We start from the raw sequence: 56,665 nt of genomic DNA on the forward strand, positions 1-56,665 counted from the left end.
CCAATACACCTAGCCCGTGCGGGGGCGCGCCACCGCGCGTCGGACATGCGCAGGTCCCCCCGCGGTAACCCGCGTAGATCTAGTCTGAGATCGAACTACCGGCAAGCGGAGGGAGCGCACATGCCTACCGGCAATCCCGAGGGGAAGAAGCAGCCGCCGGACGAGCAGCGGCTCGGACCGGTCCTCCGACGGCGGGGTCAGGTGACGGCCAGCACGACCGACCAGCGGCTGCTGGACGAGCGCGCCCCCACCGACTGGGTGCACACCGACCCCTGGCGGGTCCTGCGGATCCAGTCGGAGTTCATCGAGGGCTTCGGTACGCTCGCCGAACTCCCGCCCGCCATCAGCGTGTTCGGCTCGGCGCGGACCCCGGTGGACTCCGTGGAGTACGAGGCGGGCGTGCGGCTCGGCCGGGGGCTCGTGCAGGCCGGCTGGGCGGTCATCACGGGCGGTGGCCCGGGAGCGATGGAGGCCGCCAACAAGGGGGCGTGCGAGGCGGGCGGCGTCTCGGTCGGCCTCGGAATCGAACTTCCCTTCGAGCAGGGGCTCAACCCCTATGTCGACATCGGCCTGAACTTCCGCTACTTCTTCGTCCGCAAGATGATGTTCGTGAAGTACGCGCAGGGCTTCGTGGTCCTCCCCGGCGGCCTCGGCACCCTCGACGAGCTCTTCGAGGCGCTGACCCTGGTCCAGACCCAGAAGGTCACCCAGTTCCCGATCGTCCTGTTCGGCAGCGAGTACTGGGGCGGCCTGGTGGACTGGCTGAAGAACACGCTGGTGGCCCAGGGCAAGGCGTCGGAGAAGGACCTCCTGCTGTTCCACGTGACGGACGACGTGGACGAGGCGGTGTCCCTCGTGTCCAAGGAGGCGGCCCGCTAGGCGTCCCCACCGGGGGGGCTGAGGGGGACGTCCCACCCGCCTCGGCCCCCCGGGCCGGTCAGGCCAGGCCCCGGCGGGCCACGGCGGGAACCCGGTGGCCCGCGATGGACGCCACCATCTCCAGCACCTGACGGGTCTCGGCCACCTCGTGCACCCGGTACACCTGCGCCCCCAGCCACGCGGAGACGGCGGTCGTCGCCAGCGTGCCGATCAGCCGTTCCTTCACCGGCCGGTCCAGCGTCTCCCCGACGAAGTCCTTGTTCGACAGCGACACCAGCACCGGCCACCCGGTGGCCACCATCTCGTCCAGCCGCCGCGTCGCCTCCAGGCTGTGCCGCGTGTTCTTCCCGAAGTCGTGCCCGGGGTCGATCAGCACCGACTCGCGCGGCACGCCGAGCGCGACCGCCCGCTCGGCCAGCCCCACGGTCACGTCCAGGATGTCGGCCATGACGTCGTCGTACGTCACCCGGTGCGGACGCGTACGCGGCTCCACGCCCCCGGCGTGCGTGCACACCAGCCCCACCCCGTAGCGCGCCGCGACCTGCGCGAGCCCGGGGTCGACCCCGCCCCACGCGTCGTTCAGCAGATCCGCGCCGGCCTCGCACACGGCCTCGCCGACCTCGGCCCGCCAGGTGTCCACGCTGATGATCACATCGGGGAAGCGCCGCCGTACCTCCGCGACGAAGCCGACCGTCCGGCGCGCCTCCTCCTTCGCGGTGACCTCTTCCCCGGGCCCGGCCTTGACCCCGCCGATGTCGATGATCGCGGCGCCCTCGGCCACCGCCTGCTCCACGCGCGCCAGGGCCGGCTCGTCGCCGAAGGTGGCTCCCCGGTCGTAGAAGGAATCCGGCGTCCGGTTCACGATCGCCATGATCACCGGCTCGTGCGGCCCGAATTCCCGCCTGCCCAGCCTGAGCATCCGCTGTGACCTCTCCTAGTACGTTCCGCAGTACGGCCGCCTGCGACCCTAACCGTCGGACTCGCATGGCACGATCGGACCCTGACAGTTTCGGCTTCCGGCACAGCGTCCGGTAACGAGCGTGGGGACCCTGAGGCGATGGTGATGTTCTTTTTCCTGGTCGTCGCGCTGGCCGTCGTGGTCGCCGCGGTGACCCTGGCCGTGGTGGGCGGCGGGGAGAGCGCCCCCCTGCCCGAGGTGGCGCCCGAGCGGCTCCAGGACCCCCTCCCCGCGGACCGCCCGGTGGGCCGCGCGGACGTGGAGAGCCTGCGCTTCCCCCTCGCCCCGCGCGGCTACCGCATGGCCGACGTCGACGACGCGCTCGGCCGGCTCGCCGCGGAACTGGCGGAGCGGGACGTCCGCATCGCCGACCTGGAGTCCGCGCTGGCGGGTGCGAGAGCCGCCGCCGCGCACGCGCACCAGGCACCGCGGGACCGCGGCGAGGGCCCGGAGGAGGAGCGATGACCACCGGAGCGGCCGTCCCCGGCCCGGACGGCGCCCTGCGCTGCCCCTGGGCCCTGTCCACCGTCGACTACGTGTCGTACCACGACGAGGAGTGGGGCCGCCCGGTCCACGGCGACGACGCCCTCTTCGAGCGGCTCAGCCTGGAGGCATTCCAGTCGGGCCTGTCCTGGATCACGATCCTGCGCCGCCGTCCGGGCTTCCGCGCGGCCTTCGCCGGCTTCCGCATCGAGAAGGTCGCCGCCTTCACCGAGACCGACCGCGACCGCCTGCTCGCCGACCCCGGCATCATCCGCAACCGGGCCAAGATCGACGCCACCCTCGCCAACGCCCGGGTCCTCGCCGACTGGGCCGAGGGCGAGCTGGACGCCCTGATCTGGTCCCACGCCCCCGACCCGGCCACCCGCCCGGCCCCGAAGACCCTCGCGGACGTCCCGGCCGTGACCCCGGAGTCGACGGCCCTGTCCAAGGCCCTGAAGACGCGGGGGCTCAGATTCGTGGGCCCGACGACAGCGTACGCCCTGATGCAGGCGTGCGGCCTGGTCGACGACCACCTGGAGACGTGCGTGGCGAGGAGCGCCCCCTGAGCTACCGCCCCAGGTACTTCGGCTTCTCCTTGTCCACGAACGCCTGGACGGCGATGGCGTGGTCCTCGGACCGCCCCGCCCGGGTCTGGAGCTCGTCCTCCTTCTCCAGCGTCTCGGCGAGGGAGTGCGTCAGCCCGAAGGCCACCGCCTCCTTGATCGCCGCGTACGCCACCGTCGGCCCCGAGGCCAGCGCCCGCGCCACCTTCCCGGCCTCCGCGCGCAGCTCGGCCAGAGGGACGACCCGGTTGGCGATCCCCAGCTCCAGCGCGTCCTGCGCGCCGATGCTGCGCGGGAAGAGCAGCAGGTCGGCGGCGCGGCTCGGGCCGATCACCCGGGGCAGCGTCCAGGAGATCCCGGAGTCGGCGGTCAGGGCCACGCCGGCGAACGACGTGTTGAAGGAGGCGCTGTCGGCCACCAGCCGGTAGTCCGCGGCGAGCGCGAAGCCGAACCCGGCCCCCGCCGCCACGCCGTTCACCGCCGCGACCACCGGCTTCGGCGCCCCGGCGAGCGCCCGCACGATCGGGTTGTAGTGCTCCCTGACCGTGGTCATCGTCTGCCCGGCCCCGGTCTCCCGGTCACTGGCCAGCAGCCCGATGTGCTCCTTGAGGTCCTGGCCGACGCAGAACGCCCGGTCCCCGGCGGCGGTCAGCAGGATCGCCCGCACGGCCGTGTCGCCGGCCGCCTCTTCCGCCGCCTCCCGCAGGGCGACCTTGGTCGCGATGTTCAGCGCGTTCATCGCCTCGGGGCGGTTCAGCGTGATCGTCGCGAGTCCGTCGCCCACCTCGTAGAGCACGGTGTCGGCCATGGCGCATCCCCTCCGGTTCGCGGCTGGTGACGTACCGCTCAGTACGTCCATGTCTGAGGACAGCATGGCGGAGATCGCCGTCCAAGGGCCGGACCGGACGTGTGACCTGCGTCAAAGAAAACCGGAGCGAAAGCCGTCGGCGGATCTCCGTGCGGGGGCGCAGTATCGCAGCCACATCGCCGAATTGGGTGGTTTTGCTCGCGCGCGTTGCCCAAGCGATGCCGACCGATGTTGGTCATCGGGTCCTGCGATGCGGGATAATGGCTTGGAAGCAATGTGTTCGATGCCGGTGTCGCGTGTCCGTTGCGGACGGCGGGTGCCCCGTGGGGCCGTCGGCAGACGATGAGCTGGGTTTCAGGAAGGGGAACGAGCATGGCGGCCATGAAGCCGCGGACGGGTGATGGCCCGCTCGAGGTGACCAAGGAGGGGCGGGGCATCGTCATGCGCGTTCCGCTCGAAGGCGGCGGTCGACTCGTCGTCGAGCTGACCCCTGACGAGGCCGAGGCGCTCGGCGACGCCCTGAAGAAGGTCGTCGTCTGACGTCCCAGCGATCAGTCCTTCCGGCTGCCCCGGCATCGTACGCGGTGCCGGGGCAGCCGCGTTCCCGCACCCCCCGGCGCGGCCTCAGCGCTTGACGGCGCACAGCAGGCCGTCGCCCACCGGCAGCAGCGAGGGGACCAGTTCCTGGCTCTCCCGCACCGTGCGCAGCAGCTCGCGCAGCCGCAGCACCTCGGTCGGCTGCGGCCCGGAGTCGACCGTGCGGCCGTTGGCGAACACGCCCTCGAACACCACCAGGCCGCCCGGCCGCAGCAGACGCAACGATTCAGCGAGGTAGTCCGGGTACTCCAGGCGGTCCCCGTCGCAGAAGACGAGGTCGTAGCCGGCGTCCGCGAGACGCGGCAGCACGTCCAGCGCGCGGCCGGGGATGAACCGGGCCCGGTTGCTGGCGAAGCCGCAGACACGGAAGGCCTGCCGGGCGAACTGCTGGTGCTCCGGCTCCGGGTCCACCGTGGTGAGCACCCCGTCCGGCCGCATCCCGTGCAGCAGATGGATGCCGGACACCCCGCAGCCCGTGCCGATCTCCGCGACCGCCTTCGCGTCCACGGAGGCGGCGAGCAGTCGCAGCGCGGCGCCCGTGCTGGGCGACACCGAGCGCAGCCCTGCCTCGCGGGCCCGGTCGCGGGCCCAGCGCAGCGCTTCGTCCTCGGCGACAAAGGCGTCGGCGAACGCCCAGCTCGTCTGCCGGTTGCCGGTAATGACCCTCTCCTGTCCCCGTGGTTGCCTGGGCGTGACTGTATCCGTTGGCGTCGGGAACCCGCAGATGGGACCGCGCGTTTAGAAGGATGAGCCGGTGATCGGGGACGCGACGGGGGGCGAGAGGTGGATCAGGACGCCGAGCAACCGCTGACGCGGCCGCACGAGCCGTATCAGCGTGCATCAAATTCTCGTAAAACCGCTTATCCGGAGCTAACGGGCGAGGTGGCTATGGTAGGGGCTCCACTGGACACCACCAGAGCCGACAGGGGAGGTGCGGCTGCGCCCGGGGACCGGGGCGGAGTGCTGCGGCGCTTCCTCGGGTCGGCGGGCAGGCCGAAATCCGTGACCGACACCGCTGCCGACAGCCACGCCGCCGGTCTCGCCGCAGGCGAGACCCAGACCGCGACCTTCGCCACCGACGCGGACGGGCAGGCGTGGACTCCGCCCGCGTGGGAGGAGATCGTCAGCACACACAGCGGCCGGGTCTACCGACTCGCCTACCGCCTGACGGGCAACCAGCACGACGCCGAGGACCTCACCCAGGAGGTCTTCGTCCGTGTCTTCCGTTCCCTGTCGACGTACTCGCCGGGCACCTTCGAGGGCTGGCTGCACCGCATCACCACCAACCTCTTCCTGGACATGGTCCGGCGCAAGCAGCGCATCCGCTTCGACGCCCTCGGCGAGGACGCGGCCGAGCGCCTGGCCAGCCGCGAGCCCACCCCCCAGCAGCTCTTCAACGACGCCCACTTCGACGCCGACGTCCAGCAGGCCCTCGACACCCTCGCGCCCGAGTTCCGCGCCGCCGTCGTCCTGTGCGACATCGAAGGGCTGTCGTACGAGGAGATCGCCGCGACCCTCGGCGTGAAGCTCGGCACGGTCCGCTCCCGCATCCACCGCGGCCGGTCCCAGCTCCGCAAGGCCCTCGCGCACCGCTCCCCGGAGGCCCGCGCGGCCGAGCGGCGCTCCTTCCTGGCCCCCCGTGTCCCCGCTCTGGGGGGAGGGGGCGCGACCGCGTGAGTGGATCTCGGCCGAAACCTGTCGAGGAGGCGCGCCTCGCAGAGCAGCACCTGGGAGACCGGCTCTCCGCCCTCGTGGACGGAGAGCTCGGTCATGAGACGCGTGAGCGTGTCCTCGCGCACCTGGCCACCTGCGCCCGGTGCAAGGCGGAGGCGGACGCCCAGCGCGCGCTGAAGAACGTGTTCGCGGCGGCGGCCCCGCCCCCGCCCTCGGCGAGCTTCCTGGCCCGCCTCCAGGGCCTGCCCGGGGGAGGTGACCCGAACGACGGCGGCACGCCGTCGCCGGGGGGCGGACTCCTCGGCGGCCCGGCCACGGGACCGTCCGACGCCTCCGACGCCTCCGGGCCGTTCGGCGTGAGTCGCGGCGAGCGCCTCCCGTTCGGGTACGTTCCCGCCCGCGCCCCCGGCTTCCTCCCGGCCCGCGCGGACCGCGTCGCCGCACCCGAGGACCGCGGCTTCCGCATCCATCCCGTCGGCCGCCCGGACGACGGCCGCTCCGCCTCGCGCGGGCTGCGGTTCGCGTTCGCCGCCGCCGGCGCGGTGTCGCTGGCCGCGGTCGCCCTCGGCGGCGTCACCACCTCCCTCCCCGGCGACCTGACCACGGACGCCCGCGGCGGCACCGGCGCCGGCAGCAATGTGATCCCGGCCCGCTCGGCCGGCGCGGGCGGAGGCGCGGCCACGCCGGACACCCAGCGCCGCCGCCCGGTGGGGCCGCTGCTCGCCCAGGGCGGTGCGCCGCTCGGACCGGTCCCGGCGGCGCCGACCACCCTGTCCGCGCCGCTGCTCCCCGGAGTGCCGTCCCCCGTCGCCGGGCAGGACCGGGCCGAGCCGGTGCGCGCCGTGACCGCTCCCGTGCTGGCCGGTGCGGCCGCCGTCTCCCCGCTGATACGCAAGCTCGACGAGACGGTGGACCTGCCGCTCGCCGACTGGTCCACCACCCCCGGAGTCGCCGGCTTCGGCCTGCTGCCCGCCCCCGTCCCCGACACCGTTCCCTCCGCCGCCCCGGCTTCCCCGGCCGCTCCCGCCGTGCCCCACCAGTCGCCCTGACCGGCCGCTGCGCCCCGGCCCCGCGAACCTGGTTGAATCCTGTGAGACCGCTCCCGCGGCGACGACCCGGGGGCGGTGGACGACGTTCCATGGCCGCGGCAGCGCGCGGTCGCGGCCCAGCCGTGGGGAGAGCATGAACGAGGGGAACCGTGTCCCGCCGGTGGACGGACCGGAGGGGGCGGCGGGAGTGAGGCCGGCCGACCGCACCGAGGCAGCCGGGGGCGCCCTGCCGGAAGCCACCGGATCCGACGGCGACTTCGAACTGGCCAAGCCGACAGGGCTGCCGGCCGGCGCGGACGGAGGGGGGACCCACGGGGGAGGCACGGAGGGAGACATCGCGGGAGGGGCCGGGAGAGCAACCGGGGACGGAACCGGGTCGGCCGTCCGGGGTGGCGCCGGGGGAGACAGCCGGGGTGGCGCCGAGGGAGACATCCAGGGTGGCTTCGGTGGCGACGTTCGCGGTGGCGTCGGTGGAGACACTGGCGGTGGCGCCGGCGGCGGCATGCGGGGAGAGGCAGGCGGAGACAGCCGCGGGGACGCCGGTGGCGGCATCCAGGGCGGCGCCGGTGGAGCTGTCCGGGAACGCGCCGGTGGAGACGCCGTAGCGGCCGAGGAGGCCTCCTGGGCGGCTCCCGTCGAGCGGCCCAAGCCGCTGCACGACCCCGACCCGTACAGCACCCCGCCGTACGGCGAACCCGGCCCCTGGGCGCCCGCACCGCCGGTGCAGCATCCGGCGGCGACTCCGGCGCACGGAACGGCCGTGTCCGCGCCGACGACTCCACCGCCGGCCGCACCCACGGCCTCCCTGCCCGCGCCCACGGCCCCCCTGCCCGCGGCCATGGCGCACGCACCGGCGCCCGTTCCTTCCGCGCCCGCACCGCACGTGCCCGGCCCAGCGCCCGCACCGCACGTGCCCGGCCCCGCGCCCGCACCGCACGTACCCGCCTCCGCCCCGGCACCGGCCGCCCACGTACCCGCACCCACCGCCCCCGCCCCGGAGGGCTCCGACCCCTGGGGCCGTTACGACCCCTGGGCCGGTGGTTCCGCCAAGGAGCAGGCGCCGGCCCGGGAGCCGCTTCAGCAGACCGGTGCGGGTGTGCCGACGGAGCAGCAGCGCAAGAGGAGCGCGCGGCGCATCCTGTTCGCGTGGACCCTGGTCGTCGCCCTGTTCTCCGCGGGCGTCGGCGGAGCCGCCGGCGCCTATCTCCAGCGCGAGGGCTTCGGCGACGACGTACGGCTGCCGCAGGCCGGGAGCGTGCCGGCCGGCCGGGCGGCGGACAGCGTGGCCGGGATCGCCGCCCGCGCCCTGCCCAGCGTGGTCACGCTGCACGTCCGTGGCGCCGACGAGGCGGGCACCGGCACCGGCTTCGTGCTCGACGCCGAGGGGCACATCCTCACCAACAACCACGTGGTCGAGCCCGCCGGGACCGGCGGCGAGATATCCGTGACGTTCAGCAGCGGCGACACCGTCAAGGCCAAGGTCGTCGGCCGGGACAGCGGCTACGACCTCGCCGTGGTCCAGGTGCGCGGCGTCCACGGGCTCACCCCGCTGCCCCTCGGCAACTCCGACGACGTCGAGGTCGGCGACCCGGTCGTCGCCATCGGCGCCCCCTTCGACCTCGCCAACACGGTCACCTCCGGCATCATCAGCGCCAAGGAGCGGCCGATCACCGCCGGCGGGGAGAAGAGCGACGGCAGCGACGTCTCGTACGTCGACGCGCTCCAGACCGACGCCCCCATCAACCCGGGCAACTCCGGCGGCCCGCTGCTCGACTCCCGGGCCCAGGTCATCGGCATCAACTCCGCCATCCGCTCCGCCGGCAGCGGCTCGGAGGCCGACGGCGGCCAGGCCGGGTCCATCGGCCTCGGCTTCGCCATACCCGTCAACCAGGCCAAGCGCGTCGCCGAGGAACTGATCAACGACGGCCACGCCACGCATCCGGTGATCGGCGTGACCCTCGACATGGGCTACACCGGCGACGGCGCCCGTATCGACAGCAAGAGCGCGAGCGGAGGTTCCGCCGTCACCCGGGGAGGCCCCGGCGAGCGGGCCGGGCTCAAGGCGGGCGACGTCATCACCGAGGCCGGCGGTGAGCGCGTCCACACCGGCCAGGAGCTGATCGTCAAGATCCGCGCCCACCGGCCGGGGGACCGGCTGCGGCTGACGGTCGAGCGGGACGGCATCGAGCGGGAGGTGTCACTCGTGCTGGGCGCGTCGGAGCAGAACTGACAGAAGTCTCACCTCGGGACGGTACCGGTCGGACAGGAACGCCGGGTACCGTTGACCGACCGAGGACATCGCAAGGAGCGTCAGGTGTTCAATGACATAGGACCACTGGAGCTGGTGACGATCATCGTGCTCGCCGTGCTCGTCTTCGGTCCGGACAAGCTCCCGAAGGTCATCCAGGACGTGATGCGCACGATCCGGAAGATCCGCGAGTTCTCGGAGAGCGCGAAGCAGGACATCCGTAACGAGCTGGGTCCCGAGTTCAAGGACTTCGAGTTCGAGGACCTCAACCCCAAGACGTTCATCCGCAAGCAGCTCGACAACGACGAACTGGGGCTCAAGGAGATCCGCAACGGCTTCGACCTGAAGAAGGAGATGGCGGAGGTCACGGACGCGGTCCACAGCCGCGACGGTTCCTCCTCCTCGTCCCCTTCCCCGTCGTCCCCGTCGTCCTCCGGCGGGCGCGTCGACATGACCAAGAAGCCCGAGACGCCCGGGGACGACGAGCGCCCGCCCTTCGACGCGGACGCCACGTAAGCGCGTCCGCCGGCGCTCCCCCTGCCGACACGCGCACGCGCGTACGCCGCGCACGTGACGCGTTTCATACGGCACGCCCGTCGCGCACGGCCCGCACAGGCCGTTCGCGCGACCCACGCATCCAACGCCTGCCCTGCTGCCTCCAGCGGTGTGGATATGCTGCCGAGTTGTTGTGCGGACCGGACGCGTACGCCCGAATGGGGGGCGGGCCACCCCGGTTCGACGAGAGCGAGGAGGCGTCCGGGCAGATGGAGACGACGAGTCGGGTGGGCGCGCAGGTGCCGGCCGCGGAGGGCGGACAGCAACTCCCCTCCGCCCGGAGTACGGTCGACGGTTACCTGCGGGCGCCCTTCCCGTGGTACGGGCTCGACGAGGCGTTCACGGGGCCGCGCTGGCTGATGCAGGTCGGCACGGCCGCCGACGGCGCCGTCGAGCACGGTGCGATCGGGCACGGCGACGAGCCCTCGGTGCGGGGCGAGACCGGCTCCGCCGGCGAACCCCGGGAGAAGTTCGCGGTCGTGGTCACCGTCGCCGCGCAGCCGTCCCGGCGCAGCGCCGACGGTACGGGGCTGCTGGAGGCCACATCGGTGTCCTCGGCGGCGTGGCTGGCCGGAGTGGGGCTGCTGTCGTTCACGTGGCCCGGGCAGATGGACCACAGCCTGCGGGACGACTGGCTGGACCAGCAGACGGAGACGGCGTGGGCCCTGGCCGACGACCTGGAGGGCCCGGAGTGGTCCCGGCTCTCCCTGCCCGTCGACGGGGTGTCCGCCTCGTTCCACTACCGGGAGTCCGAGTACGGCTGGGTGCTGGCCGGCACCACGGAGGCGGGGGTCCACCTGGGCGCGTACGGGCGGGGGATGAGCGCGTACGGCCTCGGCTTCGCCGCGATCAAGGACATCGCCGCCTACGCGTGACGGACCGGGCCCGGGTGTGGTGGCCGCCCGGGCCCGGTCGGCCGTTCAGTGGGTCAGGCTCTTGTAGATCGTCACGACGGCCGCGAGCTGGGCCAGGATCCAGGTGATGCCTACGGACAACCCGCGCAGCTGGTGGATGGACAGCAGCAGGGCGAAACCGCTGGGCCAGTACTTCCGTTCCCTCTGGAACGTCGCCAGGTCCATCCAGATGCTGGTGAGTGTCAGGATGACGAGCAGGAGCGCGGCGTACAACAGGAGCTGGCGGGGGTCCGTGTCCATGATGTGGATGAGCGCGGCGGCCAGCACCGCGGGGAATCCGTAGGCAGCGGTGAGCAGCCAGGCCCGCGCCTGGCTGCGGTGTCCGGGCAGCAGACGCCACAGCGCCCCCAGCGTGAAGCCGGCGACCGCCCACCCCAGCTGGTAGAGGACCAGCTGGGCGGCGAACTCCGGAATGCCGATGGGGGAGTAGAGGGCTTGCTGTCGCGCGTAGGAATCCTGTGCCTCGTAGTAGACGAGCAGCAGGGTGGCCGGCGTTCCGAACCAGAACGCCAGACGTGCCGCGCGCACCGCGTTGGACCACCAGTGCCCCTCCGGTCCCCAGGCCAGGGCGATGTCCAGCACCGAGATCTGCTCCGGCGGGTCGGCTCCTTCACACGCGGTGGCCACCCACTGGTGCAGCCCGTTCAGTTTCTCCTCCACCTGCTCGCAGGTCACTCCGGCGGCGCGGCCCTGGTCCACCAGGTGCATCTGATGGTTCGCGTTGCGGTATTGGCGGGCCTTCTCCAGCAGTTCGCTCCTGTCCTGCTTGCTGGCCAGCCGCACCCGGTAGAAGCGGTCCCCCATCCGGCTCAGCACGGACCACCGCCGCCCCAGGGCGAGGAGGGCGTACAGGGCGAGGATGTTCAGCACCAGCCAGACGCCGTACAGCGCGCCGGCGCCCGCGAACCTCGCGGCCCGGACGCCGACGAAGAAGGCGAACAAGGAGACGGTCAGCAGGAGATCCGGCTTGCTCGGCCCCAGGGGGAACCGCTCGTGTCCAGGGCGGCCGTCCGCCCAGAACGGTCCGCTGCGAAAGCGCAGCAGGGCCAGCAGGGCGATTCCCGTCAGCACCCAGCTGTAGGCGAAGAGCCATCTCAGGTCGGTGTAGAAGAAATCCGCGAACGTGTGGCTCAGGGCCGCGTTGTGAGCGGAGGGGTCGGGTTGCTCGACGAGCCAGTTGACGCGCCTCCACCGTCGTTCGCTCACCCACCAGGCGCATGCGAAGAGTGCCACGGCGACGGCGGCCAGCAGGCATCCGACGACGGCCACGCACCGGACGGGGGCTTCGTCCCAGCGCCTGGTCCAGCGTCGCCCCTGGAGCAGCCCTCCCTCACGCACGAAGCGCCAGGCCCAGGCGGCCATCGCGGCCAGCCACAACCACACGGTCACCAGCCCCAGCAGGGCGAGCCCGGTGCGGCCGAAGGCGGTCGTCGCCTTCGGTCCCAGGCCCCCCGGGAGCCCGAAGACGTCGTGGGCCAGGAGCACCAGCAGGCCGATGCCCGCCACCGCACACGTGGTGGCCGTGACGGCGAGTGCCTGACGGCGCTGGACGTCTGCCGGCCGGGCCGGCTCGTCCGGGCCGGCGCCGGCCGAGGTCCGTGACGCGCCCAGGCTCCACGGGCGGGCGGCGAAGACCAGGACCACGCCCGCGGGGATGCACAGAAGGGCGTGCCACCGGGGGGAGAACCGGTCCTGCGGGACGAACAGGAGCAGGGCCAGAGCGACCCCCGTGCTGAGCCCGGCCCACTCCAGCAGCGTGCGCTTGAAGCTGACGTCCTGTCCGATGTCGGTGTCCGAGGCGTCCGCCGCCGACCGCTCGGGTGCCTTCCTCATCGCCGGCCGCCGTGCCGTGCCGCGCCCGGTGGCTGCCTCGGCGGGCCCGGTACGGAGTGCGGCCACGGCGATCAGGGCCGAGGCGCACACCCACCAGGAGGCGATGCCCGCGGTGGCCCAGAGCGACTGACTGAGCTTCACCGGCAGCAAGCGCTGCCAGGATGGGTCGACCTCCACCTGCACCTCTTCGGGCAGCGCGTTCTTCCACACCAGATGGTTCCCGGTGGTGGACGACGCGTGCTCCACGAGGTCGTTGAAATTGAGGCCGCTTAGATCGACCTCGATCCGCTTCCACCGGTCGGTCTGAAGCGTCGGCGGCCACAGGTAGATCATCCATGCCTTCCCCGTGGGGATGACCTGCCAAGGGCCCACGAGGACGGGATTTTCCGAGGTGATCCAGTTGAAGGCGACGTAGTGCACCGTGACCGAGTTGTCGGTGGCGGTCACCACCGGGTCGTGGGGATGCCATTCGCTCCGTTCCCCGGGTGCCTCGTCCCCGAGCAGCAGGCACCGCATCGCCTGGCGGTACTGCGGGGACTCCTCACCGAATGTCAGATGCCGGGCGTGCGGCCACCGTCTGGGCACCCGCACCGTCATGTCGGAAACAATTCGGGGAGTTGAGCGCTTGTGCTGCTCCAGCCGCAGCGTGGCGCTGACGGTGCTCCCCCTGAGGCCGTCCGACATGCAGTCGGTACCGGCATCGCGCTGCCGTGCCTGAGCCGGACCGCACTCCCCCGCCCACGCCACCAGCACCAGGAGCGGCAGCAGCAGCCGCCACCACCGAGTCATCGCCATAGGGCTGACACCTCTCCATGTCCCCGGCGAATGTAGACAAAGCGGTGTGTATGTCATGCTCAGACACACGGCGGACCGCTGAGACGCACCTGCTTGGGCGTGCCAGTGGCATTTGCGGGGGCGGGTTCGGCGTCCGACAATGGAAGCCGCTGACCGTCAGTCGATTGACGGAGGACCCATGACCGACACCGAAACGGGCGTCCCGCGCAATCCGCTTCCCCGCTTCGAGGAGGCCGAAGGACTGGGGCCCCAGGACGCCGAGTTCGTCGAGGATCTGGTGGCGGTGCTGGCCAAGCACGGGAATCTGGACCGGTTCGGCCTCTGCCTGTTGCACGACCACTTCCCGCTCCGCGCCGGCGAAGTGCTGGTGGAGACGAACGACCCCGTGGCCCGCACACTGCACGCCCATGTCGAGAAGGCGGACAGGACGCAGCACGCCAAAGCGTCGCAATGGCGGTTCGTGCCGCATGCCGGCCGGGAGCCGGGCGCGGGGCCCGCGGGCGGCTCCTTCCAGGAGATCATGCTGTGCACCACGCTCGACCTCTGCCCTGGGCGCACGGACGACCGCGACGGCCGTTGAGCGCGCCGGGTACGGCGATGGCGACGCCGTCCTGAGCCCGCCGGGTACGGCGGCAGATACGCCGCCCTGAGCGCTCCGGGTACGGCGAAGGGGCGCTCCGGGTACCGCGAAGGGCCGCTCCGGGTACGGCGAAGGGGCGCCGCCCGTGCGGACGACGCCCCTTCGCCGGGGCAGACCTAGAACTTGTTCTTCGGCGTGATCCCCAGCGACAGCCCCGCCAGCCCCCGCTGCCGCCCGCCCAGCTTGCCGGCGATCGCGCGCAGCGCGGAGCCCGCCGGGGAGTCCGGGTCGGTCAGGACGACCGGCTTGCCCTCGTCGCCGCCCTCGCGGAGGCGGACGTCGATCGGGATGCTGCCGAGGACGGGAACGGACGTGCCCGTGGTGCGGGTGAGACCGTCCGCGACCAGCTGGCCGCCGCCCGTGCCGAAGACGTCTACCATCTCGCCGCAGTGCGGGCAGGGCAGGCCGGACATGTTCTCGACCACGCCGACGATCTTCTGGTGGGTCTGCACGGCGATGGAGCCGGCCCGCTCGGCCACCTCGGCCGCCGCCTGCTGCGGGGTCGTGACGACGAGGATCTCGGCGTTCGGGACCAGCTGCGCGACGGAGATCGCGATGTCACCGGTGCCGGGCGGGAGGTCCAGCAGCAGGACGTCCAGGTCGCCCCAGTAGACGTCCGCCAGGAACTGCTGGAGCGCGCGGTGCAGCATCGGGCCGCGCCAGACGACCGGGGCGTTGCCCGGGGTGAACATGCCGATGGAGATGACCTTCACGCCGTTCGCGGACGGCGGCATGATCATGTTCTCGACCTGGGTGGGCCGACCGTCGGCGCCCAGCATGCGCGGCACGCTGTGGCCGTAGATGTCCGCGTCCACGACGCCGACCTTCAGGCCGTCGGCCGCCATCGACGCGGCCAGGTTCACCGTCACCGAGGACTTGCCGACGCCGCCCTTGCCGGACGCGACCGCGTAGACCCGGGTGAGGCTGCCCGGCTTGGCGAAGGGGACCTCGCGCTCGGCCTGGCCGCCGCGCAGGGCCGACGCCAGCTCCTTGCGCTGCTCGTCGCTCATCACGTCCAGCGTGACGTCGACGCGGGTGACGCCCTCGACCCGGGAGACCGCCTCGGTGACGCGCTGCGTGATGGTGTCGCGCATCGGGCAGCCGGACACCGTCAGGTACACGGTGACCGCGACCGCTCCGTCCGCGCCGATCTCCACCGACTTGACCATCCCGAGTTCGGTGATCGGGCGGTTGATCTCGGGGTCGTTCACCGTCGCCAGTGCCTCGCGCACCGCGTCTTCCGTAGCCATAAGGACGATGGTACGGCGCGCCGAGGGGCGTCCGGGATGCCCCTCAGCGGTCGTCTGTGTCACGTCCCGGCGGCCGTTCCGTCCGTTCCGCCGGGAATACGACGTGACCCGGGTGCCCGTCGTGACGGCGGCGCTCCTCCAGCTCCTTGACCAGGTCCTGGAGCTCCGAGCGGATCCAGTCGCGGGTGGCCACCTCGCCCAGGCCCGTGCGCAGCGCGGCGACCTCCCGGGTCAGGTACTCGGTGTCGGCGATGGACCGCTCGTTCTGCTTGCGGTCCTGCTCCAGGTTGACCCGGTCGCGGTCGTCCTGCCTGTTCTGCGCCAGCAGGATCAGCGGGGCCGCGTAGGACGCCTGGAGGGACAGCATCAGCGTGAGGAAGATGAACGGGTACTCGTCGAAGCGCAGGTGGCGGGGCGCGGCGATGTTCCACACCACCCACACGATGATGACGACCGTCATCCAGACGATGAAGCGCCCGGTGCCCAGGAAGCGGGCGATCTTCTCCGACAGCCGGCCGAAGGCCTCCGGGTCCCATTCGGGCAGGATCCGGCGGCGTGGCGAGCGTGGCTGGTCCAGCCGGGTGGCCCGGGGCCGGCCGGCGGCCGTGGCGCCCGCCGGATGACGCTCGCGGGTCGCGGTCTCGCGCTCAGGAGCCATGCGTGGGCGCCTCCTCTCCCTGATCGAGGTGGAACTCGGTCTCCCGCCAGTCCTCGGGCAGCATGTGGTCCAGTACGTCGTCCACGGTCACCGCGCCGAGCAGCGACCCGGACTCGTCCACCACGGGCGCCGCCACCATGTCGTACGTCGCGAAGAACCCGGCGATGATCGGCAGGGACGCGTCCGGGGACAGCGGTTGCAGATCGTCGTCGACGAGCGAGCTGACCAGGGTGTACGGGGGGTCGCGCAGCAGCCGCTGGAAGTGGACGGTGCCCAGGTACTTGCCGGTCGGGGTCTCGTCGGGCGGGCGGCAGACGTAGACCTGGGCGGCCAGGGCGGGGGACAGGTCCGGGTTGCGGACCCGGGCGAGCGCGTCGGCGACGGTGGCGTCGGGCCGCAGCACGATCGGCTCCGTCGTCATCAGACCGCCGGCCGTGTGCTCCTCGTACGACATCAGGCGGCGCATGTCGGCCGCGTCGGCGGGCTGCATCAGGCTCAGCAGCCGCTCCTTGTCCGCCTCGGGCAGTTCGGCGAGCAGGTCGGCCGCGTCGTCCGGGTCCATCGCCTCCAGCACGTCCGCCGCGCGCTCCTCCTTCAGCTTGCCGAGGATCTCGATCTGGTCGTCCTCCGGCAGCTCTTCCAGCACGTCGGCGAGCCGGTCGTCGTCCAGGGCGGCGGCCACCTCGGCCCGCCGTTTCGGGGAGAGGTGGTGCAGGACGTTGGCGAGGTCGGCGGGGCGCAGCTGCTCGAAGGTGGCGAGCAGGCTCTCGGCGCCCTGTCCGTGCTCCTCCAGGGAGAACCCGGTGACGGCCGACCACTCGGCGGTCAGCGTCTCCCCCCTGGCCCGCCGGAAGGCGCCGCCCTTCCTGCCCTTGCGCAGGAAGACGCGGTCGACCTCCCAGTCCCGGCGTGCGGGCAGCTGCTGCACGGACACGTCGAGGACGGTGACCTCCTCGCCGGTCTCCACCAGTGTCACCCGCCGGTCCAGCAGCTCGCCGAAGACCAGCCGCTCGGTGGGCCGCTGCTCGAACCGGCGGACGTTGACCACGCCGGTGGTGATGACCTGGCCGGACTCGATGCCGGTGACCCGGGTCATGGGCAGGAAGATACGGCGCCGGGTGGACAACTCGACGACCAGTCCGAGGACGCGTGGGGGCCGTCGCCCGACGCGCAGCATGACGACCAGATCGCGGACGCGACCCACCTGGTCGCCGGTCGGATCGAAGACGGGGACCCCGGCGAGGTGCGAGACGAAGATCCGGGGGGCGCCGGCTGCCATGGCTCTGCTTCCTTTGCCTGGGAGTCGCTGGGAGTCTGCCTGGGAGTCGCTGAGGACTGCTGTGGGTGGAATTTGCTCGGATTTGCCCGCGCGGGTGCGCTTCAGGCTAGCCCGTACCGCTCGGATACGCCCTGGTGGGATGTCCGCACGGACTGGCTCCGCCGGGTGGCCGGGGCACCGGTACGCTGCGGTACGCCGCTCAGGAACCGTCAGGAAGGCGACCTCACCTGTGACTGCGATGCCCCGGGGCCGTACCCGCCGGACCGCGCTGCTGACCGCGACCTGCGCACTGGCCGTGACGGGAGCGATGGTGCTGTCGGGGTGCGGCGGCGACGACCCGGACGCGGGCACCAACGGGGTGGGCAAGCTGCCCGCCGACCGGATCCAGGCGAAGACGCGGGCGGCGGCACAGGCGGCGTCGGCCGTGCGGCTGGCCGGGACCGTGGTCACCAGTGGCCGCACGTACCGGCTGGACATGCGGCTCAAGGACGCCGGCGGGACCGGGTCGGTGACCTCGCAGGGGGCGACCTTCAAGCTGCTGCGGATCGGCGAGGAGCTGTACCTCAAGGCCGACGCGGACTTCTGGAACCACGCCGACGGCAGCGACGGCGCCGGGGGCAAGCTGGACGGCAAGTACGTGAAGGTGCCGCAGGGGGATCCCGCGTACAAGAAGTTCAGCGGTTTCACGGACAAGGACGTCCTCCTCGACGGTCTCCTCACGCTGCACGGCACGTTGGCGACGGACGGCCACCACACCGACGGGGCGGGTACCCGCACGATCCGTGTCACCGGCGACAAGGGCGCCGGCGGCACCCTGGACGTGTCCCTCCAGGGCACGCCCTATCCGCTGCGCCTGGTCCGCGCCGGCGACGCGGGGACGCTCCGCTTCTCCGACTGGGGCAAGAACTTCACCGTCGAGGAACCGGCCGCGTCGGAAACGGTGGACTACGGCAGACAGCTGCCGACGTCGTAGGGGAGTGGCGGGGTCGTGGGACGGCTGCCGCGGGGGTGGCCGGTCACTTGCCCTTCCGGCGTCCGAGCAACAGTTTCGGCAGGCCCGCCGGTACCGGTCTGCGGGTGGTCGCCGGCGTCGTCACCGGGCGCTGGGCCAGGTCGCCGTCCGGCAGCGGGGCCACCGACCCGGTCGGTGCCAGGCGGAGCACCCGGCACTCGCGGGCCCAGCGGGCCGGCATCCGCTCGCCGTCGGGGGCGTTCAGCCGCTTGCCCTTCAGCTCGGCGACGGCCGCCTCCCACTCCGGCGAACCGGACGCCAGCTCGGACACGGCCGCCGCGAACGTCACCAGCCGGCCGCCCTTGTCCTTGCTGCGCACGCTCACCTCGGCGGAGCCCCCGTCGGCCAGCCCCTCCAACGGCTGCTCACCGGGACCGTCACCGACCACGCACACCGCGCCCTCGTGCCACACGTGCCACAGCGCACGCGCGGCCGGGGCCCCGGCGCCCCTGACCCAGATCAGGCCGGACTTCTTCGCGGCCTCCTCGATGAGGGCCCGGTCGAGCAGCTCGCTTGTCATGCGTCCCAGCCTAACCAGGCCGTACCGGCCCGCTCACAGCCAGCCGTTGCGCTTCAGCGTGCGGTGGATGCCCAGGCACAGCGCGGCCGTGATGCCCATGATCACCGGGTAGCCGTACCTCCAGTGCAGCTCGGGCATGTACTGGAAGTTCATGCCGTACACCCCGCACACCATCGTCGGTACGGCGATGATGGCCGCCCACGCGGTGATCTTGCGCATGTCCTCGTTCTGCGCGACGGAGGCCTGCGCGAGGTTGGCCTGGAGGATGGAGTTGAGCAGTTCGTCGAAGCCCAGCACCTGCTCCTGGACCCGGGCGAGGTGGTCGGCGACGTCCCGGAAGTACTTCTGGATGTCCGGGTCGATCAGCCGCATCGGCCGCTCGCTCAGCAGCTGCATCGGCCGCAGCAGCGGGGCCACCGCCCGCTTGAACTCCAGTACCTCGCGCTTGAGTTGGTAGATCCGCGCGGAGTCCACACCGCGCGAGACCCCGCCCCGGCGGCCGGGTGAGAACACCTCGGTCTCCACCTCGTCGATGTCGTCCTGGACGGCGTCGGCGACCGCGATGTAGCCGTCCACGACGTGGTCGGCGATGGCGTGCAGCACGGCCGAGGGGCCCTTGGCGAGCAGCTCCGGGTCGTCCTGGAGGCGGTGCCGCAGGGCGCGCAGCGACCCCTGGCCGCCGTGCCGGACGGTGATGAAGAAGTCCCGGCCGGTGAAGCACATCACCTCGCCGGTCTCCACGACCTCGCTGTTGGCGGTGAGCCGGTCGTGCTCGACGTAGTGGATGGTCTTGAAGACGGTGAACAGCGAGTCGTCGTACCGCTCCAGCTTCGGCCGCTGGTGGGCCTGCACGGCGTCCTCGACGGCCAGCGGGTGCAGTCCGAACTCGCCCGCGATACCGGCGAACTCCGCCTCGGTCGGCTCGTGCAGCCCGATCCAGACGAAGCCGCCGTCACGGCGCACCAGCCGCATGGCCTCCTGCGGGCTGAGCGGCCCCGGGCTCTGCACGCGGGCGCCGTCGCGGTAGACGGCGCAGTCGACGACGGCCGAGGGAGTGCCGGGCGCGCGCGTGGCGTCGTACGACGTGCTCGTGTCCTTGCGCAGCGAGACACGGGACGACGGGCGGACCACGGCGCGCAGGTCGCGGATCATCGACATGGGCAGGCTCCTTCGCGGGCGGGCAGCGAGGGCACGCGGCGACGGGTGGAACTACCCGGAATGGGGACGTCCTGAGTGCGTGTGTTTGGCACGTCCACAAAGCGGGGAGCACCGCACCGTCACGGTGGCGACTTCGCTGCTGACGCAGAACTGATTCAGGTCAGACAGATCAGGCAAAGCGAAACGAAGTGCTCTTCCGAACGACGGAGCGCAAGGGAAGGCGGCGGCCAGCCGGTAACTACATCAGCAGCCGGAAGAGCGAGTGGTACTGCACGGTCGACTTCGATCCATGACAGCCCCACCTCCTCCGGCCGGTCCCTCGTAAGGGAGTCCCATCGGCGTCGGGATCCGATGGCACGCTTCGGCGTGCTGGCCCCGAACCACCGGCTCAGAGTACCAGCCGCCCGTACTGTCAAGGCGCCGCTTTGCCCGCTGCTGACGAGTTCTATGCTCGGCACATGGCTGATGTTCTTCCTCTGGTCGAGGCCCGGTTGACCACCGCGCTGGGCGAACCGGACGCCCGCGCCGCGGTCACCTTCCTCGGCACGGACCGCATCGAGGTGCTCCGCTTCCAGGAGGGGGACGTCGTCCGCTACGCCACCCTCGGCATGTCCCAGCACCCCATGACGGACCCCGCGGCGATGCTCGCCGACCCGGTGGCGGGTCCCCGCGCCGAACTGGTCCTGTCGGTCCGCGCGGGCCTCGCCGACACCGACAAGGTGCTCCGCCCGCTCGCCGTGCTCGCCGCGACTCCACAGGTGGAGGGCCTGGTGGTGGCCCCGGGTGCCTCGCTGGACGTGGGTGAGCCGCTGTGGCCCGGCGCCCCCTTCACCTCCGTGCTGGTGGGCGAGCCCGGCGGGCTGGTGGAGGACCTGGAGCTGGACGCCCCGATGGACCCGGTGCGGTTCTTGCCGCTGCTGCCGATGACCCCGAACGAGGCCGCCTGGAAGCGGGTGCACGGCGCCCAGGCCCTCCAGGAGCGCTGGCTCGGACGCGGGACGGACCTGCGGGACCCCGCCCGCGGATCCGTCCCGCTGGACTGACACGGCACCGGCCACGAGTGACCGATCTCACCAACACAAGGCCGGATCCGGTCAGTTGGCGAAGACGCCGATCCCGTCCTCGGTGGCGTGCCCCGGTTCCAGCTCCTCGGCCTCGTGGGTGAGGGCCCCGCGCCGGACGACGACCACGAGCGCGCCGAGCACCGCCGTGACGGCCGCGACCACGAACGGGACGTGGATGTCGGTCCACTCCTCGATCTTCGGCGCGAAGTAGGGCGCCGCGGCGGCGGCGAACCAGCGGACGAAGTTGTAGCCCGCGCTCGCCACCGGGCGCGGGGCGTCCGACACCCCGAGGGCCAGCTCGGTGTAGACCGTGTTGTTCACGCCGATGAAGGCACCGGACAGGATCGTGCAGACGACGGCCGCGGTGTGGCCGCCGTAGCCGAGCACGAGCACGTCCGCCGCGAGCAGCACCAGTGAGCCGCCGAGCACCTTCAGCGAGCCGAACCGGGCCTGCATGCGCGGGGCGACGATCACCGAGAAGACGGCGAGCAGCACACCCCAGGCGAAGAAGACCGCGCCCGAGCGGTACGGCGTCATGTCCAGCACGAACGGCGTGAAGGCCAGCACGGTGAAGAACGTGTAGTTGTAGAAGAACGCCGAGACCGCCGCCGAGGCCAGGCCGCCGTGGCCGAGCGCCTTGAGCGGGTCCAGGACCGAGGTCTTCCGGGCCGGCTTCGGCTGCTCCTTCAACAGCGCCGTGATGCACAGGAAGCCGATCGCCATCAGGGTGGCCGTGCCGAAGAAGGGGTAGCGCCAGCTCACGTTGCCGAGGACCGCGCCGAGCAGCGGGCCGCAGGCCATGCCGAGGCCGAGCGCGGACTCGTAGAGCAGGATCGCCGCCGCGCTGCCCCCGGCCGCCGCGCCGACGATCACCGCGAGGGCGGTGGAGACGAAGAGCGCGTTCCCGAGCCCCCAGCCGGCCCGGAACCCGACGAGCTGGCCGACGGAGCCGGAGGTGCCGGCCAGGCCCGCGAAGACCACCACGAAGGCCAGACCGAGCAGCAGGGTCTTGCGCCCGCCGATGCGGCTGGAGACGAAGCCGGTCAGCAGCATCGCGACGGCGGTGATCAGGAAGTACGAGGTGAAGAGCAGGGACACCTGGCTGGCGGTGGCGTGCAGGCCCTGCGCGATCGACGGCAGGATCGGGTCGACGAGGCCGATGCCCATGAAGGCGACGACGGAGGCGCCGGCCGTGGCCCAGACCGCCTTGGGCTGTCGCAGGAGGCCGCCGGCTCCCGCGTCGAAGGGGTCCATGTGCTTCTCCCGTTCTCACGTAGATAGTTGGGTTATGCATATAGTAAGTTAGCTCGGCTAAATAATGCAAGGTGCATCTATCGCCTTCGGCGGGGCATCGGGGCGGCTCTTCGGTCCGGACGGGTGATCGTCCTTGACGTGGGCGGGCAGGGGTAGGACCGTGGAGCCCTATGAGGGGCGAACCCAGTTGCCCGAGGTGCGGTGGCCGGGTCAGGGCTCCCGGACTCTTCGCCGACGCGTGGCAGTGCGACGTGCACGGCACGGTGTATCCGCTACAGCCCGTGATCCCGCCCAGCGTCGAGGCGCTCAACGTCGTGGTGCACCGCACGCAGGTGCCGGTGTGGATGCCGTGGCCGCTGCCGGTCGGCTGGCTGTTCACGGGCGTGGCGTACGCCGGCGACGACCGCAGCGGCGGCCGGGCGACCGCGGTGGCCTGCTCCGGCCCCGGACCGCTCGGCGGGCCGGGCGAGCTGATCCTGATCGCTGAGGAGCTGGGCGTCGGCCTCGGCGCGCACTACGCCGGCATCGACGGCCCGGACCCGGGGTCGTACATGAACGTGGAGAAGCCGCCGGAGGCCAAGGTGCTGGCCGCGGGCCGCCCCACCCCGCTCTGGCACGTCTACCGCACCCCGGACGACCGCGCCGTCTTCGCCGGCGAGGCGCTCGGGATGTGGCTGTGGGCGGTGATGTGGCCCGAGCAGTCCGGTCTGCTCATGTACGACGAACTGGTGCTGACCGACTTGCGGGAGGCGGGGGCGGAGCTGGATCTGGTGCCCTGCGGAGCGTTGTCGCCGCGCTTGCTCCGGCCGTAGCGCCCACGGGGGCGCCGGGTTCCGCGGGCTCGCGGCCGCGGGTCGTCGTGGCTTGTCGCGCGGTTCCCCGCGCCCCTGAGGGGTTGCAGTAGGGGGCGCTGAGTGGTTTCGGGTGTGACAGGCGGAGTCGAAAACACCGTTATCCTTAGGTGTCCCCTTGCTTCCGCCGGTGTTCTGGAGTTGTCGTGCGCATTGACCTGCACTGCCACTCCACGGCGTCCGACGGTACGGACACCCCGGCTGAGCTGGTGCGGAACGCCGCCGCCGCCGGCCTGGACGTCGTCGCGCTGACCGATCACGACACCACGCGGGGGTACGGCGAGGCGATCGGCGCGCTGCCCGAGGGGCTGACCCTGGTCACCGGGGCCGAGCTGTCCTGCCGGGTCGACGGCGTCTCGATGCACCTGCTGGCCTACCTGTTCGACCCCGAGGAGCCCGCTCTGCTCGCCGAGCGCGAGCTGGTCCGGGACGACCGGGTGCCGCGGGCCAAGGGGATGGTCGCCAAGCTGAACGCGCTGGGCGTGCCGGTCACCTGGGAGCAGGTCGAGCGGATCGCCGCCGGAGGCTCGGTGGGGCGCCCGCACGTGGCCTCGGCGCTGGTCGAGCTGGGCGTCGTACCGACGGTGGGTGACGCGTTCACCGAGGAGTGGCTGGCCGACGGCGGACGGGCCTTCGTGGAGAAGCACGAGACCGACCCCTTCGAGGCGATCCGGCTGGTCAAGGCCGCGGGCGGGGTCAGCGTGTTCGCGCACCCGGCCGCCGCCAAGCGCGGCCGTACCGTGCCGGAGTCCCGGATCGCGGAGATGGCCGAGGCCGGTCTGGACGGCATCGAGGTCGACCACATGGACCACGACGCCGACGCCCGGGACCGTCTGCGGGGCCTGGCGAAGGAGCTGGGGCTGCTGGTCACGGGCTCCTCGGACTACCACGGCAGCCGCAAGACCGTGGCGCTGGGCGCCTTCACGACCGACCCCGAGGTGTACGGGGAGATCACCCGGCGGGCGACGGGCGCGTTCCCGGTGCCGGGGACCGGCGGAGCCTGAGGCCCCGGGGCCGACCCGCCGTACCGCTTCACACCCGCGGTCCGTACTGCCTCATGCCCGCGGTCCGGACCGCCTCACGCCCGTAGTTCCTCTTCCCGCAAGGCCTGCACTTCCCCCATGTTCGACATCGCCGTCTTCGGCTCCCTGTTCCTGACCCTCTTCGTCATCATGGATCCCCCCGGGATCACCCCGATCTTCCTCGCCCTGACCGCCGGGCGGCCGGCCAAGGTGCAGCGGCGGATGGCCTTCCAGGCCGTCTGCGTGGCGGGCGGGGTCATCGCCGTCTTCGGCGTCCTGGGCCACCAGATCCTGAACTACCTGCACGTGTCCGTGCCCGCCCTGATGATCGCGGGCGGGCTGCTGCTCCTGCTGATCGCGCTGGACCTGCTGACGGGCAAGACCGACGAGCCCAAGCAGACCAAGGACGTGAACGTGGCGCTCGTACCGCTGGGCATGCCGCTGCTGGCGGGGCCCGGTGCGATCGTGTCCGTGATCCTGGCCGTGCAGAAGGCCGACAGCGTGTCCACGCAGCTCTCGGTGTGGTCCGCGATCCTCGCGATCCATGTGGTGCTGTGGCTGGTGATGCGTTACTCGCTGCTGATCATCCGCGTCATCAAGGACGGCGGTGTGGTCCTGGTGACGCGGCTCGCGGGCATGATGCTCTCCGCGATCGCCGTGCAGCAGATCATCAACGGGGTCACTCAGGTGATCCGGGGGAGCTGAGCCGTCGGCGGCTCGGCTCCCCCGGAAGGCTTGAGTGGCGGACGGGTCCGCGTGCGGGTTACGAGGCCGGGGTCTCGGCCGGGCGGATCCACAGGCGCTGTCCGATGGCGGCGGCCTGCTGAACGATCCGGTTGACGGAGGCGGCGTCCACGACGGTGCTGTCCACGGCGGTGCCGTCGACCTCGTCGAGTCGCATGATTTCGAAGCGCATGGCTTCTCCCTTCGTCTGGTCATCCTCCTGCGGAGAACTACTTCGTGTGACGTCTGGTGTATCCGGCGTCGTACGTAGTCAACGCGCTCCTTGTTACAAACATTCCCTACGCTAAAGAAATTTTTCGAACAACTAATTACCGACCGGTAAGCGACATGTCCAGGACCAGGGAGGGACCCACCGGGACCGGTTGTGTTCGCACTGTGACCACCGGGACAATGGAGGTGATGAACGACGACCTGGCCGCCCTCGGCGCCCGTATCGACCGCACGAACGAGCTGCTGGAACGCATGCTCGCCGAGGTGGCCAAGACGCCCTCGACCCATGCGATCTTCGTCGACGCGGGCTACCTGTACGCGGCCGTCGGCCGGCTGGTCGCCGGGACCGAGGACCGCCGCGCCTTCGACCTGGACGCCGAGGGCCTGATCGACGCCCTCATCGACAAGGCGCGCACCATCTTCGCGGACAGCCGGCTGCTGCGCGTCTACTGGTACGACGGCGCCCGGCGCCGCATCCACACCGCCGAGCAGCAGGTCATCGCCGAACTGCCCGACGTCAAGGTCCGCCTCGGCAACCTCAACGCCAACAACCAGCAGAAGGGCGTCGACTCGCTGATCCGGACCGACCTGGAGTCACTGGCGCGGCACCGCGCGATCAGCGACGCGGCCCTCCTCGGCGGCGACGAGGACCTGGTCTCGGCGGTCGAGGCGGCCCAGGGCTACGGCGCCCGCGTCCACCTCTGGGGCATCGAGGCGCCCGAAGGCCGCAACCAGGCCGAGCCGTTGCTCTGGGAGGTCGACAGCCAGCGCACCTTCGACCTGGAGTTCTTCAAGCCGTACGTCTCCCGGCGCACGGCCACCGCGTTCGAGACCGCCGGCGGAGCCCGCCCCAGCCGCGAGGACGTGCGCTTCGTCGGCGCCCAGATCGCGGCGCGATGGCTCGCCTCCCGGGGCCGCGAGGCGATGGTCGAGCTGTTCCCGGGCCACCCCTACCTGCCCGGCTCCGTCGACCAGGACCTGCTGGTCGAGGCCGAGGAACTGCTCCAGTACTCCCTGCGCGGCCAGGCGGACCTGCGGCGGTCGCTCAGGGACGGGTTCTGGGATCATCTCCAGTCCCAGTACTAGGCGTTCGCCCTACCGCGCGGTGCCCGGGCCGTCGTCCCAGAAGTCGGCGAGCGCGCGGGCCGTCTCCAGCGGGCGGTCGGTGTTGGGGGAGTGCTCGGCGCCCTCGACGACCGTCCGGCGCGCCTTGAGCCGCACCGCCATGTCGTCGAGCAGCGGCAGCGGCCACGTGTCGTCCCGTGCGCCCGACAGTACGTGGAACGGCAGCGGCACGGCCGCCAGTTCGGCGACGCGGTCCGGCTCCGTGCACAACTGACGGCCGGTGGCCAGGAGTTGCGCGGGCTTGGTGCCCAGCCAGCGGCGCCGCAGATCGTCCCGGTCGTCCAGGCCCGCGTCGAGCGCCGGCGTCTCCGTCTCCTCCGGCGGCTCCATCGCCTGGATCGTCTCCCACACCTCCGCCATGCTCAGCACCGCGAGCGCGTCCCGGAGCAGCTTCACGCGCTCCTGCTGGTGCGTCGAGATCTGCGCCGGGCCCGAGGCCATCAGGGTGAACGACAGGAAGGGCGAGTGGTCGAGCAGCACGGCCGCGCGCGCGATCTGGCCGCCGAGGGAGTGCCCCAGCAGATGCACCGGACCGCCGATCGCCTCCACCTGCGCGAGCACGTCCCGCGCCAACTCCTCCTGCGCGTAGGCGGACTCGTCCGTCGCCGGTCCGTCCGACTCGAACTGGCCCCGCCCGTCCACGGCGACGGTCCGGTATCCGCGCCGGGCGAGCGGCACGTGCAGCGGATTGAAGTCCTCCTTGCTGCCGGTGAACCCCGGCAGCAGCAGCGCGACGCCCTTCGGCTCGACACCGGCGGCCACGGGCGCGTCGACCACGGCGAATTCACCGCGCGCCGTCCGAAGCGGGTACGCGCGGGCGCCGGGGGGCGCGACGAAGGTGGGGGGCCTGCTCATGGGGAGAGGTTATCGGGAGGCGGCGGAACCGGCTGGGCGGGCGCCAAGTGCCTCTGCAAACGCCGATGGCCGGGTCCACTGTCGTGAACCCGGCCATCGGACCGGCACTTACGCTGCCGCACACACCGGGTGCGGTCAGGCCTCCGGAGCCTCCACGACCGCCGTGGCCTTACGGGTCCGGCGCGGCTTGGGCGTCGTCTCGACGCTCTCACCGGCCGCCTCGGCAGCGGACGCCGCGGTCTTGCGGGCCCGGCGCCGCGGCTTGGCCTCCGGCTCCTCGGTGGCCTGCGCCGGAATCTCCGGAACAGCCGCCTCGGCAACGGCCTTGCGGGTCCGTCGTGCCTTCGGAGCGGTGACCGCCTCCCCGTCGACCGCGTCCACGGCCGCGGTGGCCGTCTTGCGGGTGCGTCGGGGCTTGGCCTCGGCCTCGGGGGCTTCCGGCGCGGCTGCGGCGGTCTTGCGGGTGCGCCGCGGCTTGGCCTCGGCCTCCGGTTCGGTGGCGTCGGGTGCCGTGGCGGCGGTCTTGCGGGTGCGGCGCGGCTTGGCCTCGGTGGCCTCCGCGGTGTCCACGGCGGCCTCGGCGGCTGCGGTGGCCTTCCGCGTACGGCGCGGCTTGGCTTCCGTGCCCTCGGCCGTGTCGACAGCGGCCTCGGCGGCAGCGGCGGTCTTCCGCGTACGCCGCGGCTTGGCCTCGGCCTCCGGTTCGGTGGCCTCGGGTGCGGCAGCCGCGGTCTTGCGGGTCCGGCGCGGCTTGGCCTCGGCCTCGGCCGTCTCGGGCTCGGCGACCGTGGCCTTACGGGTCCGGCGCGGCTTGGCCTCGGTCGCTTCCGCGGTGTCCACGGCGGCCTCGGCGGCAGCGGCGGTCTTCCGGGTGCGACGGGGCTTGGCCTCGGCCTCAGGGGCGTCGGTCGTGACCGGCTCCGCTGCCTTGCGGGTGCGTCGGGGCTTGGTTTCCGTGCCCTCGGCGGTGTCCACGGCGGCCTCGGCGGCAGCCGTGGTCTTGCGGGTCCGGCGCGGCTTGGCCTCGGCCTCGGGGGCCTCCGGCGCGGCTGCGGCGGTCTTCCGCGTGCGGCGCGGCTTCGCCTCGGTGGCCTCCGCCGTGTCCAGTGCCGTCTCCGCCGGGGTCGCGGCCTCGGCCGTCTTGCGGGTGCGGCGACGCGGCTTGGCCTCCGCGGCCGGGGCGGCCTCGGCGGCGGGCTCCGCCACCGGGCTGTCCGCGCTCACGGGTGCGGCGACGGGCTCGGCCACCGGGGGCTCGGCCTGAGCCGGGGCCACGGCGGACTCGGTCACCGGGGACTCGGTCACCGGGGTCTCGGTCGCGGACGACCGACGGGTGCGGCGGCGGCGCGGCTTCTCCGGGGTGTCGAGGGCAGCGAGGTCCTCGGCGATGGTCACCGTCTCGACGGCGGCCTCGGGGGCCGTCGTCGGCGTGGCGGCGGCCGTCACCGGCTCCGCCGACGCTCCGCCGCGCGTACGGCGACGGCGGCGCGGGGTGCGGGGCGCGGCCGGCGCCTCCTCGGTACCGGAGGTCTCCGCGGCCGGCGCGGCCGGGGAGGCGTCCAGCGGGGTGCCACCGCGCGTGCGGCGACGGCGGCGCGGCGTACGAGCCGGACGCTCGCGCTCGGCCGGGGCCGACTCGGCACGGCCACCGCGGCCACCACGGCCGCGACCGCCCCGTCCGCCGGTCTCGCCCAGGTCCTCCAGCTCCTCCGCGTCCAGCCCGGCACGGGTCCGCGCGGAGCGGGGCAGGGTGCCCTTGGTGCCCTCGGGGATGCCGAGGTCGGAGAACAGGTGCGGGGAGCTCGAATACGTCTCCACCGGGTCGTTGAAGTCCAGCTCCAGCGCCTTGTTGATCAGCTGCCAGCGCGGGATGTCGTCCCAGTCGACGAACGTGATCGCCGTACCCTTGGCGCCCGCGCGGCCGGTGCGGCCGATGCGGTGCAGGTACGTCTTCTCGTCCTCGGGGGACTGGTAGTTGATGACGTGGGTCACGCCCTCGACGTCGATGCCGCGCGCGGCGACGTCGGTGCAGACGAGGACGTCGACCTTGCCGTTGCGGAAGGCCCGCAGGGCCTGCTCGCGGGCGCCCTGGCCGAGGTCGCCGTGGACCGCGCCGGAGGCGAACCCGCGGCGCTGGAGCTGCTCGGCGATGTCGGCGGCCGTGCGCTTGGTACGGCAGAAGATCATCGCCAGCCCGCGGCCCTCGGCCTGGAGGATGCGGGCGACCATCTCCGGCTTGTCCATGTTGTGCGCGCGGTAGACGAACTGCTTGATGTTCGCGACCGTGGCGCCCTCGTCGTCCGGCGCGGTGGCGCGGATGTGCGTGGGCCGGGACATGTAGCGGCGGGCGAGGCCGATGACCGCGCCCGGCATCGTGGCCGAGAACAGCATCGTCTGGCGCTTGGCCGGCAGCATGTTGACGATCTTCTCGACGTCGGGCAGGAAGCCCAGGTCGAGCATCTCGTCGGCCTCGTCGAGGACCAGGCACTTGACGTGCTTCAGGTCGAGCTTCTTCTGGCCCGCGAGGTCGAGCAGGCGGCCCGGGGTGCCGACGACCACGTCGACGCCCTTCTTCAGGGCCTCCACCTGGGGCTCGTAGGCCCGGCCGCCGTAGATCGCGACCACGCGCACGTTACGGACCTTGCCGGCCGTCAGCAGGTCGTTGGTGACCTGGGTGCACAGCTCGCGCGTGGGGACGACGACGAGCGCCTGCGGAGCGTCCGTCAGGGCCTCGGGGGCGGCGCGTCCGGCCTCGACGTCGGCGGGGACGGTGACGCGCTCCAGGAGCGGGAGACCGAAGCCCAGCGTCTTGCCGGTGCCGGTCTTGGCCTGGCCGATGACATCCGTGCCGGAGAGGGCGACGGGGAGTGTCATCTCCTGGATGGGGAAGGGGGTGGTGATGCCGACGGCCTCCAGGGCCTCGGCGGTCTCGGGGAGGATTCCGAGTTCTCGAAACGTCGTAGTCAGGGTGCTGCCTCTTCTGTGTGCGCGGTGCGAGGCGAGCGAGCGGGGGTCATGTCTGACCGTGCCGGGGACGTCGGCTGCCGTACGGACGAACCACTCGGGCAAGCCGTATGACACGGGACCTCTGCCGACGCTCTAGCGCTCGTACCGCTGAGGGTTCCCTCCTGTCGTCGTACGATCACTGCCGTACGGCCTTGGAGGGCTGTCGGGTCGGAGCCGATCGGGCCACCGACCGGGCATCCTCATGCGTGCGGCCTGTCGTGACACGTCGAGCATCGTCGACGCACTCTGGCAGGCGCATTACCACCATACCCCGGAATCGCGCACATGCGATGGCCGATTTGGTCACGTAGTCGTGGTCACACTCGTTGACCAGGGCTTGAGCGGGGCGTGGAGCGGACTATTGTGCGCCTCATGACTAGCTCTGACAAGCCTGAGAACGCGTCCGCCGAACCCGCCGAACCCACCGGTGTCGCCGCCCAGGATTGGGCGCAGGCGTCCGCCGACCCGCAGTACCGCGCGGCGGTCGTGGATCTGCTCGGCGCTCTCGCGTACGGGGAGCTGGCGGCGTTCGAGCGGCTCGCGGAGGACGCCAAGCTGGCGCCGACCCTCGCGGACAAGGCGGAGCTGGCGAAGATGGCCTCGGCCGAGTTCCACCACTTCGAACGGCTGCGGGACCGGCTGACCGAGATCGGCGAGGAGCCCACGGCGGCGATGGACCCGTTCGTCGCCGCGCTCGACGGCTTCCACCGGCAGACCGCGCCCTCGGACTGGCTGGAGGGCCTGGTCAAGGCGTACGTCGGCGACTCGATCGCGAGCGACTTCTACCGGGAGGTCGCGGCCCGTCTCGACTCCGACACGCGCGAGCTGGTGCTCGCCGTCCTCGACGACACCGGGCACGCCGGGTTCGCGGTGGAGAAGGTGCGGGCCGCCATCGACGCCGACCCGCGCGTGGGCGGCCGGCTGGCGCTGTGGGCGCGGCGGCTGATGGGGGAGGCGCTGTCGCAGTCCCAGCGGGTGGTCGCCGACCGGGACGCGCTGTCCACGATGCTCGTGGGCGGGGTGGCCGACGGGTTCGACCTCGCCGAGGTCGGCAGGATGTTCTCGCGGATCACCGAGGCGCACACGAAGCGGATGGCCGCGCTGGGCCTGGCGGCGTAGCGCTTCGTCGGGGGCGGTCGCGGGGTGTCGCGCGACCGCGGGTGCGTCGTGGTTGACCGCGTGGTTCCCCGCGCCCCTTCGGGGGCGCGGTCCCTACGCCGTCGCTGATCGGCGGCGGAGGCGGCCCGCGGGGCGGAGGAGCAGGGACAGGGACGCGACCGAGATGACCGCGGCGCCCAGGAGGCTGAGCAGGGCCGTGCCGGGGCCCAGGGCGGTGCGGGTGACGAAGTCGCCGAAGAGGGCTCCGGCGATGCCCGTGCAGTACACCAGCGGGCGGGCCGGCAGCCGGTGGGCGAGGCGCTGGGCCGCCGCCCACGCGAGGATCAGACCGAGCACGGCGGAGCCGAGTGCTTCGAGGATCATGTCGGGGGTCCCTCCCACGGCCGGTCTGGCTCGACGGTCGTAGCCCGTCATACCCGTGACCTGCGGATTGCAATCCTGCCCTGTGAAGGACCTGTGCTCCATCCGTGCGCACGTCACGCGGAAGGGCCCGGCGGCACACGGCCGCCGGGCCCTTCTCGCGACTGCGGCCTACAGCGTGCCGAAACCGACCTTGCGCACGGTCGGCTCGCCGATGTCCACGTACGCCAGACGGTCCGTCGGCACGAGGACCTTGCGGCCCTTCTCGTCCTGGAGGCTGAGCAGCCCCGTCTTGCCGGCCAGCGCCTCGGCCACCACGCGCTCGACCTCCTCGACGCTCTGACCGCTCTCCAGAACGATCTCGCGGGGCGCGTGCTGCACGCCGATCTTGACCTCCACGGCTATGTCCCTCCGACGGTCAGTGATGTGCGCGATCTTCCGCGCCCTACGCTGCACACATTAGCCCGGTGAGGGGGCGTACACGCTGCGGGCCCGAACGCCAGGAGCGAACACAGTGCGGGAACAAACGGCCTCAGTGGTGCTCGCTGCCGTGCAGCGGGAAACCGGCGATGCCGCGCCAGGCCAGCGAGGTCAGCAGCTGCACCGCCTGGTCGCGCGGCACGCTGCGGTCGCTGTGCAGCCAGGAGCGGGCGACCACCTGGGCGAGCCCGCCGAGACCGGAGGCGAGCAGCATCGACTCCGCGCGCGAGAGGCCGGTGTCCTCGGCGATGACGTCGCAGATCGCCTCGGCGCACTCGTTGGTGACCTTGTCCACGCGCTCGCGCACCGCGGGCTCGTTCGTCAGGTCCGATTCGAAGACCAGGCGGAAGGCGCCGCCGTCGTCCTCCACGTAGGCGAAGTAGGCGTCCATCGTCGCCCGGACGCGCTGCTTGTTGTCGGTCGTCGACGCCAGCGCGCCGCGCACCGCCTGGATCAGCGACTCGCAGTGCTGGTCCAGCAGGGCGAGGTAGAGGTCGAGCTTGCCGGGGAAGTGCTGGTAGAGCACCGGCTTGCTCACGCCGGCCCGCTCGGCGATGTCGTCCATCGCCGCCGCGTGGTAGCCCTGCGCGACGAAAACCTCCTGAGCGGCGCCCAGCAACTGGTTCCGCCGGGCTCGGCGCGGCAGCCGGGTGCCCCGTGGGCGCGCCGCCTCAGTTTGCTCGATGGCTGTCACGCCGCCTCCCAAAGTCGTCCACATGCGGTGTCGGCCGCGCGGCCATCGTACTTTTCGGTAACCGTGGTGTGCGCGGTGCGAGCGCAGAATTTCACGTACCGGACGGGTGGCGAAAGCCGTACGGCCCGCCGACCAGGGCCGGGCGGGGTCCGTGCGGTCCTGCGAGGTCAGGCGTGAGCGCCCCTCGCCGGCGCGAGCGACGGCCCTCCGTCAGCGCGGGGGCGGCCGTCCGCGGCGGGATCAGCGGTAGTCGTCCTCGTCGAGCGAGACCACGCGCGCCTGTTCCAAGAGGTCGGCCTCGTTGCCCCGGTACGGGTCCACGCCCGTCAGGGGGTCGTCGCGGTCCGGCGCGATGTCCGCGTGCTGCTCGGCGGCGTCCACCTCGGGCGCCTCGACGTCCCTCTCCGCCGCCGCGTCGGCCTCCAGGTCCTCGATGTCCTCGATGTCCTCGATCGCGTCGGGCTCGGTGGGGTCATAGGCCATGGTGGGCTCCCTTCCTACGGACGTCCCTGGAAGCGGCAGGGGCCACACGCGGGTGCCCACACGCGGGTGCCCTCTGTACGAGCCTAGGAGACGGCAGATCCGGACGCCATGCCGTCAGGCCCGTTCGGTGCCCGGTTCTCCGGATCCGCGCGGTTCAATCTGTGACGGCGAACACACCAACCCTGACGTGATCACCTCGTAACATTGCCGCATGTCTTCGACCGAGTCGCCCTCCGTGCCGGCCGCCAGTGTGCTCCCCAGGGTGGCGCCCGTCCAGGTCGGCGAGGGCGAGCGGCTGCGGTCCGTGGGCCTGCCCGGCGTCACCCTGACGGTCCGTTCCCGGCCCCCCGCGCGCGAGGACCTGCCGACCGCGCTGTACGTCCACGGGCTCGGCGGCTCCTCGCAGAACTGGTCGGCGCTCATGGCCGAGCTGGACGGCGTCGTCGGCAGCGAGGCGCTCGACCTCCCGGGCTTCGGCGACTCCCCGCCCCCGGACGACGGCGACTACTCCGTCACCGGGCACGCGCGCGCGGTGATCCGCTACCTCGACGCGGCCGGCCGCGGCCCGGTCCACCTCTTCGGCAACTCGCTCGGCGGCGCGGTCGCCACGCGCGTCGCCGCCGTACGCCCCGACCTGGTCCGCACGCTCACGCTCGTCTCACCCGCCCTGCCCGAGCTGCGGGTGCAGCGCAGTGCGGTGCCGACCGCCCTGCTCGGCGTACCGGGCATCGCCGCGCTCTTCACCCGGTTCACCAGGGAGTGGACGGCCGAGCAGCGCGTACGCGGCGTCATGGCCCTGTGCTACGGCGACCCCGGCCGGGTCTCACCGGAGGCGTTCCGGTACGCCGTGGAGGAACTGGAGCGGCGGCAGCGGCTGCCGTACTTCTGGGACGCGATGACCCGCTCCGCGCGCGGGATCGTCAACGCCTACACGCTCGGCGGGCAGCACGGGCTGTGGCGCCAGGCCGAGCGGGTGCTGGCCCCCACGCTGCTGATCTACGGCGGCCGGGACCAGCTCGTCGGCTTCCGCATGGCCCGCAAGGCCGCACGCGCCTTCCGCGACTCCCGGCTGCTGTCCCTGCCGGACGCCGGGCACGTGGCGATGATGGAGTACCCCGACGTGGTGGCGGGCGCGTTCCGGGAGCTGCTGGCGCAGACGGCCGGCTCCGGCGAGGGCGCCCACGCGGTCGCCCCGGGCGCGAGGAGCTGAGGTCGGGGGTGGGACGCCACAGCCGCCGCGGACCGGCCCCGAAGGGCGATGCCGCGGACATAGCCGCACGGCGGGAAGAGCGGCGCGGCGCACGCGCCGAGGACGGGCGCGGTGCGCGCCCGGAGGGCGACAGGGGCGACAGGGGCGGCGCGGCCCGGCTGCCGGGAGGCGGCCCCGCGGGTACGCCTCGTCCGTCCGACGGCACTCGCGCGCGCGGTGTGCCGGGGTTCGCGGACGGTACCCCGGCCCACGGCGTGCCGGGGTTTGCCGGTGAGGCGTCGGCGCAGGGTGCGCGGGGCGGGCATCCCGAGCAGCGCGAAGCCGGCGGGGGCTGGGGGGAGTTCGCCGGGCGGCGGGCCGGCACCGGCGGGCCCGGTGTCGTGTTGCCCCGGCAGCGGCAGGCCGAGCCGGGCGCCCCGGGCCCGGGAGGGACACGGCGCCGCCAAGGGCCCCGGCAGGAGTACCTGGAAGCCTTCGACGGCTCCGGGGACGGCCCACGGGACACCGGGAACGCCGCGGCCCCCGCGCCCGGCGCGGGTGTGCCCGGGCAGCGCGGCGGGACCAAGGGGTGGGCGTTCGCCGGCATCGCGGCGGCTGCCGTCACCACCGTGCTCGCGGTGGTCGTCGCCGGACAGGTGACCAAGGGGCGCGACGGCGCCGGCGCGCGGTCGCGGTCGGCCGCCGGCCAGGCCGGCCAGGCGGGCCTCCCGGGTGACGCCTCGGGTGCGTCTGTGCCCTCCGCCGCACCGAGCGCGGTGACGCTGACGTACGACCAGAAGATGGCCAAGAAGTATCCGCTCGCCGCCACGTTGGAAGGCTCGGGGAAGTTCGACGCCGTGCCCGGGGTCGACAAGGCCCCCGGCTCCGGGCAGAAGTACCGGTACCGCGTCGACGTCGAGCAGGGGCTCGGACTGGACGGCGCGCTGTTCGCCGAGGCCGTGCAGCAGACCCTCAACGACAAGCGCAGCTGGGCCCACGGCGGCGCCCGTACCTTCGAGCGGGTCTCCTCCGGCAAGCCCGACTTCGTGATCACGCTGGCCAGCCCCGGCACCACGGCGAAGTGGTGTGCCAAGTCGGGCCTGGACACCACGGAGGACAACGTTTCCTGCGACTCGGCCGCGACCGAACGCGTCATGATCAATGCGTACCGGTGGGCTCAGGGAAGCAAGACGTACGGTGACCGGATCCATGCGTACCGGCAAATGTTGATCAATCATGAGGTCGGCCACCGGCTCGGCCACGGACACGTCAGCTGCCAGAAGGACGGCGAGCTCGCGCCCGTCATGCAGCAGCAGACCAAGTTCCTGGACCACGACGGAATCCACTGCCGGCCCAATCCCTGGCCCTACCCCGCTAGTTGACAGACGCCCCTTGCGTCACATTGACATCAGCCGCATGGTCGTCCATATTTCTGCCCATGTGGTCTAGTCATGCCGTCCGGAGGAGCGCCGCCATCGAGCTGGCGCTCATCGGCGTGACCGCGCTCTGCGTAGCCGACATCCACTGTCGCTGACGCCGCCTCCCCGGCGTTCGCGTCGCGACCCCTTTCTCCCTTCCGTCCGTGACCGCGTCACGGATTTTTTCGACGACCCGACGCCGGGGCCGACGTCTGTCCGCAGACGTCTCACTCCTCGTCCACATGTCTCATCAGTCGAGAAACCCTCGACCAACCCCGCCACGTCACCCCGAGAGGTCGTCATTCCGATGCGTCAACCGTCCGTCATAGCGCGCCGCGTGGCAGCGGCATCCGTCAGCCTGGTCGTGGCAGCGGGCGCCGCCGCCTGCGGCCCGAAGGACAACGATGCCAAGGGTTCCGGTGGCGACTCCACGCCCCACAAGGGCGGCACGCTCACGGTCCTGAACTCGCAGCCGCAGTCCGACTTCGACCCGGCGCGCCTGTACACCTCCGGGGGCGGGAACGTTCCCTCGCTGGTCTTCCGCACCCTCACCACGCGCAACCGCGAGAACGGCGCGGCCGGCGCCAAGGTCGTCCCCGACCTCGCCACCGACACCGGGCGCCCCAACAAGGACGCGACCGTGTGGACGTACACCCTGAAGAAGGGCCTGAAGTACGAGGACGGCTCGCCGATCACCTCGGCCGACATCAAGTACGGCATCGAGCGCTCCTTCGCCCCCGAACTCTCCGGCGGCGCCCCCTACCTGCGGGACTGGCTGGTCGGCGCCGCCGACTACCAGGGGCCGTACAAGGACAAGAAGGGCCTGTCCGCGATCGAGACGCCGGACTCCCGGACGATCGTCTTCCACCTGAACAAGCCCGAGGGCGAGTTCCCGTACCTCGCCACCCAGACGCAGTTCGCCCCGGTCCCCCGGAGCAAGGACACGGGCACCAAGTACGAGTCGCACCCGGTCTCGTCCGGCCCGTACAAGGTCGTCAAGAACGAGAACGACGGCGAGCACCTCGTCCTGGAGCGCAACACGCAGTGGTCGGCGGCGACCGACGAGGAGCGCAAGGCGTACCCAGACCGGATCGACGTGCGTTCCGGCCTGGACTCCTCGGTGATCAACCAGCGGCTGTCCGCGTCCCAGGGCGCGGACGCCGCCGCCGTCACCACGGACACCAACCTCGGCCCGGCCGAACTCGCCAAGGTGACCGGCGACAAGGAGCTGGCCGCGCGCGTGGGCACCGGCCACTTCGGCTACACGAACTACCTCGCCTTCAACCCGAAGGTGAAGCCGTTCGACAACCCCAAGGTGCGCCAGGCGGTCGCCTACGCCATCGACCGGTCCTCCGTGGTCAACGCGGCCGGCGGCAGCGCCCTCGCCGAGCCCGCCACCACCTTCCTGCCGAACCAGAAGTCCTTCGGCTACACGCCGTACGACCCGTTCCCGGCGGGCAAGTCCGGCAACCCGGCGAAGGCCAGGGAACTGCTGAAGCAGGCCGGCTACTCCAGCGGTCTCACCATCACGCTGACCCACTCCAACAGCAAGGACTTCGAGACCAGCCCGGAGATCGCCACCGCCGTCCAGGACGCGCTCAAGAAGGCGGGCATCACGGTCAAGCTCCAGGGTCTGGAGGAGAACGACTACCGGGACAAGATCCACAGCGTGAAGACCGAGCCCGGTCTCTTCCTCGCCCGCTGGGGTGCCGACTGGCCCTCCGGCGGTCCCTTCCTCGCCCCCATCTTCGACGGCCGGCAGATCGTCAAGGATGGAGCGAACTTCAACACGGGCCAGCTCAACGACAAGTCGGTCAATGACGAGATTGACGCGATCAACAAGTTGACCGACCTTGACGCCGCCGCCCAGCGCTGGGGCGCCCTGGACAAGAAGATCGGCGAGCAGGCCCTGGTCGTGCCGCTGTTCCACCCGGTCTACAAGCGCCTGTACGGCAAGGACGTCAAGAACATCGTCATCAGCGACTGGACCGGCGTCCTGGACATCTCCCAGGTCTCGGTGAAGTAGCGCCGTGAGCGAGGCACTTGCCGTCGTCGAGACCGCCGGGACGGGCACCCCCGTCCCGGCGGTCTCGGGGGCACGTCAGTTCTGGCGGCGGCTGCGGGCGCAGCGCGCCGCCCTGGTCGCCGCGGCGGTCGTCGCGCTGCTCGTCCTGGTCGCGCTCGCCGCGCCGCTGCTCACCGCGCTGGAGGGCCAGGACCCCACCACCTACCACCCGACCCTGATCGACTCCGCGCGCGGGGGCGTGCCCATCGGCTCCTTCGGCGGCGCCGGCGCCGACCACTGGCTGGGCGTCGAACCGCAGACCGGACGGGACATGTTCGCCCGGCTCGTCTACGGAGCCCGGGTGTCGCTGGGCGTCGCGCTCGCGGCGACGGTGGTCCAGATCGCCATCGGGGTCACGGTCGGCGTGGCCGCCGCGCTCGGCAACCGATGGATTGATCAACTGTTGAGCCGGGCCACGGACATCATCGTCTCGATGCCCTTGATGATCATGTCGTTGGCGCTGCTGGCCATCGTGCCCTCCAGCTTCCCCCGGCCGGTCCTGGTCACCCTGGTGATCGGCCTGATCGCCTGGGGCACCATCGCGAAGATCGTACGGGCCCAGACCCTCTCCCTGAAGGGCCTCGACTACGTCTCCGCCGCCCGGCTGAGCGGCTGGGGCGCCTGGCGGATCGCGCGCCGCGAACTCCTGCCCGGCCTCGCCGCGCCCGTCATCACGTACGCCGCGCTGCTGGTGCCCGCGAACATCTCCGTCGAGGCCGCGCTGTCCTTCCTCGGCGTCGGCGTGAAGCCGCCCACCCCGTCCTGGGGCCAGATGCTGACCGCCGCGGACGTCTGGTACCAGGCGGCCCCCCAGTACCTGCTGCTGCCGGCCGGCGCCTTGTTCGTCACCGTTCTCGCCCTCACCGTCCTCGGCGACGGCGTGCGCACCGCCCTCGACCCGCGCGCCGCCTCCCGCCTGCGCGTCGGCACCGGCCGCAAGGACACCACCGGGACCGGGAACGCGCCCGAGAACGCGACTGCGAAGGCACCCGAGAACGCGACCGACGGCTCGACCCGAGGGGCGGCCCGGAGCGCGAACGAGAAGGAGGCCTCCGCATGAGCGGCTTCGGCGGATTCCTGCTGCGCCGTGCCGTCGGCGCGGTCGTCACCCTGCTCGCCATCTCGGTGATCGTCTACGTCGTCTTCTACGTCACCCCCGGCAACGTCGCCCAGATCACCTGCGGCCCGCGCTGCTCTCCGGAACAGGTGCACCAGGTCGCCGAGCAGCTCAAGCTGGGCGACCCCCTCTACCTGCGCTACTGGCACTTCCTCCAGGGACTGTTCGTCGGCCAGGACTTCTCCACGGGCACCTCCGTCGAGCACTGCGCCGCGCCCTGCCTGGGGCAGTCGTACCAGACCGACCAGCAGGTGCTGGACATCATCCTGACGAAGCTGCCGGTCAGTGTGTCGCTGGTCCTCGGCGCCATGGTGCTGTGGCTCCTCCTCGGCATCGGCACCGGTGTGCTGTCCGCCTGGCGACGCGGCCGGGTCTCCGAGCGCGTGCTGACCGCCGTCACCCTCGCGGGTATGGCCACGCCCGTCTTCGTCATCGGCCTCGTGCTGATGATCGTCGTCTGCGGCCAACTGCAACTGCTGCCCTTCCCGCAGTACGTGAACTTCTCGGACGACCCCGAGCAGTGGGCGTGGAACCTCCTGCTGCCCTGGCTCTCGCTCGCCCTGATCGAGGCGGCGGCCTTCGCCCGCCTCACCCGCGCGGCCATGCTGGAGACCCTCGCCGAGGACCACATCCGCACCTTCCGCGCGTACGGCGTCGCGGAGCGCTCCGTCGTCGGCCGGCACGCCCTGCGCGGCGCCCTCGCGCCCGTGATCGCGCTGAACGCCAACAACGTGGGCTCCGCGGTCGGCGGCGCCGTCCTCACCGAGACCCTCTTCGGCCTCCCCGGCATCGGCCAGGAGCTGGTGCACGCGGTGAAGGTCGTCGACCTGCCGGTGGTCGTCGGCATGGTCCTGGTGACCGGCTTCTTCGTGGTCCTCGCCAACGCCGTCGCGGACGTCCTGTACGCGGTGGCCGACCGACGGGTGGTACTCGCATGAGCCTGGTGGAAGCGGCGGACACGAGCGTGGACGCGGCGGACAACAGCCTGGTGGACGTGACGGACCTGACCGTCGAGTTCGGCGCCCTGCGCGCCGTCGACGGGCTCTCCTTCCGCCTGGCGAAGGGCGCCGCCCTGGCCCTGGTCGGCGAGTCCGGCTCCGGCAAGTCCACGGTCGCGGGCGCCCTGCTGGGCCTGCACCGGGGCACCGGAGCCCGGGTCGGCGGCTCGGTGCGGGTGGCCGGCACCGACGTACAGGCGGCCTCCGACGAGGAGCTGCGCCGGCTGCGCGGCGCCAAGGCCGCCATGGTCTTCCAGGACCCGCTGTCCTCGCTCGACCCGTACTACGCCATCGGCGACCAGATCGCCGAGGTCTACCGCGTCCACACGCGCGTGTCGCGCCGTGCCGCACGCGCGCGTGCCGTCGAGGTGCTGGAGCGGGTGGGGATCCCGGACGCGGCACGGCGGTCCCGGTCCCGGCCGCACGAGTTCAGCGGCGGCATGCGCCAGCGCGCCCTCATCGCCATGGCCCTCGCCTGCGCGCCCGACCTGCTGATCGCCGACGAGCCGACCACCGCCCTCGACGTCACCGTCCAGGCCCAGATCCTCGACCTGCTGCACGGGCTGCGCGAGGAGACCGGCATGGGCCTGCTGCTCGTCACCCACGACGTGGGCGTGGCCGCCGAGAGCGTGGACGACGTCCTCGTCATGCGGCAGGGCCGGGCCGTCGAGCGCGGCCCGGTGGGCGCGATCCTCGCGGCACCCGCCGAGCCCTACACCCGGGAGCTCCTCGACGCCGTCCCGCGCGTGGACGCCCGCCGCACCGGCTCCCCGGCCGGCGACGAGGTCGTGCTGGAGGCCACCGGCGTACGGCGCGAGTTCGGGCGCGGCAAGCGGGCGTTCGCGGCCGTGGACGACGTCTCGGTGACCGTCCGGCGCGGGGAGACCCTCGGCGTGGTCGGCGAGAGCGGCAGCGGCAAGACCACGCTCGGCCGCATGCTCGTCGGCCTGCTGGAGCCGACCGCCGGGGAGATCCGCTACGAAGGGCGCCCGCACACCGGCGTGAACCCGTCCGTCCAGATGGTCTTCCAGGACCCCGTCTCCTCCCTCAACCCGCGCCGCAGCGTGGGCGAGTCCATCGCCGACCCGCTCCGCGCGCGCGGCGAACGGGACGAGGCGCGCATCCGGGGGCGTGTGACCGAACTGCTGGAGCGCGTGGGGCTCGAAGGGGCGCACTACGACCGGTACCCGCACGAGTTCAGCGGCGGACAGCGCCAGCGGATCGGCATCGCGCGGGCGCTCGCCGCGGAGCCGCGCGCCATCGTCTGCGACGAGCCCGTCTCCGCGCTGGACGTCACCACGCAGGCGCAGGTGGTCGCCCTGCTCGGCGAACTCCAGCGAGAGCTCGGCCTCGCGCTGGTGTTCATCGCGCACGACCTCGCCGTCGTCCGCCAGGTCAGCGACCGGGTCGCGGTGATGCGGCGCGGCCGGCTCGTCGAGTACGGGGCCGCCGACGAGGTGTACGACAGCCCGCGCGAGCCGTACACCAAGCAGCTCCTAGCCGCCGTACCCGCGCTCGACCCGGAACTGGCGGCCCGGCGGCGCGCCGCCCGGCGCGAACCGGCAGCGGTGTAGCGGGGCGGCGTAACGTTTCGCGCTCGGGTGATCACTGTCTGATCCCTTAGCGCGACGGAACGCGACCCGCACGCGAAAGTTACGACCGTTCACCCCTTTTGGTGGTGCGACGGACAACCGTCCGTCGCACCACCGCCTTGTCCCCTTACGTTCGTCCCGCTGCGAGCCGCCAGGACAACGGCGGCTCCCCAGACGGGAGATCGGGGGTGCACACGTGCGCATAGGACTGGTTACCGAGGGTGGCTACCCCTATGTGGGCGGTGACGCCATGCTCTGGTGCGACCGGCTCGTGCACGGGCTCGACCAGCACGAGTTCGACGTCTACGCGCTCAGCCGCGGCCGGCACCAGGAGACCGAGGGCTTGGTCCCGCTCCCACCGCAGGTCGGCCGGGTGCGTACAGCGCCGCTGTGGACGGCCGCGGACGACGGGGTCACGTACGGGCGACGCGCACGCCGGCGCTTCGCCGAGTACTACGGGGAGCTGGTGGCGGCGGTGTGCGCCGGGGCCGGGACCGAGCGCACGGGGAGCGCCCGGGCCGGGGTCGGGTCCGCGCGCGCGTCGGAGATCCGGTCACAGGACGCTCCCGCCGTTCTGGCGGACCGTTTCGGCAGCGCCCTGTACGCGCTCGCCGAACTCGCCCGCGAGGAGGGCGGACTCGTCGCAGCCCTGCGTTCCGACGCGGCCGTGCGCACACTGGAGCGCGCCTGCCGCGCCCCTCGCGCGCTGCGCACGGCGCGCGAGGCGCGCGTACCCGATCTGCTCACCGTCACCGCGCACCTGGAACGCGCCCTGCGCCCCCTCTCCCTCGACTGGTACGGCGACGACGCCCTCGGCGGGGCCGACCTGTGCCACGCCACCTCGGGCGGCCCGGCCGCCCTCTGCGGCCTCCTCGCCCGGCACTTCTCCGGGGTGCCGCTACTGGTCACCGAATACGGCGTGCACCTCCGCTCGCACTACCTGACCCTCGGCCCCGACGCCGCCACCCCCTCCGTACGCGCCCTCCTCGGCGCCTTCCACGGCCGGCTCGCCGCCGAGGTCTACCGGGGAGCCGAGATCCTCACCCCGGGCAACGCCCACGCCCGCCGCTGGCAGGAACGGTGCGGCGCCGACCGCACCCGGATCCGCACCGTGTACCCGGGCATGGCGGCCGACCGGTTCACGGAGGCCGGCGAGTCCCCGGACCGTGCCGACCCGCACACCCTGGTCTGGGTGGGGCGCGTGGATCCCGCCAAGGACCTGGTGTCGCTGCTGCACGCCTTCGCGGAGGTGCGCAAGGAGGAGCCCGAGGCCCGGCTGCGGATCGTCGGCGCGCCCTCCGGTGCCGAGGGCGAGGCGTACCTGGGGCACTGCCGCGCGCTCGCCGCGCAGCTGTTCCCGGACGAGGCGGAGGGCGCGCACGCCGTGGGCGACAACCCCGTCTCCTTCGAGGAGATCGGCGCCCCCGACGCCCCGACGCTGCCCGACGCGTACGCCGCCGGAGCGGTCGTCGTCCTCTCCAGCGTCGTGGAGGGCTTCCCGATCAGTCTCGTCGAGGCGATGTTCTGCGGCCGGGCCACCGTGTCCACGGACGTGGGCGCGGTGGTGGAGGTCATCGGCGGCACGGGACTGGTCGTGCCCCCGCGCAACCCCAGGGCGCTCGCCGAGGCGTGCGTGGCGCTGCTGCGCGACCCCGAACGCCGTGAGCGCCTCGGTGCCGCGGCGCGCGCCCGGGCGCTCGAACTGTTCACCGTCGAGCGGAACATCACGGCATTTCACGGCATTTACCTGGAGATCGTTTCGCACTGCCCGGTCCGCCGGGTGGTCCTGGACGAGTCCGGGGACCCCCTGCCGTTCGCCGCCCCCGCCGAGTCCCACGTCCCCGGCCACTGGACCGGCCCCACACCCCGCGCCCTTCCCCGCTCCCTCCCCACCTGGGCCACGAACGCCCCGGTCCGAGCGACCCCGCTGGCCACGGAGGGCGCCCGATGAGCGAGCTGGACGCTCGTCCGACGGAGGGGCCGGTCACCGGCCCGGCGGGTGGGCCGGGCGATGCCGACTCCGTCAGCGAAGGCGACGCGCCGGACTGGACCGAGCCGATCGGAGCGGACCGGCCGGGGACGCCGAGCGGAGCCGGACCGTGGGACACACGGTCGGGGGAGTGGCTGACGGGCGTGCCCGACGCGCGTCCCGCACAAGCCGGCGAGCGTTCCCCACAAGCCGTGGCGTCGTCGTGCGCCCCTGCTGGGCAGCCCTCCCCCTTACCGGCCGCCCCTGCGGGGCAGCCCTCCGGACCACCGGCCGTCTCCGCCTGGCAGCTCTCCGCGCACGGCCCCGACACTCCGCTCGCCCCGACCGCACCTGCCCGCCACCGCGACTCGTCCCCGCCCGTACCGGAGGCGGGGCAGGGGGAGGGTGCCCGGCGGCGGTGGGCCCCCGCGCCCCGCCGGGGGTCCGTCGACCCGGTGAAGTCCCTGCTGCACCGGCACCGGGAACTGTGCGAGCGGGCCGTGGACCCATTGGAGATCGCCGCGGGGCTGGAGGCGCACGGCCTCACCGACCGCGCCGCCGCCCGCTTCCGGCACCGTGACGTCTTCTCGCTCGCCGAAGAGCTCTACGCGCGCGTGCCGCGCACCGCCGAGCCGCGCCCGGAACCCGAGCCCGTACCGGTGCCCCGCGTCCGCGCCGGCTGGGTCCTGCTCTCCCTCCTGCCCGGAGCGCTCGCAGCGGCCACGGTGACCGGACTGCGCCTCACCCAGGGGCACCCCCGCCAGTCGGTGGCACTCGGTGGCCTCCTCGCCGTCGCCCTCGCCACGCGCGCGGCCCTGCGTCGCGGCCCGCTCGCCGGCCCGCCCGGCACACGCGCGTGGGGCACCACGGTCGGCACGCGCGCGGGGACGCTCTGGCTGCTCGGATACGCCCTCCTCGGCAACGGCCTCCTCCACTCCGTCCTGACCGGCGGCCCCGACACCCCGCCCACCATGGCCCCGGACGGCCCCTGGCCCACGGCCACCGCGCCCGTCCTGGCCCTCCTGCTGTCCTGCGCCCCGGCGGCCTGGTCCGCCCACCTCCTCGCCGCCGGCGCCCGCCGCAGGCTCGCCCGCAGCCGGGACCTGGAGGACTTCACGGCAGCCGCGAGACCCCTGCTGCTCGGCGCGCTCGCCGTCTTCCTGGGCGCCCTCGCCGCACTGCTCGCGCTCTGCGGCACCCTCCTGCACGCACCCGCGGCCTACCCGCAGGCCCTCACCCTGGGCGCCCTGCTGCTGCTCGCCCGCCTGCTCACCACGCACCGCCACCGGCACGCCCCCGCCCTCGCGCTGGGCGCCGCCGTGGCCACGGAGGCGGCGGCCCTGGCGCTGCCCCTGGCCGGCCGGCTGCCCGGCTGCGCCTTCCTGGCGGCCCCCGTGGAGACCCTCGTCGCCGCCTGGGGTGAGACCGCCGTACCGGCCCTCGCCTGCGGCACCGCCGCCCTCGCCCTGCTCCGGCACGCCGGCCGCACCCTCACCCGGGCATCGGCCCACGCGCCGACGGGAGCACCCGAATGAACCTTCCGCCACCGGCCCGACGCACCGCCGGAGGCCACCGCACGACCCCTGAAGGAGAACACCAGATGACCACCTCCCGACCCGGAGCGTCCGGAACCCCCGGAACCACCGGAGCGCCCGGCGCAGCCGAAGGAGCCGTCGAGACGGCCGGTACCACCGGCGCGCACACCCCGGGAGCCGCCCGATGAGGGTCCTGCTGATCGGAGCCAACGGATTCATCGGCCGCTTCGTCGCCGACCGCCTGCTCGCCGACCCGGCCGTCCAGCTCACCGCGCTCGGCCGCGGCGACGACGCCGACGTCCGCTTCGACCTCGCCACCGGCAGCCCGGGCGCGCTCACCCGCTTCCTCGACGCGGTCCACCCCGGAGTCGTCATCAACTGCGCCGGCGCCACGCGCGGGGGCGCCCGCGACCTCACCCGGCACAACACGGTCGCCGTGGCCACCGTCTGCGAGGCCCTGCGCCGCAGCGGCTGCGGCGCCCGCCTGGTGCAGATCGGCTGCGGTTCCGAGTACGGCCCCAGCCAGCCCGGTTCCTCCACGGCCGAGGACGCCGTGCCGCGCCCCGGCGGCCCGTACGGCGTCAGCAAGCTCGCCGCGACCGAACTGGTCCTCGGCTCCGGCCTGGACGCCGTCGTGCTGCGGGTGTTCTCCCCGGCCGGCCCCGGCACCCCCGCCGGCTCCCCGCTCGGCCGGCTCGCCGAGGCCATGCGCCGCGCCATGCAGTCCCACGACGGCGAACTCAAGCTCGGCGGCCTCGGCGTCCAGCGCGACTTCGTCGACGTCCGCGATGTGGCCCGGGCCGTGCACGCCGCCTCGCTCTCCGCCGCGCAGGGCGTGATCAACATCGGCTCCGGCCGCGCCGTCCGGCTCAGAGACGCCGCCGCCGTCCTCGCGCGCGTGGCCGGGTACGGCGGCGCCCTCCACGAACTGGACGCCCCTCCCGGGCCGCTGCGCAGTGCCATCGGGCACCCCCGCGCCGACTCCGAGCACGCGGTCCCGGTGGCGTACCCGTACCCGGACGGCTGCGGCAGCTGGCAGCAGGCCGATGTGCGCACCGCCCGCGACCGGCTCGGCTGGCGGCCCCGGATCAACCTCGAAGAATCCCTGGCCGACATCTGGATGGAGGCGGCATGCCGCATCTGACCAGCACCGCGGCGGGCGCCACCAGCACGGGCGTCCGCACCGGCCTCGGCGTCCCCGGCTACGCCCACCCGCTCGTCGCCCCGGCCCAGTGGGCGGAGCTCGCCCGCCCCGGCACACCGCTGGACTGGGTGGTCCTCGACGTCGCCGCCGGCCCCGGCACCCGCCCCGACCCGCACTGCCTGGAAGCCGCGGGCCGGCTCCGCGCCGCCGGCGTCCGCGTCCTCGGCCACCTGGACCTCACCTACGGCGCCCGCGGCTTCGGCGACCTGCTCTCCGACGCCCACCGCCACCTCGACTGGTACGGCGTCGACGGCTTCCTGCTGGACCGCTGCCCCACCGAGCGCACCGCGCTCCCCGAGGTGCGCCGCGCGATCACCACGCTCCGCGCGATCAGTGACACCGCCCACATCGTCCTCGGTCACGGCCGGCACCCGCACCCCGGCTACGCCGAGAACGCCGACCAACTGGTGACCTTCTGCGGCCCCTGGTCCGACTACCGCTGGTCGCAGGCGGCCGAGTGGACCGCCGACTACCCGCCCGACCGCTTCTGCCACTTCGTGCACGGCGTGCCGCGCGGCCACCTGGACGAGGCACTGCGGATCGCCCGCTGGCAGGGGGCGGGCACGATCTACTTCACGGACCGTACGGACAGGGACGGTCGCGTGGACCCCTGGGAGACCATGCCCGGCTACTGGGACGACATCGTCTCGCGGGTCGGAACAGGTGTCTCGGAATGAAGAAGGCCGTGGCAGTGTTACGAGGAGAACAACTGTAGTGATCGACCGACCAACGGAGTCCCCGTGTCGCTGCCACCCCTGGTCGAGCCAGCTCCTGAGCTCACCGTAGACGAGGTCCGCAGGTACTCCCGCCACCTGATCATCCCCGACGTGGGCATGGACGGGCAGAAGCGGCTGAAGAACGCCAAGGTGCTCTGTGTGGGTGCGGGCGGCCTGGGCTCGCCGGCGCTGATGTACCTGGCCGCCGCGGGCGTGGGCACCCTTGGCATCGTGGAGTTCGACGAGGTCGACGAGTCGAACCTGCAGCGCCAGATCATCCACAGCCAGTCCGACATCGGCCGTTCCAAGGCCGAGTCCGCGCGCGACAGCGTCAAGGGCATCAACCCGTACGTGAACGTGATCCTTCACGAGGAGCGGCTCGAAGCCGACAACGTGATGGACATCTTCAGCCAGTACGACCTGATCGTCGACGGCACCGACAACTTCGCGACCCGCTACCTGGTCAACGACGCGTGCGTGCTGCTCAACAAGCCGTACGTGTGGGGCTCGATCTACCGCTTCGACGGCCAGGCCTCGGTGTTCTGGTCCGAGCACGGCCCCTGCTACCGCTGCCTCTACCCGGAGCCCCCGCCCCCCGGCATGGTCCCCTCCTGCGCCGAGGGCGGCGTGCTGGGCGTGCTGTGTGCGTCCATCGGCTCCATCCAGGTCACCGAGGCGATCAAGGTCCTCACCGGCACCGGTGAGCCGCTGGTCGGCCGGCTGATGATCTACGACGCCCTGGAGATGCAGTACCGCCAGGTCAAGGTCCGCAAGGACCCCGACTGCGCGGTCTGCGGCGAGAACCCGACGGTCACCGAGCTCATCGACTACGAGGCCTTCTGCGGCGTCGTCTCCGAGGAGGCCCAGGCGGCGGCGGCCGACTCCACGATCACTCCGAAGCAGCTCAAGGAGTGGATCGACGACGGCGAGAACATCGAGATCATCGACGTCCGCGAGCAGAACGAGTACGAGATCGTCTCCATCCCGGGCGCCAAGCTGATCCCCAAGAACGAGTTCCTCATGGGCACCGCCCTGGAGAGCCTGCCGCAGGACAAGAAGATCGTCCTGCACTGCAAGACGGGTGTCCGCAGTGCGGAAGTCCTCGCGGTCCTGAAGTCCGCGGGCTTCTCCGACGCGGTCCACGTCGGCGGCGGCGTCATCGGCTGGGTCAACCAGATCGAGCCGGAGAAGCCGGTCTACTGAGCCGGTGACCCGGTGTGCGTGGCGGGGGCTTCGGGTGCGTACGGCGCCCGGAGCCCCCGTTCGCGTCAGGAGCAGACCTTGCCGTCCTTCGGCACCGTCCCGTTCAGCAGGTAGGCGTCCACCGTCGAGTCGACGCAGTCGCTCCCGTTGCCGTACGCCCCATGTCCCTCGCCCTTCCAGGTGAGTTCGACGCCCACGCCCCGGCCCAGTTCGTCGGCCATTCTGCGGGCGCCCTCGTACGGGGTGGCCGGGTCGCCGGTGTTGCCGACCAGCAGGATCGGCGCCGCGCCCGGTGCGCTGACCTCCGGGGTCTCGTACTGGCCCGGCACCGGCCAGTCGTGGCACCAGCCCGCCGTGTCCCAGCCGAGGAAGTCCCCGAACACCGGCGATATCCGCCGGAACTCCGCCAGTCGCCGCTTCGTCTCGGCGAGCGTGGGCCGCTGTTCGTCGTCCAGGCACGATATGACCCGCTGGGAGTGGGTCGTCGTGCCGTAGCGGCCCGAGGCGTCCCGGTCGTTGTACTCGTCGGCGAGCGCCAGCAGCCCCGAACCGTCGCCCCGCTGCGCCGACGTGAGGGCGTCGGTCAGCCGCGGCCACAGCGACTCGCTGTACAGCGGCAGGATGATCCCGGTGACCGCGAGCGTCTGGGTGAGCTTCCGGCCGGACGACGTCGGCAGCGGTTCGGCGTCGATCCGTGTCAGCAGGTCGGCCACCTTCCGGGAACCCTGTTCCGGGTCCTGGCCGGTGGACTTGAGGTAGTCGTCCAGGGCCCGCTGGAAGCCGCGTGCCTGGTTCTCGGCGTGGCCCACCGTGTCCGCGGTCGGGTCGACCACCGCGTCGAGGACCAGCCTGCCCACCCGCTTCGGGAACAGGTGGGCGTAGACACCGCCGAGTTCGGTGCCGTAGGAGATGCCGAAGTAGTGCAGCTTGTCGTCGCCGAGGACCTGGCGCATCAGGTCCATGTCGCGGGCGGTGTCGGTGGTGGACACATGGGCCAGCAGCGGGCCGGCGGCCTTCCGGCAGCCCTTGCCGAAGTCGGTGGCGTCCTGGAGGTAGGCCTTCTCCTCGGCCGGGGTGTCCGGTGTGGCGTCCAGGGACTCGGCGGCCTGGATCTCCCGGTCGCCGCGGCAGCGGACACCCCCGCTCGCGCCGACCCCTCGGGGATCCCAGCTCACCAGGTCGTAGCGCTTGTGGAGGGACGAGACGGAGGCCTCGAAGTACGGCATCGTCGACACGCCCGATCCGCCCGGGCCGCCGAAGTTGAACAGCAGCGAGCCGATGCGGTCACCCCCGGTCGCCCGCGCGCGGACGAGGGCGAGCCCGATCGTCCTGCCGTCCGGCCGGGACCAGTCCAGCGGCACCTTGAGCGTCGCGCACCGCCAGGCGTCGCCCGGCGGGGACGAGGTTCCGGTGGCCTCGCAGCGGTGCCAGCCGAGGCGCTGGGAGGTGAGGGAGGCCGGAAGGCCGGCCGGCGCCGACGCGGTCGTGGAGGGCGACACCGACGGGGGAGCCGAGCCCGTGCCCTTGCCCTCGTCCCTGCTCCCGCCCCCGTCGGACGAGCCCCCGCATCCGGCCAGCAGCAACCCCGCCGCCAGCGCGGCCGTCCACCGCAGGAATCGCATCATGCGCACCCCCCTGACAGGCCCGCCGCATCGTGCCGCGCCGGGCGTTCAGGCCATCGTAGGCGCCCCGGGCTCGGCCTGCGTGGGCCTGTGGATAACCCTCTGACCTGCGGTTTCGCCTACTTTGAGGTGCTGCTGTTGTCAGAGGTCCGTCAGGCGCAGACCGTGTTGGCCTTCGGCGGCCTGCCGTCCAGCAGGTAGCCGTTCACCGCGTTCTGCACGCACGTGTTCTTGCTGTCGTACGCGCCGTGCCCCTGGCCCTTGTACGTCAGCTCGATGCCGACTCCCTTGCCGAGCGCCTCCACCATCTTCCGCGCGCCCTCGTACGGGGTGGCCGGGTCGCCGGTGTTGCCGACGACGAGGATGGGCGCCGCACCCGGGGCGCTGACGTCGGGATGGTCGGCCGCGCCCGGCACCGCCCAGTCCGTGCAGCTGACCATGCCCCAGGCCAGGAAGTCGCCGAACAGCGGGGAGGCGGCGCGGAACTCGGGCAGCCTCCGCTGGACGTAGTCCGCGGTGTACCGGGGCTTCTCGTCGGAGCAGTTGATGGCGGTGTTCGCCGCGGTGAGGTTGCTGTACTCGCCGTTCTCGTTGCGGCCGTTCATCGAGTCGGAGAGCAGCATGAGGATCTTGCCGTCGCCGTCGTAGGCCTGCTCAAGACCCTCGGTGAGGTACTCCCAGAAGTCCTTCGAGTACAGGGACTGCGCGATGCCGTTGGTGGCGGCGGTCTGCGTCAGCTGACGCGGGAAGATGCCCGGGATCGGCTTCTTCTCCAGGTCGGCGAGGAGATGCGCGATGCGGTCCTTCACCTCCTGCTCGGTGCTGCCGATCGGGCACTCCTCGACCTTCGAGGTGCAGTCCCTGGCGAAGTTGTCGAGCGCGAGCTGGAACCCCCTGGCCTGTCCGAGCGCGCCCTCCTCCGGGGTCTGCGTGGGGTCCACGACCGCGTCCAGGACGGCCCGGCCGACGTGCTTGGGGAACAGGTGGGCGTAGACACCGCCGAGTTCGGTGCCGTAGGAGATGCCGAAGTAGTGCAGCTTGTCGTCGCCGAGGACCTGGCGCATCAGGTCCATGTCGCGGGCCGCGTCCGTGGTGCGCACATGCGGCAGGATCTTCCTGGAGTTCTTCTCACAGGCCGCGTTGAACTGCCTGGTGCGGTCCAGGAGCTGGACCTGCTCGGCACGGTCGTCCGGGGTCGCGTCCTGCTGGAAGTACTCGTCCAGCTGGGCGTCGCTCTCGCACTCCACCGGTGCGCTGCGGCCGACCCCCCGCGGGTCGAAGCTGACCAGGTCGTAGCGGGTGCGCAGGGCCGCGTAGTCCGCACCGAACGCGGGCAGCGTGGTCACACCGCTGCCGCCCGGGCCGCCGAAGTTGAACACGAGCGAGCCGATCCGCCTGCTCGCGGGCCCACTGGCCTGGGCGCGGATCAGGGCGATGCCGATCGTGTCGCCCTTCGGCCTGCTCCAGTCCAGCGGCGCCTGCATGGTCGCGCACTGCCACTCCCCGCCGTTGGGCAGCGGCGAGGGAGGACTGCCGCCGCCTTCCGCCTCGGAGGGGGCCGGGCAGGACTTCCAGTCCAGCTTCTGCGCCGTGAGATCCCCGTCCTTGCCGCCGTCGCCGCATCCGGCCAGTACAGCGGAGAGCAGCACAGCGGTGGTGGTCAGCGCGGCGGCGCGCAGCCGGAACGGGTTCGCCATACTCCCATCGTGGGGGCGTGCACGCCGGGGCGCGCGGGACGCGGGCCGGAAGAGGTACACACCGGCGAGGCCGGGACCGCACCGGGCAGGCCCGCTTACAGGGCTCCCTTGCGGGTGAGGTGGTTGAAGGCCAGCCAGCCCGGCAGCACCGGCAGCCACAGGGTCAGCAGCCGGAACAGCAGGACGGCCGGCGCGGCGACTTCCTTGGGCAGGCCCACGGCGATCAGGCCGACGGTGAGGGTCGCCTCGACCGCGCCCACGCCGCCAGGGGTGGGCGCGGCGGAGCCGAGCGCGTTGCCGGCGAGGAAGACGACGGCGACGCTGGCGATGCTCAGCGACACCGATCCGTCGCCGAAGGCCCGGATGGAGGCGTCCAGGCACATCACGAAGCAGGCGGTCAGCAGGAGCATCCCGCCGATGCCGGTGATGAGCTTCTGGGGCCGTTGCAGCACGTCGAGCATCCGCGGCACGACACCGGCGAACAGCGACCTCACGCGCGTGACGACGAATTTCCGCAGGAACGGCACCGAGGTGACCACGAGGACCAGGACGGCCACGGTCAGCAGACCCGCGATGACCGTGCGGGACGGCGACAGCGACGGTGTCTTCTCGGTGCCGGTCAGATAGCCGAAGGACAGCAGCATCAGGATGTGACAGCCGAGCCCGAACAGCTGCGAGGCGCCGACGCTCGCCACCGCGAGCCCCGGACGTACGCCGGCGCGCTGGAGGAAGCGCGTGTTGAGGGCCACACCGCCGACCGCGGCCGGCGCCACGATCTTCACGAACGACCCGGCGACCTGCGCCGCCACGGTCCGCGGGAACGGCACCCGCTCCGGTACGAAGCCCAGCAGGGCCATCGCGGCGGCGACGTAGCTCAGCGCGGAGAACAGCACCGCGGCGATCACCCAGCCCCACTGGGCCTGGGCGAACAGCGTGGCGAACTCGATGTGGGTGAGCTGCGTCAGCAGGTAGTACGCGCCGATCGCACCGGCGATGAAGCTGATCAGGGTGCGCGGCCGGACCCGTTCCAGGCGGGCCGGTTCCACGGGGGCCTGGGGTCTGATCCGCAGCACCTGGTGCCGGATCTGGGTGAGCAGATCCTCCTCGCGGGCCTCTTCGAGGGCTTCGTCGATGGCCCGCTTCTCCGCGCGCTGCTCGGCGCGGACCGCCTTCTTGTCGGGCTTGTCGAGCCCGGGAGGGGCCGTCTCGGACGCCTCCTCCGCACGGGCCAGCTTGGCCTGCCGGGAGGCTTCGAGCACCGCTTCCCGTTCGCGCTGGGCCCGCTCCCTGGCCAGTCGGCGCAGCGTCGCGCGCGTGGAGCGCGTCAGCGCGATCGGCTGGAGCATCGGCAGGCAGTCGGCGACCGCGTCCGGGCCGAGGACCTTGACTGCCGAGGTCACCGCCCGTTCGGCACCCACCCGCAGGCCGAGCGTGGTGACCAGCTGGGCGATGTCCATGCGCAGCAGCAGATCGCCGGCCGCGATCTCGCCACCGCGCAGTTCGGTGAGGATCACCCTGCCGGAACGATCCACCAGGATCGCGTCTCCGGCCAGCCTGCGGTGCGCGATGCGCCGGGACTGCAGGGCCCGTACCTGGTGCCAGGTGTTGCGCAGCAGCTCGTCGGTGATGTCCTCGTCGGCGAGCGAGTCCAGGGTGCGCCCGCCGGTGTGCTCGTAGACGAGCATGACCGCGTCCGGGCCGAGTTCGGAGGTGGCGATGAGCTTGGGCGCGTTGGCGCCCGCCGCGATCGCCGCGTACGCCAGCAGCGCCTCCTGCTCCAGTGCCTGGCGCAGCGACTGGAGGCTGGAGCGGGTGGCGAAGCCGCGCAGGGTGAGATTGCGCCAGGCGCGGTAGAAGAAGCCCTGGGCCTGCTGTTCCCGGTCGACGACCGTGACGTCCAGCGGCGGGCCGTCCTCCAGGGAGACGAAGTAGCGCCGGCCCCGGTCGCCGTTCTCCGTCTCCACCACCTCTTCGCGGGCCGCGCCGACGGGATGGAAGCCGACGTGCCTCAGGCCCGCCATCAGCGTGTGGCCGGTCGGGCGGACATTGGGGGAGCCGACCGCGTACAGGGTGCCGTAGGCGATGGTCCAGCCGATCAGCACGGTCAGGATGATCGAGAAGGGGGTCGTGTAGCCGGTGACCAGCATCGAGAACGCGTCGAGCAGCAGCACGATCCACAGCACCGCGCGCCATCTGGGTCTGCGGGACATGCCGACGGCCGTCATGTAGGCGATCACGGGCGCCAGATAGCCGTGCACCGGGTCGGTCAGGGCGTGGATGTCGCCCGGTGAGGGCTGGGTGAGTGCCTCCTGGATCGAGTCCGGGGCGGCTTGGGCGACCCATAGGTCGGTGGCGAGCGTCACTCCGTGCGCCAGGACGGCCGCGAGGACGCCGTCGGCGATGCGCAGCCCGTCCCGTTTGATCAGCCGTTCGATCGCGAACGCGACCGGCACCAGCAGGATCGCGATGCTGGACGCCAGCCCCGCGATCTTGATCAGCAGGTCCGGGGCCTGCCCGGTGCCCTTGTTGATGTCCTGTTCGAGGCCCGAGGTGGTGCCGTGCGCGAACGCGGCGATCGCGAGAAGCACCACGATGCCGAGCAGGCCGACCAGGAGCCGCATCAGGTCGGAGGGACGGTGCACGCGCGCGGGGAGCAGCGGTTCGTCGCGCTCCACCTGCTCGGCGTGGGGGTCGTCGCCGGCGCACGGACGGTGCTCCGAGGCCGTGCTCCCGGGGACGTGCGCCGCCTCGGGGGCGGGCGGCCCCCCGGCGGCGTCCGCTCCGCCGTCGCCACGCGCGCGCGTGCCGTCGTCCCTGCGCTGACCAGCTTCTTCCTGACTGTGCCGGCCGGTGTCTTCCTGCTGCGCGCCGGTGCCGCCGTCGTCCGCGCGAGCGGGGCCGGGGCGCGCGGAGGCGTCAGGGGTGCCCGCCGCTCCTTCGGGGTGCACGCCCTGCTCCTTCATGGTCTCTTCGTGGTCTCGTATCACCAGTCACCGCCCGCACGATGGTGGCATGCCCCACCGACACTCACGGGCATCAGGGTGCGGATGCGCGGGCGCACAGTCTGCCCCAAGGACCGCGCGGGGGCGAGAGGACCGTTCCCCACGGCCCCCGCCGGAACGTCGGTGGGGTGCGGCAGGATGGGGTGGATGAGCGAGCAGAGCCCTCCCGAAGACGCCCGCGCGGAGTACGCGGACGCGCTGCCGGGGTACGCGGACGCACTGCCGGAATACGCCGAGCGGGTGCTGGACGTCGCCGAGCGGATTCCGCCGGGCCGGGTCATGACCTATGGCGATGTCGCGGAGTGGCTGGAGGAGGGCGGGCCGCGCCAGGTCGGCCGGGTGATGGCCCTCTACGGCGGCGCGGTCCCGTGGTGGCGTGTCGTACGCGCCGACGGCGTGCTGCTGCCCGGACACGAGCTGCGCGCGCTCGCCCACTACCGCGCGGAGGGCACCCCGCTGAAGCAGGCGGGCAGCAGCACCGAGGGCCATCTGCCGCGGCTCGACATGCGTCGGGCCCGATGGGACGGCGGCGCGGGTGCGGAGGGTCACACCTGACAGCTTCCGCCATCGGATGTCGCCGCGGGGAGCCTGTGGCCCGTTCGAGGGACATGGGGGACGTCCGTGGCATGCCGTACGTTCATGAGATGTGGGACGCGCGTGAACCGAGCGCCGCGAGGGAAGAAGCGGAAGCCCTGCTTCCATCCGGAGCGGCGGCGTAGCGTCGGCAGCACGTGTCCCCCTCATCCCGCGGCCACCGCCTCGCGCGCGTGACCGCCTGCCCGCCAGCACGACCACCAGGACCGGCACATCACGTGAGCTCCTCTTCCTCCACCAGGCGCCCGCCGCACCCACCGGTGCGGCAGGGGAGCCGTGGCGCTTACCGACTGGTCCGTACCCCTCCGGCCGTCGTGGACCCCCCTCGTCTGGACGCGGCACAGCGTGCCGTGGTTGACCACCGGACCGGACCACTCCTCGTCCTCGCCGGCCCCGGCACCGGCAAGACCACCACGCTGGTCGAGTCCGTGGCCGACCGGATCGCCCGGGGCGGCGACCCCGAGCGCATCCTGGTGCTCACGTTCAGCCGCAAGGCCGCCGTCGACCTGCGTGACCGCATGGCCCTGCGCATGGGCGCCGCCCGCGCCCCCAGGGCGACCACATTCCATTCGTACTGCTACGCGCTGGTCCGCGCCCACCAGGACAGCGGCCGGTTCACCGAGCCGCTGCGCCTGCTCTCCGGCCCGGAGCAGGACGTCACCGTCCGGGAGCTGCTCGCCGGCCAGCCGGAGCTGGAGCGGCTCGGCCTGACCCACGTGCGCTGGCCGGACGAACTGCGCGCCTGCCTGACCACGCGTGGCTTCGCCGACGAGGTCCGTGCCGTCCTCGCCCGCAGCCGGGAGCTGGGCCTCGGTCCGGAGGCCCTGGACGCCTTCGCCCGCCGCATCGGCCGCCCCGACTGGCGGGCGGCGGCCGCGTTCCTCGCCGAGTACCTCGACACCCTCGACCTCCAGGGCGTGCTGGACTACGCGGAACTGGTCCACCGCGCGGTCCTGTTCGCCCGCCGCCCGGAGACCGCGGCAGGGCTGGCGGCCCAGTACGACGCCGTGTACGTCGACGAGTACCAGGACACCGACCCCGCCCAGGTCCGGCTGCTGCACGCCCTGGCGGGCGGCGGGCGCACCCTGGTCGCCTTCGGCGACCCCGACCAGTCGATCTACGCCTTCCGGGGTGCCGACGTGAACGGCATCCTCGACTTCCCGGCCGCCTTCCGGTGCGCGGACGGCCGCCCCGCCCCCGTCGCGGTACTGCGCACCTCGCGCCGCTCCGGCGCCGCCCTGCTGGCCGCGACCCGCCTGATCACCCAGCGCATGCCGCTGTCCCGGCTGCCCGCCGAGAAGGTCCGCGCCCACCGGGAGCCGGCCGCCGTACGGGACGGCGGCCGGGTCGAGGTCCACACGTACCCGACGCCCGGCGCGGAAGTGGACAACATCGCGGACATCCTGCGCCGCGCGCACCTGGAGGACGGCGTCCCCTGGAGCGACATGGCCGTCCTGGTACGCGCGGGCTCTCGCCTCCCGGCCCTCCGCCGGGCCCTCACCGCCGCCGGCGTCCCCCTGGACATCGACGGTGACGAGCTGCCCCTGCGGCACGAGCCCGCGGTCGCACCGCTGCTCACGGCCCTCCGCGCGGTGGCCACGGCG

51 protein-coding genes (1 of these 51 cut by a window edge) are annotated in these 56,665 nt (G+C 72.6%); 31 read left to right on the plus strand and 20 right to left on the minus strand.

Annotation, left to right across the window (positions count from 1 at the left end):
* Positions 1–120 precede the first annotated feature (120 nt).
* On the plus strand, positions 121–879 hold the full coding sequence (locus AQJ11_RS41555; protein ID WP_059266915.1) for an LOG family protein: 759 nt from the start codon (positions 121–123) through the stop codon (positions 877–879).
* 58 nt (positions 880–937) lie between these two features.
* Here the strand turns inward: AQJ11_RS41555 and folP are convergent, their stop codons facing one another.
* Complete coding sequence (gene folP, locus AQJ11_RS41560; protein WP_014674802.1) at positions 938–1,798, minus strand: dihydropteroate synthase; 861 nt, start codon at positions 1,796–1,798, stop codon at positions 938–940.
* A gap of 138 nt (positions 1,799–1,936) precedes the next feature.
* Between folP and AQJ11_RS41565 the strand changes: the two genes are divergently transcribed.
* Complete coding sequence (locus tag AQJ11_RS41565; protein ID WP_059266917.1) at positions 1,937–2,302, plus strand: DivIVA domain-containing protein; 366 nt, start codon at positions 1,937–1,939, stop codon at positions 2,300–2,302.
* Positions 2,299–2,886, plus strand: coding sequence for a DNA-3-methyladenine glycosylase I (locus tag AQJ11_RS41570; RefSeq protein WP_059266919.1), 588 nt, complete (start codon positions 2,299–2,301; stop codon positions 2,884–2,886). The genes AQJ11_RS41565 and AQJ11_RS41570 overlap by 4 nt, the downstream gene beginning before the upstream one ends.
* A gap of 1 nt (position 2,887) precedes the next feature.
* Here the strand turns inward: AQJ11_RS41570 and chcB are convergent, their stop codons facing one another.
* Positions 2,888–3,691 carry a 2-cyclohexenylcarbonyl CoA isomerase gene (chcB, locus tag AQJ11_RS41575; protein WP_014674805.1) on the minus strand — a complete coding sequence of 268 codons (804 nt, stop codon included), beginning with the start codon at positions 3,689–3,691 and terminating at the stop codon, positions 2,888–2,890.
* Between the two features lie 372 nt (positions 3,692–4,063).
* On the opposite strand from chcB, the gene AQJ11_RS47640 reads away from it, so the two are divergent.
* Positions 4,064–4,231 carry a DUF3117 domain-containing protein gene (locus tag AQJ11_RS47640; protein WP_018544333.1) on the plus strand — a complete coding sequence of 56 codons (168 nt, stop codon included), beginning with the start codon at positions 4,064–4,066 and terminating at the stop codon, positions 4,229–4,231.
* A gap of 84 nt (positions 4,232–4,315) precedes the next feature.
* On the opposite strand, the gene AQJ11_RS41580 is transcribed toward AQJ11_RS47640, so the two are convergent.
* Positions 4,316–5,014, minus strand: a complete 699-nt coding sequence (locus AQJ11_RS41580; protein ID WP_078611812.1) for an O-methyltransferase — start codon at positions 5,012–5,014, stop codon at positions 4,316–4,318.
* A gap of 234 nt (positions 5,015–5,248) precedes the next feature.
* Between AQJ11_RS41580 and sigE the strand changes: the two genes are divergently transcribed.
* The 5 genes from sigE to AQJ11_RS41605 all read left to right on the plus strand — a co-directional run bounded on the left by sigE (position 5,249) and on the right by AQJ11_RS41605 (position 10,689).
* Positions 5,249–5,965 carry an RNA polymerase sigma factor SigE gene (gene sigE, locus AQJ11_RS41585; RefSeq protein WP_078611813.1) on the plus strand — a complete coding sequence of 239 codons (717 nt, stop codon included), beginning with the start codon at positions 5,249–5,251 and terminating at the stop codon, positions 5,963–5,965.
* Entirely contained in the window at positions 5,962–7,011 is a 1,050-nt protein-coding gene (locus AQJ11_RS41590; RefSeq protein ID WP_208616747.1) for a zf-HC2 domain-containing protein, read from the plus strand. Before sigE ends, AQJ11_RS41590 begins: the two co-directional genes overlap by 4 nt.
* A 502-nt stretch (positions 7,012–7,513) precedes the next feature.
* Positions 7,514–9,241, plus strand: a complete 1,728-nt coding sequence (locus AQJ11_RS41595) for a S1C family serine protease (protein ID WP_059266922.1) — start codon at positions 7,514–7,516, stop codon at positions 9,239–9,241.
* Positions 9,242–9,325: 84 nt separating this feature from the next.
* Entirely contained in the window at positions 9,326–9,775 is a 450-nt protein-coding gene (locus tag AQJ11_RS41600) for a sec-independent translocase (protein ID WP_014674811.1), read from the plus strand.
* A gap of 248 nt (positions 9,776–10,023) precedes the next feature.
* Positions 10,024–10,689 carry a hypothetical protein gene (locus AQJ11_RS41605; RefSeq protein WP_014674812.1) on the plus strand — a complete coding sequence of 222 codons (666 nt, stop codon included), beginning with the start codon at positions 10,024–10,026 and terminating at the stop codon, positions 10,687–10,689.
* Between the two features lie 45 nt (positions 10,690–10,734).
* Here AQJ11_RS41605 and AQJ11_RS41610 read toward each other — a convergent pair whose 3' ends face one another.
* Entirely contained in the window at positions 10,735–13,356 is a 2,622-nt protein-coding gene (locus AQJ11_RS41610; protein ID WP_059266924.1) for a DUF6185 family protein, read from the minus strand.
* Between the two features lie 178 nt (positions 13,357–13,534).
* On the opposite strand from AQJ11_RS41610, the gene AQJ11_RS41615 reads away from it, so the two are divergent.
* On the plus strand, positions 13,535–13,936 hold the full coding sequence (locus AQJ11_RS41615; protein WP_059266926.1) for a hypothetical protein: 402 nt from the start codon (positions 13,535–13,537) through the stop codon (positions 13,934–13,936).
* Between the two features lie 176 nt (positions 13,937–14,112).
* On the opposite strand, the gene AQJ11_RS41620 is transcribed toward AQJ11_RS41615, so the two are convergent.
* From AQJ11_RS41620 to AQJ11_RS41630, 3 genes are read right to left on the minus strand one after another with little or no spacing between them, the layout of a single operon-like run.
* Entirely contained in the window at positions 14,113–15,246 is a 1,134-nt protein-coding gene (locus AQJ11_RS41620; protein WP_059266928.1) for an Mrp/NBP35 family ATP-binding protein, read from the minus strand.
* 43 nt (positions 15,247–15,289) lie between these two features.
* Positions 15,290–15,904 (minus strand): DUF1003 domain-containing protein, encoded by a 615-nt coding sequence (locus AQJ11_RS41625; protein ID WP_014674816.1) that lies wholly within the window; start codon positions 15,902–15,904, stop codon positions 15,290–15,292.
* Positions 15,894–17,183, minus strand: a complete 1,290-nt coding sequence (locus tag AQJ11_RS41630; RefSeq protein WP_014674817.1) for a magnesium transporter MgtE N-terminal domain-containing protein — start codon at positions 17,181–17,183, stop codon at positions 15,894–15,896. Before AQJ11_RS41630 ends, AQJ11_RS41625 begins: the two co-directional genes overlap by 11 nt.
* A 238-nt stretch (positions 17,184–17,421) precedes the next feature.
* Between AQJ11_RS41630 and AQJ11_RS41635 the strand changes: the two genes are divergently transcribed.
* Positions 17,422–18,156, plus strand: a complete 735-nt coding sequence (locus AQJ11_RS41635; protein WP_059266931.1) for a hypothetical protein — start codon at positions 17,422–17,424, stop codon at positions 18,154–18,156.
* A gap of 43 nt (positions 18,157–18,199) precedes the next feature.
* Here the strand turns inward: AQJ11_RS41635 and AQJ11_RS41640 are convergent, their stop codons facing one another.
* Both AQJ11_RS41640 and AQJ11_RS41645 read right to left on the minus strand, forming a co-directional pair.
* Positions 18,200–18,715: a hypothetical protein gene (locus tag AQJ11_RS41640; protein WP_058081815.1), complete on the minus strand. Its 516-nt coding sequence runs from the start codon at positions 18,713–18,715 to the stop codon at positions 18,200–18,202.
* 33 nt (positions 18,716–18,748) lie between these two features.
* Positions 18,749–19,873 (minus strand): magnesium and cobalt transport protein CorA, encoded by a 1,125-nt coding sequence (locus AQJ11_RS41645; RefSeq protein WP_014674820.1) that lies wholly within the window; start codon positions 19,871–19,873, stop codon positions 18,749–18,751.
* A gap of 458 nt (positions 19,874–20,331) precedes the next feature.
* Here AQJ11_RS41645 and AQJ11_RS41650 point away from each other — a divergent pair, with 458 nt between their 5' ends.
* The gene (locus tag AQJ11_RS41650; RefSeq protein WP_058081816.1) at positions 20,332–20,916 is read left to right on the plus strand and encodes a suppressor of fused domain protein; all 585 of its coding nucleotides are present in this window, start codon (positions 20,332–20,334) and stop codon (positions 20,914–20,916) included.
* Positions 20,917–20,967: 51 nt separating this feature from the next.
* Here the strand turns inward: AQJ11_RS41650 and AQJ11_RS41655 are convergent, their stop codons facing one another.
* Positions 20,968–22,191, minus strand: a complete 1,224-nt coding sequence (locus tag AQJ11_RS41655; RefSeq protein WP_059266933.1) for an MFS transporter — start codon at positions 22,189–22,191, stop codon at positions 20,968–20,970.
* 170 nt (positions 22,192–22,361) lie between these two features.
* On the opposite strand from AQJ11_RS41655, the gene AQJ11_RS41660 reads away from it, so the two are divergent.
* The 3 genes from AQJ11_RS41660 to AQJ11_RS41670 all read left to right on the plus strand — a co-directional run bounded on the left by AQJ11_RS41660 (position 22,362) and on the right by AQJ11_RS41670 (position 24,769).
* A complete protein-coding gene (locus AQJ11_RS41660; RefSeq protein ID WP_041665487.1) occupies positions 22,362–23,003 on the plus strand; it encodes a DUF6758 family protein in 642 nt (213 codons plus the stop codon).
* Between the two features lie 185 nt (positions 23,004–23,188).
* Positions 23,189–24,046: a PHP domain-containing protein gene (locus AQJ11_RS41665; RefSeq protein WP_014674824.1), complete on the plus strand. Its 858-nt coding sequence runs from the start codon at positions 23,189–23,191 to the stop codon at positions 24,044–24,046.
* A gap of 117 nt (positions 24,047–24,163) precedes the next feature.
* A complete protein-coding gene (locus AQJ11_RS41670; RefSeq protein ID WP_014674825.1) occupies positions 24,164–24,769 on the plus strand; it encodes a MarC family protein in 606 nt (201 codons plus the stop codon).
* Positions 24,770–24,827: 58 nt separating this feature from the next.
* Here AQJ11_RS41670 and AQJ11_RS50195 read toward each other — a convergent pair whose 3' ends face one another.
* A complete protein-coding gene (locus tag AQJ11_RS50195; RefSeq protein ID WP_014674826.1) occupies positions 24,828–24,980 on the minus strand; it encodes a hypothetical protein in 153 nt (50 codons plus the stop codon).
* 218 nt (positions 24,981–25,198) lie between these two features.
* Here AQJ11_RS50195 and AQJ11_RS41675 point away from each other — a divergent pair, with 218 nt between their 5' ends.
* Positions 25,199–26,104: an NYN domain-containing protein gene (locus AQJ11_RS41675; RefSeq protein ID WP_107120960.1), complete on the plus strand. Its 906-nt coding sequence runs from the start codon at positions 25,199–25,201 to the stop codon at positions 26,102–26,104.
* A 9-nt stretch (positions 26,105–26,113) separates the two neighbouring features.
* Here AQJ11_RS41675 and AQJ11_RS41680 read toward each other — a convergent pair whose 3' ends face one another.
* Both AQJ11_RS41680 and AQJ11_RS41685 read right to left on the minus strand, forming a co-directional pair.
* Positions 26,114–26,998, minus strand: coding sequence for an alpha/beta fold hydrolase (locus tag AQJ11_RS41680; RefSeq protein WP_107120961.1), 885 nt, complete (start codon positions 26,996–26,998; stop codon positions 26,114–26,116).
* Between the two features lie 135 nt (positions 26,999–27,133).
* A complete protein-coding gene (locus AQJ11_RS41685) occupies positions 27,134–29,872 on the minus strand; it encodes a DEAD/DEAH box helicase (protein WP_107120962.1) in 2,739 nt (912 codons plus the stop codon).
* A gap of 504 nt (positions 29,873–30,376) precedes the next feature.
* Here AQJ11_RS41685 and AQJ11_RS41690 point away from each other — a divergent pair.
* Positions 30,377–31,123, plus strand: a complete 747-nt coding sequence (locus tag AQJ11_RS41690; protein ID WP_231406414.1) for a ferritin-like fold-containing protein — start codon at positions 30,377–30,379, stop codon at positions 31,121–31,123.
* 93 nt (positions 31,124–31,216) lie between these two features.
* Here AQJ11_RS41690 and AQJ11_RS41695 read toward each other — a convergent pair whose 3' ends face one another.
* From AQJ11_RS41695 to AQJ11_RS41710, 4 genes are all read right to left on the minus strand, one after another.
* Positions 31,217–31,486, minus strand: a complete 270-nt coding sequence (locus tag AQJ11_RS41695; protein WP_059266939.1) for a hypothetical protein — start codon at positions 31,484–31,486, stop codon at positions 31,217–31,219.
* 168 nt (positions 31,487–31,654) lie between these two features.
* A complete protein-coding gene (locus AQJ11_RS41700) occupies positions 31,655–31,882 on the minus strand; it encodes a DUF3107 domain-containing protein (protein WP_014674832.1) in 228 nt (75 codons plus the stop codon).
* A 133-nt stretch (positions 31,883–32,015) separates the two neighbouring features.
* Positions 32,016–32,657, minus strand: a complete 642-nt coding sequence (locus AQJ11_RS41705) for a TetR/AcrR family transcriptional regulator (protein ID WP_030649695.1) — start codon at positions 32,655–32,657, stop codon at positions 32,016–32,018.
* Between the two features lie 240 nt (positions 32,658–32,897).
* Positions 32,898–33,140 (minus strand): hypothetical protein, encoded by a 243-nt coding sequence (locus AQJ11_RS41710; RefSeq protein ID WP_058081824.1) that lies wholly within the window; start codon positions 33,138–33,140, stop codon positions 32,898–32,900.
* Between the two features lie 211 nt (positions 33,141–33,351).
* Here AQJ11_RS41710 and AQJ11_RS41715 point away from each other — a divergent pair, with 211 nt between their 5' ends.
* The 12 genes from AQJ11_RS41715 to moeZ all read left to right on the plus strand — a co-directional run bounded on the left by AQJ11_RS41715 (position 33,352) and on the right by moeZ (position 48,146).
* Complete coding sequence (locus AQJ11_RS41715) at positions 33,352–34,350, plus strand: alpha/beta fold hydrolase (protein WP_058081825.1); 999 nt, start codon at positions 33,352–33,354, stop codon at positions 34,348–34,350.
* Between the two features lie 59 nt (positions 34,351–34,409).
* A complete protein-coding gene (locus tag AQJ11_RS41720; RefSeq protein ID WP_425265030.1) occupies positions 34,410–35,711 on the plus strand; it encodes a DUF3152 domain-containing protein in 1,302 nt (433 codons plus the stop codon).
* A gap of 56 nt (positions 35,712–35,767) precedes the next feature.
* Positions 35,768–35,863 carry an Ms4533A family Cys-rich leader peptide gene (locus tag AQJ11_RS52565; RefSeq protein WP_324614463.1) on the plus strand — a complete coding sequence of 32 codons (96 nt, stop codon included), beginning with the start codon at positions 35,768–35,770 and terminating at the stop codon, positions 35,861–35,863.
* Positions 35,864–36,054: 191 nt separating this feature from the next.
* Positions 36,055–37,773, plus strand: coding sequence for an ABC transporter substrate-binding protein (locus tag AQJ11_RS41725; protein ID WP_041665489.1), 1,719 nt, complete (start codon positions 36,055–36,057; stop codon positions 37,771–37,773).
* A 4-nt stretch (positions 37,774–37,777) separates the two neighbouring features.
* A complete protein-coding gene (locus AQJ11_RS41730; protein ID WP_059266940.1) occupies positions 37,778–38,872 on the plus strand; it encodes an ABC transporter permease in 1,095 nt (364 codons plus the stop codon).
* On the plus strand, positions 38,869–39,867 hold the full coding sequence (locus AQJ11_RS41735) for an ABC transporter permease (protein ID WP_014674839.1): 999 nt from the start codon (positions 38,869–38,871) through the stop codon (positions 39,865–39,867). The genes AQJ11_RS41730 and AQJ11_RS41735 overlap by 4 nt, the downstream gene beginning before the upstream one ends.
* On the plus strand, positions 39,864–41,501 hold the full coding sequence (locus AQJ11_RS41740; protein WP_059266941.1) for a dipeptide ABC transporter ATP-binding protein: 1,638 nt from the start codon (positions 39,864–39,866) through the stop codon (positions 41,499–41,501). Before AQJ11_RS41735 ends, AQJ11_RS41740 begins: the two co-directional genes overlap by 4 nt.
* A 214-nt stretch (positions 41,502–41,715) precedes the next feature.
* Entirely contained in the window at positions 41,716–43,470 is a 1,755-nt protein-coding gene (locus AQJ11_RS41745) for a DUF3492 domain-containing protein (protein ID WP_079082671.1), read from the plus strand.
* Positions 43,471–43,577: 107 nt separating this feature from the next.
* Positions 43,578–45,023: a hypothetical protein gene (locus AQJ11_RS41750; RefSeq protein WP_398781504.1), complete on the plus strand. Its 1,446-nt coding sequence runs from the start codon at positions 43,578–43,580 to the stop codon at positions 45,021–45,023.
* Between the two features lie 184 nt (positions 45,024–45,207).
* Positions 45,208–46,167, plus strand: a complete 960-nt coding sequence (locus tag AQJ11_RS41755) for an NAD-dependent epimerase/dehydratase family protein (RefSeq protein WP_058081830.1) — start codon at positions 45,208–45,210, stop codon at positions 46,165–46,167.
* Complete coding sequence (locus AQJ11_RS41760; RefSeq protein WP_014674844.1) at positions 46,155–46,904, plus strand: spherulation-specific family 4 protein; 750 nt, start codon at positions 46,155–46,157, stop codon at positions 46,902–46,904. Before AQJ11_RS41755 ends, AQJ11_RS41760 begins: the two co-directional genes overlap by 13 nt.
* A 63-nt stretch (positions 46,905–46,967) precedes the next feature.
* A complete protein-coding gene (gene moeZ, locus AQJ11_RS41765; protein WP_014674845.1) occupies positions 46,968–48,146 on the plus strand; it encodes an adenylyltransferase/sulfurtransferase MoeZ in 1,179 nt (392 codons plus the stop codon).
* 65 nt (positions 48,147–48,211) lie between these two features.
* On the opposite strand, the gene AQJ11_RS41770 is transcribed toward moeZ, so the two are convergent.
* The 3 genes from AQJ11_RS41770 to AQJ11_RS41780 all read right to left on the minus strand — a co-directional run bounded on the left by AQJ11_RS41770 (position 48,212) and on the right by AQJ11_RS41780 (position 54,428).
* Complete coding sequence (locus AQJ11_RS41770; RefSeq protein WP_059266944.1) at positions 48,212–49,771, minus strand: alpha/beta hydrolase; 1,560 nt, start codon at positions 49,769–49,771, stop codon at positions 48,212–48,214.
* Positions 49,772–49,920: 149 nt separating this feature from the next.
* Complete coding sequence (locus AQJ11_RS41775; RefSeq protein ID WP_014674847.1) at positions 49,921–51,465, minus strand: alpha/beta hydrolase; 1,545 nt, start codon at positions 51,463–51,465, stop codon at positions 49,921–49,923.
* A 95-nt stretch (positions 51,466–51,560) separates the two neighbouring features.
* Positions 51,561–54,428 carry a lysylphosphatidylglycerol synthase domain-containing protein gene (locus AQJ11_RS41780; RefSeq protein ID WP_059266945.1) on the minus strand — a complete coding sequence of 956 codons (2,868 nt, stop codon included), beginning with the start codon at positions 54,426–54,428 and terminating at the stop codon, positions 51,561–51,563.
* Between the two features lie 186 nt (positions 54,429–54,614).
* Between AQJ11_RS41780 and AQJ11_RS41785 the strand changes: the two genes are divergently transcribed.
* Both AQJ11_RS41785 and AQJ11_RS41790 read left to right on the plus strand, forming a co-directional pair.
* Complete coding sequence (locus AQJ11_RS41785) at positions 54,615–55,022, plus strand: MGMT family protein (RefSeq protein WP_059266946.1); 408 nt, start codon at positions 54,615–54,617, stop codon at positions 55,020–55,022.
* A gap of 257 nt (positions 55,023–55,279) precedes the next feature.
* Positions 55,280–56,665, plus strand: the start of a protein-coding gene (locus AQJ11_RS41790; protein WP_107120963.1) for an ATP-dependent helicase. The gene runs 2,157 nt beyond the window's last position; only the first 1,386 of its 3,543 coding nucleotides appear in the window; its start codon is at positions 55,280–55,282; its stop codon lies off the right edge, out of view.

The organism is Streptomyces corchorusii (assembly GCF_001514055.1).
Lineage (GTDB): Bacteria > Actinomycetota > Actinomycetes > Streptomycetales > Streptomycetaceae > Streptomyces > Streptomyces olivaceoviridis.

Coding starts and splice junctions, on each gene's coding strand:
- AQJ11_RS41760 (WP_014674844.1), top strand. CDS start 46,155: ATGCCGCATCTGACCAGCACCGCGGCGGGCGCCACCAGCACGGGCGTC.
- AQJ11_RS41725 (WP_041665489.1), top strand. CDS start 36,055: ATGCGTCAACCGTCCGTCATAGCGCGCCGCGTGGCAGCGGCATCCGTC.
- AQJ11_RS50195 (WP_014674826.1), bottom strand. CDS start 24,980: ATGCGCTTCGAAATCATGCGACTCGACGAGGTCGACGGCACCGCCGTG.
- AQJ11_RS41740 (WP_059266941.1), top strand. CDS start 39,864: ATGAGCCTGGTGGAAGCGGCGGACACGAGCGTGGACGCGGCGGACAAC.
- AQJ11_RS52565 (WP_324614463.1), top strand. CDS start 35,768: ATGTGGTCTAGTCATGCCGTCCGGAGGAGCGCCGCCATCGAGCTGGCG.
- AQJ11_RS41630 (WP_014674817.1), bottom strand. CDS start 17,183: ATGGCAGCCGGCGCCCCCCGGATCTTCGTCTCGCACCTCGCCGGGGTC.
- AQJ11_RS41620 (WP_059266928.1), bottom strand. CDS start 15,246: ATGGCTACGGAAGACGCGGTGCGCGAGGCACTGGCGACGGTGAACGAC.
- AQJ11_RS41635 (WP_059266931.1), top strand. CDS start 17,422: ATGCCCCGGGGCCGTACCCGCCGGACCGCGCTGCTGACCGCGACCTGC.
- AQJ11_RS41695 (WP_059266939.1), bottom strand. CDS start 31,486: ATGATCCTCGAAGCACTCGGCTCCGCCGTGCTCGGTCTGATCCTCGCG.
- folP (WP_014674802.1), bottom strand. CDS start 1,798: ATGCTCAGGCTGGGCAGGCGGGAATTCGGGCCGCACGAGCCGGTGATC.
- AQJ11_RS41770 (WP_059266944.1), bottom strand. CDS start 49,771: ATGATGCGATTCCTGCGGTGGACGGCCGCGCTGGCGGCGGGGTTGCTG.
- AQJ11_RS41680 (WP_107120961.1), bottom strand. CDS start 26,998: ATGAGCAGGCCCCCCACCTTCGTCGCGCCCCCCGGCGCCCGCGCGTAC.
- AQJ11_RS41660 (WP_041665487.1), top strand. CDS start 22,362: ATGAGGGGCGAACCCAGTTGCCCGAGGTGCGGTGGCCGGGTCAGGGCT.
- AQJ11_RS41675 (WP_107120960.1), top strand. CDS start 25,199: ATGGAGGTGATGAACGACGACCTGGCCGCCCTCGGCGCCCGTATCGAC.
- AQJ11_RS41610 (WP_059266924.1), bottom strand. CDS start 13,356: ATGGCGATGACTCGGTGGTGGCGGCTGCTGCTGCCGCTCCTGGTGCTG.
- AQJ11_RS41670 (WP_014674825.1), top strand. CDS start 24,164: ATGTTCGACATCGCCGTCTTCGGCTCCCTGTTCCTGACCCTCTTCGTC.
- AQJ11_RS41785 (WP_059266946.1), top strand. CDS start 54,615: ATGAGCGAGCAGAGCCCTCCCGAAGACGCCCGCGCGGAGTACGCGGAC.
- AQJ11_RS41735 (WP_014674839.1), top strand. CDS start 38,869: ATGAGCGGCTTCGGCGGATTCCTGCTGCGCCGTGCCGTCGGCGCGGTC.
- AQJ11_RS41570 (WP_059266919.1), top strand. CDS start 2,299: ATGACCACCGGAGCGGCCGTCCCCGGCCCGGACGGCGCCCTGCGCTGC.
- AQJ11_RS41715 (WP_058081825.1), top strand. CDS start 33,352: ATGTCTTCGACCGAGTCGCCCTCCGTGCCGGCCGCCAGTGTGCTCCCC.
- AQJ11_RS41595 (WP_059266922.1), top strand. CDS start 7,514: ATGCGGGGAGAGGCAGGCGGAGACAGCCGCGGGGACGCCGGTGGCGGC.
- AQJ11_RS41615 (WP_059266926.1), top strand. CDS start 13,535: ATGACCGACACCGAAACGGGCGTCCCGCGCAATCCGCTTCCCCGCTTC.
- AQJ11_RS41625 (WP_014674816.1), bottom strand. CDS start 15,904: ATGGCTCCTGAGCGCGAGACCGCGACCCGCGAGCGTCATCCGGCGGGC.
- AQJ11_RS41640 (WP_058081815.1), bottom strand. CDS start 18,715: ATGACAAGCGAGCTGCTCGACCGGGCCCTCATCGAGGAGGCCGCGAAG.
- AQJ11_RS41755 (WP_058081830.1), top strand. CDS start 45,208: ATGAGGGTCCTGCTGATCGGAGCCAACGGATTCATCGGCCGCTTCGTC.
- AQJ11_RS41775 (WP_014674847.1), bottom strand. CDS start 51,465: ATGGCGAACCCGTTCCGGCTGCGCGCCGCCGCGCTGACCACCACCGCT.
- AQJ11_RS41655 (WP_059266933.1), bottom strand. CDS start 22,191: ATGGACCCCTTCGACGCGGGAGCCGGCGGCCTCCTGCGACAGCCCAAG.
- AQJ11_RS41685 (WP_107120962.1), bottom strand. CDS start 29,872: ATGACACTCCCCGTCGCCCTCTCCGGCACGGATGTCATCGGCCAGGCC.
- AQJ11_RS41605 (WP_014674812.1), top strand. CDS start 10,024: ATGGAGACGACGAGTCGGGTGGGCGCGCAGGTGCCGGCCGCGGAGGGC.
- AQJ11_RS41645 (WP_014674820.1), bottom strand. CDS start 19,873: ATGTCGATGATCCGCGACCTGCGCGCCGTGGTCCGCCCGTCGTCCCGT.
- AQJ11_RS41555 (WP_059266915.1), top strand. CDS start 121: ATGCCTACCGGCAATCCCGAGGGGAAGAAGCAGCCGCCGGACGAGCAG.
- AQJ11_RS41710 (WP_058081824.1), bottom strand. CDS start 33,140: ATGGCCTATGACCCCACCGAGCCCGACGCGATCGAGGACATCGAGGAC.
- AQJ11_RS41565 (WP_059266917.1), top strand. CDS start 1,937: ATGGTGATGTTCTTTTTCCTGGTCGTCGCGCTGGCCGTCGTGGTCGCC.
- AQJ11_RS41690 (WP_231406414.1), top strand. CDS start 30,377: ATGACTAGCTCTGACAAGCCTGAGAACGCGTCCGCCGAACCCGCCGAA.
- AQJ11_RS41650 (WP_058081816.1), top strand. CDS start 20,332: ATGGCTGATGTTCTTCCTCTGGTCGAGGCCCGGTTGACCACCGCGCTG.
- AQJ11_RS47640 (WP_018544333.1), top strand. CDS start 4,064: ATGGCGGCCATGAAGCCGCGGACGGGTGATGGCCCGCTCGAGGTGACC.
- chcB (WP_014674805.1), bottom strand. CDS start 3,691: ATGGCCGACACCGTGCTCTACGAGGTGGGCGACGGACTCGCGACGATC.
- AQJ11_RS41780 (WP_059266945.1), bottom strand. CDS start 54,428: ATGAAGGAGCAGGGCGTGCACCCCGAAGGAGCGGCGGGCACCCCTGAC.